Raw genomic sequence first — 55,874 nt, forward strand, 5'->3', positions numbered from 1 at the left:
AACGACTTCTCCGACGACGACATCGCCGCCCTGCGGGACTCGCTCGGCTCGCTCCGCAGCAGGGAGCGGGTGGCCGAACGGCTGCTCGCCTCCTCGGCCAGGCACTCCTTCGACCCGGACACCGAGCTGGACTGGGACGCCCCCTGGACCGAGGGCCTGTGGTACTGGCCCCCGGAACTGGTGTCCCTCTACGACACCCCGCTCTGGTACGCCATGCCGGAGGAGCAGCGGATCGACCTGTCCCGGCACGAGTCGGCCGCCCTCGCCTCGCTCGGCACCTGGTTCGAGCTGATCCTCATGCAGCTGCTCGTCCGCCACATCTACGACAAGCCGCAGACCAGCGCCCACGTGCGGTACGCGCTGACGGAGATCGCCGACGAGTGCAGGCACTCGATGATGTTCATGCGCGCCGTACGCAAGGCGGGCACACCGGCGTACCCGCCCGGCCGCCTCCACCACAACCTGGCGCGCGTCTTCAAGACGGCCTCCACGACGCCGGGTTCGTTCACCGCCACCCTCCTCGGCGAGGAGGTGCTCGACTGGATGCAGCGCCTCACCTTCCCCGACGAACGCGTCCAGCCGCTGATCCGGGGCGTGACCCGCATCCACGTGGTCGAGGAGGCGCGGCACGTGCGGTACGCCCGCGAGGAGCTGCGCCGCCAGATGCGCGTCGCGCCCCGCTGGGAACGCGAGCTGACCCGTATCACAGCCGGGGAGTTCGCGCGGATCTTCTCGGTCGCCTTCGTCAACCCCCGTGTGTACACGGCCGTCGGGCTCGACCGCGCCGAGGCGGTGGCGCAGGTACGGGCCGGCGCGCACCGGCGCGAGGTCATGCGGCAGGGCGCACGCCGGCTCACGGACTTCCTGGACGAGATCGGCGTGCTGAGCGGCGTCGGCCGCGCGCTGTGGCGCCGCTCCGGCCTGCTGGCCTGACCCGCCCACCGGCCTCCGCCGTCCGGCGCCTCCCGTCGGGCACCTCTTGTCCAGCACCTCTTGTCCAGCACCTCTTGTCCAGCACCTCTTGTCCAAAAAGAGCGGCCGCCACCGGCCGATCCGCCATGCCCCGGCACACCGGGACGCGGGCGGTTACCCTTCGGGACATGAGCAGCCCACCCGTCGCGCCCCGTCCGGCGTACCGCCGCCTGAGCGTGGAAGAGCGTCACGGCCAGCTGATCGCCACCGCGCAGCGGCTGTTCGCGAGCCACCCGCCGGAGGACGTGTCGCTCGACGACGTGGCGCGCGCCGCCGGGGTGTCCCGTCCGCTGGTGTACCGCTACTTCCCCGGCGGCAAGCAGCAGTTGTACGAGGCCGCGCTCGGCAGCGCGGCCCGCGACCTGGAGCTGTGCTTCGCGGTGCCCGAGGAGGGCCCGCTCAGCGAACGGCTCGCCCGCGCCCTCGACCGCTACCTGGCCTTCGTCGACTCGCACGGCGAGGGCTTCACCGCGCTGCTGAAGGGCGGCAGCGTGGTCGAGACGGCCCGCACGAGCGCCATCGTGGACAGCGTGCGCCGCGCGGCGGCGCAGCAGGTGCTCGTCCACATGCGGGTCGCCGCCCCCGGCCCGGACCTCCACATGGCGCTGCGGACGTGGATCACGGCGGTCGAGGCGGCCTCGCTGATCTGGCTGGACGAGAACAAGCAGCGCCCCGCGTCCGAGCTGCGGGACTGGCTGGTCGAGCACTTCGTGGCCGTCCTCATGGTGACGGCAGGGCGGGACGCGCAGACGGCGGCCACCCTGCGCGCCGCCGCCGCGCTCGAACCGGCGGGCGGCCGGGTGGACACCATGGTCGAACGGACCCTGGCCGCCATGGGCCCCGAGGCGGCGGACTGATGCGCAGCGAACGGACCCCGTTCGTCGGCGGGCCGCTCGACGGCCGGGTGCTGCCCGTGCTGGTCGGCGCGACGGGCAAGCCGCCGAAGCGGTACGAGGTGCCCGTCCCGGGCGAGGACGGCGAGCCCGGCACGGTGCACGTCTACCACCTCGAACCGGCCGGCCACACCCGCCGCCTGCGCCTCCCGCGCGGCTGGGTCTACACCTACGAACCCCCGCCCGCCCCGCCGGAACCGTAGACGGACCTCAGGCCTGTTCCTCGAAGGCGCACCCACCGCAGGGCTGTCACGCCACGGCGGACGGCGGGTCCGCCGTGGCTGGTGGTGGCGAGAGCCGATGAAGGCCGCGCTCGGCCGCCGGTCCACTCCGGGACCGCCCTCGGGCTCGTCTTCGGAGGAGGCGTCCGGCCCAGGAGCCGGGGGAGCCCCAGGCGCCAGGCCGGCAGGACGATCCCCTTGAAGAGGGGCCCTGACCCGTGGTCGGGCGGCGCGGCGCAGGCGGACCCGGCGGACGGGACCGGGCGCCGGAACGGACCGCGGCCCGGATCCCCGCGTCCCCCGGCGCACCGCGACGAGTGCCTAGCCGTGACCGAGTACCTCGTCGTCCGCGTGCGCGCCGAACTCGGCGACGCGCACCTCGGCGATGCGCTCGTACCGGTTGATCCGGTCGGTCCACTCCGCGTCGACGCCGAACGCCGCCCGCGCGAAGCCCACCCGCCCGACCGCCTCGGCCAGGCCCGGATCACCGGCTGCCAGCAGCCGCACCGGCGCGTCCAGCGCCACGGTCCCCGGCGGCACGAAGAACTCGTCCGGCAGAACGGTGCGCGCGTGCACGAGCGCGCCGACGGCGACGACCGAGCCGGGCCCCAGCCGCGCGCCCTGGAGGACCGTCGCCGTCGTCGCCACGTAGACGCACCTGCCGACCTCGCAGCCGAGCAGCGTGGCATGCGGCCCGACGAAGACGTGGTCGCCGACGAGCACCGGCTGATCACCGGCCACCGCGGACGCGCGCAGCACCGCGTTCTCGCAGACCACCGCCGCTTCACCGACCTCGATCCGCGATCCCTCGGCGTCGAGCACCGCGCCGTACATCACCCGGGCCCTCGGCCCCACGCGGACATCGCCGACGAGCGTGGCCGTCGGGGCGACGTAGGCGGTCGGATGCACCTGCGGTTCCCGCCCGCGGTGGCGGACACGGACTCCCTGCGGTTCGGCGGTCATGGGCGAAGCCTCGGCCGCCCGGCCGCGCGGACGCTGGCGGATTCCGGACGTCGCGCCCGCCCGGCGCGGCCTCAGCCGGTGGTGATCCGGTTCCAGAAGTTGTGCGTGAGGCCGCTCGCCGAGGTCACCGACTCGACGGTGAAGCGGTCCTGGACGTCGGCCAGCCCCTCCCACATCGAGACCCCGCCGCCGAGGATGGCGGGCACGGTGACCAGGTGCATGAAGTCGACGAGATCCGCCGCCAGGAACTGCCGGATGGTGGAGGGGCCGCCGCCGATGCGCACGTCCTGGCCGTCCGCGAGCTCCAGGGCGCGGGCGAGCGCCTCCTCGGGGGTGGCGTCGAGGAAGTGGAAGCTCGTCCCGTTGTCGAAGTGGATGGGCTCGTGCCGGTGGTGGGTGAGCACGACCACGGGCGTGCGGAACGGCGGCTCGTCGCCCCACCAGCCCCGCCAGCCGTCGTCGGTCCATTCGCCGGTCTGCGGACCGAACTTGCCCCGGCCCATGATCTCGGCCCCGATGCCCTGGCTCCAGGTGCTCGTGAGCGCGCGGTCGACGGTGATCGGGTCGTCCACGGCCTGGACGCCGTGGATGACCCGCCCGTCGTAGCGCGTGAACATCTTCTCGGCGCCACCCATGGGTGACTCCATCGTGATCGTCTCGCCCGCGCTGTAGCCGTCGAGGGAGACGTGGAAACCGTGCACGCGAAGCTTCGCCATGCGGTCCACCTCCAGTAAGTGATTGCAAAGTGCAATTGGTAGGTGAAACCCTACAATGGACGAGTTGCGAGTTGCAATCACTCAGGGGGTGCACGATGCGTGAGGAGCCGCGTTCGGGGTGTGCGATCAACGCGGCGGTGGAGGTCCTGGGGGACCCGTGGTCCCTGATCGTGCTCCGCGACGTGATCTTCGGCGGACGCCGCCACTTCCGCGATCTGCTGACCAGGAACGACGAGGGCATCGCGTCCAACATCCTCGCCAGCCGCCTGCGCAAGCTCGTCGAAACGGGCCTCCTCACCCGCGACGACGCCACCCGCGGCCGGAAGGCGACCTACACCCTCACCGAAGCGGGCATCCAGACACTCCCCGTGATGGTCGCCCTCGGCGCGTGGGGGCTGCGGCACCGGCCCACGACCCCGGAACTCGCGGTCCGTGCCCGCCTCCTCGCGGAGGGCTCCCCCGACCTCGCCGACGAACTCATGGACGAACTGCGCGAGATCCACCTCGGCATCCCCCGCGAGAACCCCCCGAGCCCCAGCGCCTCCGAGCGGTTGCGGCAGGCGTACGAGGCCACCCGCGCACAGGCCCTGTGACCCCCCGCGGGTCCGCCGGGCCCTTACCTCCGGGGTAATCGACCCGCCGCACGCGGGCGGCGAGGATTCCGGTACCCGCCGCGCCCGCCCGGCGCGGCCCGATGATCGGAGCACCGCCCCATGGCCGCAGCCGCACCCGTGACCACCCGCGCCGTCGTGGAGGAGCTGCTGCGCCGGATCGGCGAGGGCGACCCCCGGCGCATCGCCGAGCTGTACGCCGAGCGGAGCGACTGGCGGCTGGACTGGCCCGAGGCCGAGCACGGCCGGGCCGCCACCCCGTGGATACGCCACCGCGCCACCCGCGCCGACGCCGCCGCGCACTTCCGCGACCTGGCGGACCACCACGTGCCGGAGCAGGCCGCGACCGTGGTCGAGCGCGTCCTCACCGACGGCCCCGACGCCGTGGTGCTCGGCGAGATCCGCCAGACCGCGCGCTCCACAGGACGCGCCTACCGCGCCCGGTTCGCCCTGCACCTCACCGTCGAGGACGGCCTGGTCACGCGCCACCACATCTACGAGGACAGCCTCGCCGTCGCCCAGGCGTTCGCCCCGGCGGACGGTGCGGACGTCACAGCCCGCTGAGGAGGCCTGCCACCCGCTCCCAGGTCAGGCCGGCGGCGGCCGGGTCGAAGTCGGGCAGCTCGGCGTCGGTGAAGAAGTGTCCGGCGCCCGGGTACCGGAAGACCTCCAGCTCCACCCCCGCCTCCCGCGCCGCCGCGCGGAGGGCCGCGACCCGTTCCGGGGGCGCGAACGGGTCCGGCTCGGCGGCGTGCAGCTGCACCCGCGCCCCGGGGCGTACGGCGGGGGGCAGCCCGGCCGCGCCGTGCAGGAGGAGGACGGCGGCGGCAGCGGGGCGTTCCGGCCAGAGCGAGGAGACGACGCCCGCGCCCATGGAGAACCCCGCGAGCACGGCCGTGTCCGGCAGTCCGGCGAGGGCGCGCCGCGCGCGTCCGGTCACGGCCGCCCAGCCGATCCCGTCGAGCAGCCTGACCCCCTCCCCGACGGTGGGGGCGGTCGCACCCGCGAAGAGGTCGGGCGTCACGACCTCGTGCCCGGCGGCCCGCAGCCGCTCGGCGGCGCGCAGTTCGACGGGGCGCAGGCCGAGCACGGAATGGAACAGTACGACGGTGGCCACGCCGCCATCGTGCCGTACGCGGCGCCACCCGTTCGGGCGGGTGGCGGCGGGTGGCGGCGCGTCCGGTGCGGCGTCGATGCGACAACCAGGCAACGTGCTGGTATGACCAGACCGCTCCGGTGGCTGTCCCTGGCCCTTGGCCTGCTCGCTCTCACCGCCCTGCCCGCGCCCCCCGCCGCCGCAGAACCGGCCGACAGCCTCCCCGCGCTGCTCACCGAACTCGGCGCGCTCTACGAGGAGTCGGGCCGCGCGACCGAGGTCTACCAGGAGACCGCCCGCCGCCTGCGGGACCAGCGCGCCGAGGTGCGGCGGCTGAACGAGCGCCTCGCCGCCACCAGGACCGACCTCGCCGACGCGCGGCGGCTGGCCGGTGCCCTCGCCCGCGAGCAGTACCGCCACGGCGGCGCGCCCCTGCCCGACGTCCTGCGGATGCTGTTCGGCGAGGCGCCCGAGGGCCGCGACCTGCACGACCGGACGGTGGCCCGGCGCGCGGCGCGCGCCCAGGCGTCCGAGATCACCCGCCTCGCCGAGGGCGAGCGGCGCGCCGACGAACTGGCCACCGCCGCCCGCGAGGCGCTGGACGAGCAGCAGACCCTGGCGGCCGAGGAGCGCAGGCAGCGCGACGAGATGCGCGACCGGCTCGCGGAGGTCACCAGGCTGCTCGCCACCCTGGAACCCGCCGAGACGACCGGCGCGACCGGCGCGACGGGCGCGACGGGCGCGACAGAGACGGCCGACACGCCACCGGCGGCCACCGGCGTCACCACCGACCAGGCCCCCGGCAGCCCCGGCACCCGCGCGCCCACCCCGGCGGGCGCCCGCGCCCTGGCGCACGCCCTCGACCTGGTGGGCACCCCGTCCGACCCGGTCGCCCTCGTCACGGACGCCTGGGCGCGGGCGGGCCGTACGCTCCCGGACTCCCCCGCCGCCCTCTGGGCCGCGCTCCCCCAGGTGTCCCTGGGCGAGCTGCGCCCCGGCGACCTGGTGGTCTACGGCACGGACGCCTCGCACGTCGCGCTCTACGCGGGCGACGGCCAGGTCGTCCACGCCCCGGGGCCCGGCGAAGCGGTCGCCGTCGCGCCGCTGGCCGTACGCCCCGTGCTCGGCGCCGTCACACCCGGCTGACGCGGCGTCAGACCGGGCGCGGCGTGGCCGAGCGCAATTCCGCGCGCAGTTCGGGGGTGAGCAGGTGTCCGGCCCGGCCGACGAAGAGCGCCATGTGGTAGGTCACCGTGCTCATGTCGGCGTCCGGCTCGGTCCAGGCGCCCAGGAGCGAGCCGTCGCTGATCGACATGACCAGCAGGTTGCCCGACTCCATCGCGACCAGCGTCTGCCGTACGGGGCCGCCCTCCATCAGCTGGGCGGCGCCGTTCGTCAGCGAGCCGAGGCCCGAGACGATCGTCGCCAGGTCGGCGGTGGCGCCCTGCGGGCCGCCGGTGGCGGCGGCGGGACGCGGTGTGTCGGCGTCCTCGGAGGACAGCAGCGGCAGGCCGTCCGCGGAGACGACCGCCACCGAGGTGACGCCTGGCACCTCCTCGACCAGCCGGGTCAGCATCCAGCGCAGGTCGTGCCCGCTCCTGCTGCGGATACCGGTCAGCGGATCGGTCCCGGGGGCGGGGATCGGTGTCGGTGTCATGACGGCGTCTCCTCTCCGGTGGGCCCGGTCTGGGGACCAACGGTCCTGGCGGCGTCGCGGTGCCCGTCCCTGGCGCCGCGCTGGAAGCCGCCGAGTCGGCGGCGCAGTTCGTCGGCGTCCACCGCGCGGGCGCGCGCGGCGGACGGCTCCTGCGGGGCGGGGACGGCGCCCGGCGTGCGGCGGGGCAGCCCGCTGCCCGTGACGGGGTGGGCCCGCGGCGTGGTGTCGTCCGCGCGGGCGTGCTCGGCGGGCGGGGCGGGCGCGGCGTGCCGTGCGTGCGGCACGGTGGGGATGCCCGCGGCCGGGGTGACGGGCTCCTGCGGGATCAGCCCGGCCGTCGGCACGCCCGCGGCGGGCGTGACGGGCCCCGGCACGGCGGCGGTGGGCACCGGGCCCGTGTCGGCCGGGCCGAGGCGCGAGGGGTACGAGACGCCCGGCCGGTCCTCCACCAGCACGGCCGGCACGGCGACCTCCGCGACCGTCCCGCCGCCGGGGCGCTGCCGCAGCCAGCTGCGCAGCCCGTGCCGGGCGGCGAGGCGCGCGACCGTGTACAGGCCCATGCCGATGCCGAAGCCCTCGCCGCTGCCGTCGGCGCCCTGCGGCGGGGTGACGGAGTCGGCCAGCCGGTGGTTCAGCTCGGCGAGCCGCGCCGGGGACAGGCCGACGCCCTCGTCCTCGACGGACAGGAGCAGTTCGCCCTGGGTCCAGCGGCCGGTGAGCCGCACCCGCGCGCCTGGCGGCGAGAACGCGGTGGCGTTGTCCAGCAGTTCGGCCAGGAGGTGGCTCAGGTCCCGGGCCGCGTAGCCGGTGATCCAGACGGCGGGCGGCGGCGGGGTCGTCTCCACGACCTCGTAACGCTCTATCTCGCTGACCGCCGCGCGCGCGACGTCGATCAGCGGCATCGGCTCGCTGAGCTGCTGGAGCGGCTGGGCGCCGGCGAGCAGCAGCAGGTTCTCGCCGTGGCGCCGCATGCGGGCGGCCAGGTGGTCGAGCGAGAAGAGGATCGCGAGCTGGTCGGGGTCGGCCTCGTGCTCCTCCAGGCCCTCGATGACGGCGAGCTGCTCGCCGACGAGCGCGAGGAGGCGCTGCGCGTGGTGGGCGAACATGCCGTGCACCGCGCCGTGCAACGCGGCGAGGCGGGCGTGCAGTTCGCTCTGCTCGGACAGCAGCCGGTCACGCTCGGCGCGCAGGCCGCCGCCCTCCTGCGCCGCGGCGGCCGCGTCCTTGGCGGACTCGGCGGCGCGCTGGTGCAGCGTCACGGCGCGGGCGTGCAGCGCGTTGACTGCGGAGACGACCTCGGCGAACTCGTCGTTGCGCCCGGTGTACTTGACCGGCTCCTGGCCGGTCGGGTCGGCGGCGACGCGGCGGCTGCCGAGGCGTACGGCGGCGAGCGGCCGCGTGAGCGACCTGGCGGTGTGGACGTTGACGCCCAGGGCGAGGCCGAAGGCGAGCAGGATGATCAGGCCGGTGACCCACAGGCCGGTGAAGTCGTCGTCGTTGAGCGCGTCGAGGTCCTCGACGCGCTGCTCGGTGAGGGTGCCGAGCAGGCCGCGCAGGGCGCCCGTGCGGGCCAGCAGCGCGTCCTGGACGGCGTCGGGGTCGAGGGCGCGGTCGGCGTCGTCCAGGTAGGGCGCGTCGGTGAGCTGCGCCAGGTACGCGGCGGCCTGCTCTGCGTCGTCCCCGCCGAGCGCGCGCTCGTACGCCGCGCGGCCCGTGTCATCGGCGGTGGCGGCGAAGTCGTCGAGGGCCTCGGACTCGCGGACCGCCTCGCGCTGGGCCAGGGCGGTGAGTTCGCCCTGCTCGCCGCCGCCGGTCAGCGCGGCGAGCAGCAGGCCGCGGGTGGCCGAGGAGGCGTGGACGGCGCGGGCGAGGTCGGGCAGGGCGTCGGCGGTCGGGTCGCTGGCGCGTTCCGGCCTGGCGCGGCTGACGGAGCGCAGGAGGCCGTCGAGTTCGCCGATCACGTCGGTGTACGCGCGGTACGTGTCGGCGGGCGCCGCCTCGCCTGACAGGGCCAGTTCGCGGGCGGCGGCGACGCCGTCGAGGCTCTCGCGCAGCTCCGGCGCGGCCTCGGGCCGCAACTGGCCGATGCCGCGGTCGGCGCGGTCGCGGGCGTCCTCGGGCAGGGCGGCGGCGAGGACGTCGGCGTCGCCGGTGACCCCGGCGACCACGAGGGCGTCGCGTTCGTCGGCGAGGGCGTGCGAGAGCGAGAGCGCGCGGCCCGTGAGCCGCGCGTCGTCCACGAGCCGCTGCGATCCGGTCCAGTCCTCGTAGGCGCCGTAGAGGGCGGGCGCGCCCGCGCCCATGACGGCGAGGCCGGTCAGGAACACACCGGCGACCAGCCGGCTGCGCACCCGTACACGCCGGCGGCGCGCCGCGTGCGTCCGGGAGCCTGACGAGGCGGAAGGGGACGGCTCTGCGGGGTCGTGAAGTCTCGTCTTCCGCACCTGCGCTCGCATTCTCGTCACTTAGGCACCGAACCATGCCAGTGCCGACGGGGCACGGGGCGCTCTCGCCGGTCCGGCCACTCGAAGGAGTGAACAGCACCCGAACTCACCGGACAAGCCGATGCCGTTCCGCCGCCGTCGGCGGTCCGGGGCCCGTTTGGAATTCCGCCCCGGCTCCTGGCAAGATCCGCTTCCGGTTCGCCCATGGGCTCGCCCTCCACGAGGCGGCTGTCGCCGCGCGCATTCCGTCCACAGCGTCGGACACCGCGGTATCCACCGGTCGGGTCCCGCGGTTTCCCACGCCGCATATCCCCTGAATCGCTGACAAATGCCAGCCTACGGCAGACTTGTCGGCATGCGCATCCAGTCGGTCACCGAACCGGGCACCCCCGGACGTGCCAACGAGGACTTCGCCGGTACCGTCGCCCCCGCCTCGGGGACGGGCGGCGCCCTCGTCCTCCTCGACGGCGTGACAGCCCCGCCGGGACCGTACGGCTGCGCGCATCCGGTCGCGTGGTTCTCGGCGGCGCTCGGCGGCACGCTGCTCGAACTGGCCGGTACCCGGCGGGACATGGCGCTGGCCGACTGCCTGGGCGCCGCGATCGCGGCGACGGCGGACCGGCACCGGACGACGTGTGACCTTTCTCACCCGCGGACGCCGCAGGCCACGGCGGTCTGCGCCCGCTGGGACGAGGCGCGGGTGGAGTACCTCGTACTGTCCGACTCGGCGCTGCTGATGGAAGGTCAGGACGGCGCCGTGCGACCGGTGCTGGACACGCGCCTGGACGATCTGCGGCCCGCCGCGCGGCGGTTGCCGCCGGAACGGCGCGCGGCGTTCGTCGAGGGGCTGCGGAACGCGGAGGGCGGCTTCTTCACGGCGGCGGCCGACCCGTCGGTGGTGCGCCTGGCGCTCACCGGTTCCGTCCCGCGCGGGGAGGTGCGCCGTCTCGCGGCGCTGAGCGACGGGCTCGGGCGCTGGGTGGAAACCTTCACCCTCGGCGACTGGTCGGACCTCTTCGGGGAACTCGTGACGGCCGGTCCCGGCGCCGCCGTCGAACGGGTCAGGGCGGCGGAGACGGCCGATCCGCTGGGGCAGAACTTCCCGCGGGTAAAGGCGCACGACGACGCCTCGGTGATCCTGGTGGACCTGTAGCGCGGATACGCGATCCGGCGTTCCGACAGGCGTGCCGGGATCCGCAGCAGGCTTTCCGTCAGTGATCCGACACTTTCACGACTGAAAGTTGTCAGCAACCAAGGCGTTCACGCATAACCGATCACCGACGCCAGCGGTATGGACCAACGGCGCTTCCATAACCCTCTTTCGCGCCATCATCTACACGCATTACCTTCACTTTTGGCATGGCCACACCATGTGCGATGCCGACGAGCCGGTCTCGTCCCCCCACAGCGAGGTCTCCGAAAGGCAGTACATGCCCATGAACGGAACCGGTAAGGCCAGCACACGCGCCGGTGCACGCCGGCGCACCGTCCCGCTCGTCCTCGGGATGGTCAGCGCACTCCTCGCGCTCCTGTTCGCCGCCCCCGGTGTCGCCAGCGCCGACGACACCCCGACGATCGGCTCCGCCTGGATGGGATCGACCGTCCTCGAACACGAGGGCGGCAGCCGGGTGTACAGCAAGCCCGCCGTCTCGCCCCTGGCCACCGTCGAAGGCGTGGACGTGTCCAGCCACCAGGGCAACGTCGCCTGGTCCACGCTCTGGAACGCGGGCAACCGCTTCGCCTACGTGAAGGCGACGGAGGGCACGACGTACAAGAACCCGTACTTCACCCAGCAGTACAACGGGTCCTACAACGTCGGCATGATCCGCGGCGCCTACCACTTCGCGCTGCCCAACTCGTCGAGCGGCGCTTCCCAGGCCAACTACTTCGCCAGCAACGGCGGCGGCTGGTCCGCCGACGGCAGGACCCTGCCCGGCGTGCTCGACATCGAGTACAACCCCTACGGCGCGACCTGCTACGGCCTGAGCCAGGCCGGAATGGTCAACTGGATACGCGACTTCCTCAACACCTACCACTCGCGCACCGGCCGCTACGCGGTGATCTACACCACGACGAACTGGTGGCAGACCTGCACCGGCAACTACAGCGGCTTCGCCAGCAACCACCCGCTGTGGGTCGCGCGCTACGCGTCCTCGGTCGGCGCGCTCCCGGCGGGCTGGGGCTTCCACACCTTCTGGCAGTACACCTCCACCGGCCCGACCGTGGGCGACCACAACGTCTTCAACGGTGCCATCGACCGCCTGCGGGCGCTGGCCACCAACAGCTGATCCCCCACGGGACATCCGGCGCACCGCGGCTCCGGCCGGCGCCCGTCCGCGCCGGCCGGAGCCGTCCCGCACCAGATCCCGATCCCGTTCTCCCGATCCCTGTCTCCCAGCCACGCTCCGGGCAGACCCGCCGCTCCACCAGCCGGGCCTCTCCGTCCGCACAGGTCGGGTGCCCCGGACCGTCCGTCCCACACCCACCGTTCCCCGGCTGACCGGAAACGAGCGGTGGGAGCCACGCCGTACGGGCGGGGGCCATGCGGGAAGATGACCGCATGGCCCCCGCTCCGCTGTCCCCCGCCGCCCCAGGCCCCGACCCCGGCGACCGCCCCGTGGTCCTCGACCGCAGGGAGGGCCCGTACGGCGAGGTGGTGCTGCGGCGCCACGGGGACCTGCTGCAGATCATCGCCAACGGCTGTTTCCTGATGGACACCTCGGACGGCCGCTCGGAACGCCTCCTGGTGAGCGCGGCCCTGGACGCCCTGGACGCCTCCGCGACCGCGCGGCCCGGCCTCCTGATCGGCGGCCTCGGCGTCGGCTTCTCCCTCGCCGAGGCCGCCGCCGAACCCCGCTGGGGCCGGATCGACGTGGCCGAACGCGAGCCCGCCGTCATCGACTGGCACCGCACCGGCCCCCTCGGCGCCCTCACCCGCGACGCCCTCGCCGACCCCAGGACCCGGCTGCTCGCCACCGATCTGCTGGCGCACCTGCGCCGACACCCCCAGCACTACGACGCGTTGTGCCTCGACATCGACAACGGCCCCGACTGGACGGTGACCGAGGACAACGAGGGCCTCTACGCCCCCGAGGGCCTCGCCGTCTGCCGCGCCGCGCTCCGCCCCGGCGGCGTGCTGGCCGTCTGGTCCGCCCAGGACTCGGCCGATTTCCCCCGCTTGCTGGGGAACGCCGGGTTCACCTCGGTAACCACCCTTGAGGTCCCGGTCGTCCGGGGCGCTCCCGACGTGCTGTTTCTCGCCAGCCATCATGTCGCCAGTCCGATCACGTAGCCGGGCGTCCGCGTTCCGCTCTACGCTGCTTCCCAAGTGTTCATCAGCACATTCACCGATCCGACAGCAGCGACAGCAGCCAGGATTCAGCCGACTGGCACCGGGATGATGCCCCGGGGGCGGGACACCATGACACAGACAGACACCAGGACGTCAGCGATGGACCGGAACCATCACGAGCAGGCACCCCCACAGAACGGCCACACCGACAACGGGCACGCCACCCCCGAGCGCGGCGCCCACCACACCACGACGGCGACCACCCCCGGCGCGCAACGGCGCGTCCTCGTCGTGGAGGACGACCCCACCATCGTCGAGGCCATCGCCGCCCGCCTGCGCGCCGAGGGCTTCCTCGTGCAGACCGCGGCCGACGGCCCCGCCGCCGTCGAGACCGCCGCCGCCTGGCACCCGGACCTCCTCGTCCTGGACGTCATGCTCCCCGGCTTCGACGGCCTGGAGGTCTGCCGCCGCGTGCAGGCCCAGCGCCCGGTGCCCGTCCTCATGCTGACCGCGCGGGACGACGAGACGGACATGCTCGTCGGCCTCGGCGTCGGCGCCGACGACTACATGACGAAGCCGTTCTCCATGCGCGAACTCGTCGCCCGCGCCCATGTGCTCCTGCGCAGGATCGAACGCGCCGCCGTCGCCGCGACCACGCCGAGGCCCGGGAGCGTCCGCCTCGGCGACCTGGAGATCGACCGCACCCAGCGGCGCGTCCGCGCGGCCGGCAAGGACATCCACCTCACGCCCACCGAGTTCGACCTGCTGATGTGCCTGGCGCGCTCGCCCCGCGCCGTCCTCACCCGCGAGCAGTTGCTGGCGGAGGTCTGGGACTGGGCGGACGCCTCCGGCACCAGGACCGTGGACAGCCATGTGAAGGCGCTGCGCCGGAAGATCGGCGCCGAGCGCATCCGCACGGTGCACGGTGTCGGGTACGCGCTGGAGACCCCGCCGGGATTCGCCGGGGAGAGCGGTCCCGCAGCGGGTGCGGGCGAGGTCTGACCGCGTGGCCGACCTCGCCCGGCATCCCGTCTGGCGGCGGGGGCGGCACCTGCTGTGGCGGATGCTCCGCCCGTTCGACCCGATGCGCTCGGTGAAGGCGGCGCTCGGCTGGCTGGTGATCATCTCCGTGGGGATCACCACGCTGCTGATCCTCATGGCGTACCGCTCGGACATCGAGCTGCAGGTGATCGCGATGATCGCCATCATCGCCTCCCTGCTGGTGACCCAGTTCGTCGCGCACAGCCTGGCCACGCCGGTGCTGGAGATGACGTCCGCCGCGCGTGCCATGGCGCGCGGGGACTACGACCGCCGCGTGCACGTCGCGCGGCGGGACGAGCTGGGCGACCTCGGGCACGCGTTCAACCGCATGGCCGCCGACCTCCAGGCGGCCGACCGGCAGCGCCGCGAGCTGATCGCGAACGTCTCCCACGAGCTGCGCACCCCCATCGCGGGGCTGCGGGCCGTGCTGGAGAACGTGGTGGACGGCGTCTCGGACGCCGATCCGGACACCATGGCGACGGCGCTGCGCCAGACGGAACGGCTCGGCCGCCTCGTGGCGCAGCTGCTCGACCTCTCCCGCCTGGAGGACGGCGTGGTGCCGCTGCAGCCGCGCGGCTTCCAGGTGGAGCCCTACCTCGCGGCGGTGCTGAACGACGCCACCGTCGCCCTCAAGCGCGGGCACGCCAGGACGGACGTGAAGCTGCGCCTCGACGTCGTGCCGGGCAACCTGCGGGCGCACGCCGACCCGGAGCGCCTCGACCAGGTGGTCACCAACCTGGTGGACAACGCGGTGAAGCACAGCCCGCGCAACGGGCAGGTGACGGTGCGCGCCAGGCCGGGCGCGACGTACGGCGGGCTGGTGATCGAGGTGCAGGACGAGGGCCCCGGGATACCGCCGGAGCAGCGGGAGCTGGTCTTCGAACGCTTCGGCCGCGGCACGATCGAGGGCGTCACTCCGCGTGACGGCGGGACGGGCCTCGGGCTCGCGATCGCCCGCTGGGCGGTGGATCTGCACGGCGGGACGATCGGCGTGGCCGAATCACGCCGCGGATGCCGGATACGGCTCACCCTTCCAGGTAACGCGAAGGCAAACAATTGACGTAAGGTCGGGGGCGGACCCCACGCCGGGACGATCCGGCGTCCGGCAGCTTCCCGGCCGTTCCCGCCGCTCGTACGCGGCGGGCGGCCTCTGGCCAGGCGAGAGCCGACGGCGGGACGGCCGCACCGGTGGTCGCGGTCCGTCATTGCCGTTTTCCGCCGAACCTGGCGACATCCCCGTTCGTTCGCACCGCGAAACCCCGCACACGATGTGGTGTAGGCCACGTCTGGGCGGCCAGGACTGCGCCGGGGGGCTCTTGGGGCGTAGCCTTGATTTCCGCTGTCCATCACCTTGCGAAGCGGAAGAGGGCGGTTGCCGCCGTGTCGCCACAGTCTCCGAACACCTCGAACACCGACACCGAACGATCCGGGGGATCACACCCCGCGTCGGGCTTCGGTGCCAACGAGTGGCTAGTCGACGAGATCTATCAGCAGTACCTCCAGGACCCGAATTCCGTCGATCGAGCCTGGTGGGACTTCTTCGCCGACTACAAGCCGGGGGGTGACGGCAGCGCGTCGGACCAGGCTCCGGCGCCCCAGGCGCAGGCCCAGGCCGCGCCCGCCGCGGCTCCGGCCGCTCCGGCGCCCGCGAAGCCCGCCGCCCAGGCCGCTCCCGCGACCGCCCCGGCGGCCGCGGCACCCGCCGCACCCGCGAAGGCGGCCCCGGCCAAGCCCGTGGGCCAGCGGCCCCCGGCGCCGCAGCCCGCGGCCGGCCGGAAGAAGACGGAGGAGGAGCCCCCCGCGCAGGAGGGCCCCGAGTTCGTCACCCTCCGCGGCCCCGCCGCCGCCGTGGCGAAGAACATGAACGCCTCCCGCGACCTGCCGACCGCCACCTCGGTCCGCGCGGTCCCGGTGAAGCTCCTGTTCGACAATCGCATCGTCATCAACAACCACCTCAAGCGCGCCCGCGGCGGCAAGGTGTCCTTCACGCACCTCATCGGCTACGCCATGGTGCAGGCGCTGAAGGCGATGCCCGCGATCAACCACTCCTTCACCGAGAAGGACGGCAAGCCCACGCTGGTCAAGCCCGACCACGTCAACCTGGGCCTCGCCATCGACCTGGTGAACAAGAACGGCGACCGCCAGCTCGTCGTGGCCGGGATCAAGAAAGCCGAGACGCTCTCGTTCTTCGAGTTCTGGCAGGCGTACGAGGACATCGTCCGGCGCGCCCGCAACGGCAAGCTGACGATGGAGGACTTCTCCGGCGTCACCGCCTCGCTGACCAACCCCGGCGGCATCGGCACCGTCCACTCCGTGCCGCGCCTGATGCCCGGTCAGGGCGTCATCCTCGGCGTCGGCGCCATGGAGTACCCGGCCGAGTTCCAGGGCACCTCACAGGAGACCCTGAACCGCCTGGGCATCTCCAAGGTCATGACGCTGACCAGCACCTACGACCACCGCGTCATCCAGGGCGCGGCGTCGGGCGAGTTCCTGCGCCTGATCAGCCAGCTGCTGCTGGGCGAGCACGGGTTCTACGACAGCATCTTCGAGGCGCTGCGCATCCCGTACGAGCCGATCCGCTGGCACGTGGACATCGACGTCAATCACGACGACGAGGTCACCAAGGCCGCCCGCGTCTTCGACCTGATCCACGCCTACCGCGTGCGCGGCCACCTCATGGCCGACACAGACCCGCTGGAGTACCGCCAGCGCCGCCACCCCGACCTGGACATCAACGAGCACGGGCTCACGCTGTGGGACCTGGAGCGCGAGTTCGCGGTCGGCGGCTTCGCGGGCAAGTCGATGCTCAAGCTGCGCGACATCCTCGGCGTGCTGCGCGACTCGTACTGCCGCACCACCGGCATCGAGTACATGCACATCCAGGACCCGAAGGAGCGCACCTGGATCCAGGAGCGCGTCGAGCGTCCGCACACGACGCCCGACCGCGACGAGCAGCTGCGCATCCTGCGCCGCCTGAACGCGTCCGAGGCGTTCGAGACGTTCCTCCAGACCAAGTACGTGGGCCAGAAGCGCTTCTCGCTGGAGGGCGGCGAGACCGTCATCCCGCTGCTCGACTCGGTGCTGGACGAGGCCGCGGGCGACAAGCTGGACGAGGTCGTCATCGGCATGGCGCACCGCGGGCGGCTCAACGTGCTGGCCAACGTGGTCGGCAAGTCGTACGCGCAGATCTTCCGCGAGTTCGAGGGCAACCTCGACCCGAAGTCGATGCACGGCTCCGGCGACGTGAAGTACCACCTGGGCACCGAGGGCACGTTCACCGGCCTGTCAGGCGAGACGATCACGGTGTCGCTGACGGCCAACCCGTCGCACCTGGAGGCCGTGGACCCGGTCGTCGAGGGTGTCGCCCGCGCGCGGCAGGACATCATCGGGCGCGGCGGCGCGGACTTCACCGTCCTGCCCGTCCTGATCCACGGCGACGCCGCGTTCGCCGGGCAGGGCGTGGTCGCCGAGACGCTGAACATGTCGCAGCTGCGCGGCTACCGCACCGGCGGCACGATCCACGTCGTCATCAACAACCAGGTCGGCTACACCGCGAGCCCGGCCGCCGCCCGTTCGTCCACGTACTGCACGGACGTCGCGCGCATGATCGAGGCGCCGATCTTCCACGTGAACGGCGACGACCCGGAGGCCGTCTGCCGTGTCGCGCGGCTGGCCTTCGAGTACCGGCAGGCGTTCAACAAGGACGTCGTCATCGACCTGGTCTGCTACCGGCGCCGCGGGCACAACGAGACGGACAACCCCTCGTTCACCCAGCCGCTGATGTACGACCTGATCGACAAGAAGCGCTCGGTGCGCAAGCTGTACACCGAGTCGCTGATCGGCCGCGGCGACATCACCCTGGAGGAGGCCGAGCAGGCGCTCCAGGACTTCCAGAACCAGCTGGAGAAGGTCTTCAAGGAGGTCCGCGAGGCCACCGTCACCCCGGCCCCGGCCGAGGTGAACACGCCGCGCCCCGAGTTCCCCGTCGCCATCGAGACGGCGGTGAACGAGGAGGTCGTCAAGCGGATCGCCGAGTCCCAGGTCAACATCCCCGACCACATCACCGTGCACCCGCGGCTGCTGCCGCAGCTCCAGCGGCGCGCGGCGATGGTCGAGGACGGCACGATCGACTGGGCCATGGGCGAACTGCTCGCCGTCGGCTCGCTGCTGATGGAGGGCACGCCGGTGCGCCTGGCGGGCCAGGACTCGCGGCGCGGCACGTTCGGCCAGCGGCACTCCGTGCTGATCGACCGCAAGACCGGCGAGGACTACACCCCGCTGCTCTACCTGACGGAGGACCAGGCCCGGTTCAACGTCTACGACTCGCTGCTCAGCGAGTACGCGGCGATGGGCTTCGAGTACGGCTACTCGCTGGCCAGGCCGCAGGCGCTGGTCATGTGGGAGGCGCAGTTCGGCGACTTCGCGAACGGCGCGGCGACCGTCATCGACGAGTTCATCTCCTCGGCCGAGCAGAAGTGGGGCCAGACGTCCGGCGTCACGCTGCTGCTGCCGCACGGGTACGAGGGCCAGGGGCCCGACCACTCGTCGGCGCGCATCGAGCGGTTCCTCCAGCTGTGCGCCCAGAAGAACATGACGGTCGCGCTGCCCACGGTGCCGTCGAACTACTTCCACCTGCTGCGCTGGCAGGTGCACAACCCGCACCACAAGCCGCTGGTCGTCTTCACCCCGAAGTGGATGCTGCGCCTGAAGGCCGCCACCTCGAAGGTGGAGGAGTTCACCACCGGCGGCTTCCGGCCGGTCATCGGGGACACCACGGTGGACCCGGCGGGCGTGCGGCGCGTGGTGCTGTGCTCCGGCAAGGTCTACTACGAGCTGGCGGCGGAGCGCGAGAAGCTGGGCCGCCAGGACGTGGCGCTGGTCCGCCTGGAGCGGCTGTACCCGCTGCCGGCCGACGAGATCCGGAACGAGCTGGCGCGGTACGCCAACGTCGAGTCGGTCGTGTGGACCCAGGAGGAGCCGGCGAACCAGGGCGGCTGGCCGTTCATCGCGCTGAACCTGCCCGAGCAGGTGGAGGCCGCCGCGCGGGTGCGCCGCATCTCGCGTTCCGCGTCGTCGTCCCCCGCCGTCGGGTCCGCGAAGCGGCACCAGGCCGAGCAGCAGGCGCTGCTCGACGAGGTGTTCGACATCTGAGCCCCGGTCCCCGGCGGTCGCCCCGACGGGGCCGCCGGGGCCCGCACACCACAGGCCGGAGGGCCGGGCCCCGCCGTATTCGTACGGCGGGGCCCGGCCCTCCGGCGGTGTCGGGTCGGGTCGGGTCGCGTCAGGTCAGTCAGAACGGGTCAGGTCAGCAGGGGCTCGAAGTCCCAGTAGGGGCGGACGCGCGAACGGGCGCTGACTGTGTGGACGTGCTGCGAGCCGAGGGTCGAGATCAGCCCCGACAGCGCCTCCTCCTCGACCTTGTCCGCCTCGTCCCGCTGCCGCAGGCCCCGCAGGTCGGTGGCGTGGGCGACCTGCGCGGAGAGGTACAGCGGGTGCGTCCGGCCGAGGACGGCGGCGGCGCGGCGCGCCGTGTCGCGGCTCAGGTCGGCGGCGCCCTCGACGTCGCCCTCCAGGTTGCGGCCCGCCGAGGCGTTGAGCGCGACGCCCAGGGTCCAGGGGTGGTCGGCGCCCAGGGCGGCCGTCATGTCGGCGAGGCACTCCTCGTTGATCAGCAGCGACTGCTGCCGCTCCCCCGCCGCCCGCAGGACCAGCGCGTGGTTGACGGTCGTGCCGATCGTGTAGGGGTGCTCGGGGCCGAGGGTGCTCAGGTAGTGCTCCACGACGCGCTCGCCGATGGCACGCGCCTGGTCGAGGTTGCCGTGGACGCGCTGGACGAACGCGTAGCACGTCGCGATCTGCTGCGTCAGCGGCGACAGGTCGCCCATCACCCGCTCGGCGCGCTCCAGCAGGCTGCCGAGGCGCGCGTGCGCCGTGCTGCGGTCGCCGCCGCGCAGGACGCACAGGGCGAGGTTCAGCTCGGCGATCAGCGTCTGCGGATTGTCGGCGCCCATGACGTCGCGGTGGACGGCGACGCTCTGCTCCTGGATGGAGAGCGCCTCGCTGTAGCGGCCGAGGAGCCGCAGGTCGTACGCGTACATGATCTCGGAGCTGAGGGACCAGTTGTGGCGGAAGCCTAGGAGTTCGCGCCTGGCCTGGAGGTTGACACCGTCGGCCCTGCTCGCCTCCTCGTAGCGGCCGAGGAGGCGCAGGGAGACGGCCACGTTGTTGCGCGCGTTGAGGGTGCGCGGGTCGTTGTCGCCGACGAGGGCGCGGTAGCCGTCGAGGACCTCGCGGCTCACGTCGAGCGACTCGTCGTAGCGCGCGAGGCCGCGCAGGTCGGCGCTCAGGCCCTCCTGGGCGCGCAGGACCGACAGGCTGTCCGGGCCGTGGTGGCGGCCGAGGTGGTCGATGACGGCGCGGTCGAGGCGCTCGGTGCGCGCGTACGCGCCGGTGGCGCGCAGCAGGGTCGCGTACTCGGAGTTCAGCTCCCAGATGAGGGGGTGGTCGGCGCCGAAGATGTCCTTCCACGCCTGCTCGGTCCGCTCGGCGAGCTGGATGCCGATGCTGTACTCGCCCGCCAGGTAGAGGTAGGTGAGGCAGTTGAAGATCAGCTGGTGCATGCTCGGGTGCGTGCTGCGCAGGGCGCCCGACGCGTCGAGGTGCGGCACGATCTTCGCGAAGCGCGACCAGCGGCGGGTGTCGGCGGCGCGCTGCGGGTCGGCCGCCGTCAGCGCGCGGCGCACGCCGCGCGAGAACAGCTCCTGGTCCGACTTGGACATCCCGGCGCGCACCGTCTGCTGGACCATGCGGTGCAGGTGGATGGTCCCCGCCTCCGGGTCGGTCTGCTGCTCGGGGACCTCCCAGCGGATGACGGAGTACTGGACGAGCTTGGTGATCGCGGAGTTCCAGCGCAGGGGGTCGTCCATGAGGCCGGTGAGCCGCTCGGGCAGGTCGTTCACCGGGATGCCGCGCACCAGTTGGGCGGGGATGGCGCCCGGCGCGAAGAAGGCGCACAGGCGCAGCAGGTCCACGGCCTCGGGGACGGTCTCGCGCAGCCTGTTCAGCAGTATCGAGAAGGCCGTGTAGTACGTCATGGGGAAGTCGGCGGCGACGCGCAGGCCCAGCTCGACCTCCGAGCCGCTGTTGAGCAGGTCGACGTAGTCGGCCACCGACATGGCGGCGTCGCTGAGCCAGCCCGCGGTCTGGTCGAGGGCGAGCGGCAGGTCGCCGAGCGCGTCGGCGAGCAGGTCGGCCTCGGCCGGGGAGATGCGGGGCGCGCGGCGGCGGATGAACGCGACGGACTCCTCGCGCTCGTAGCTGTTGACGGCGTGGAGGAGGGTGTTGTGGTCCTCCCACTGCCTGTCCTGCGAGGTGATGATGACGTGCCCGGGGCCGCCGGGCACCAGGTCGGCGATGGGGCCCGGGTCGTCGGCGCCGTCGAGGACGATGAGCCAGCGGCCGTGCGGCTCGCCGCGGCGCAGCGCGTTGCCGACGGCGCGGAGCCGCTCGCCGTACTCGGGGCCCGTGGTGAGGCCGAGGGCGGGGGCCAGTTCGGCGAGGCGCTGGCGCAGGGTGCCGCGCTGGTCGGCGGGGACCCACCAGACGAGGTCGTACTCGGTGCCGAAGCGGTGGACGTACTCGGCGGCGATCTGGGTCTTGCCGACGCCGGAGATGCCCCACAGGGTGATGACGCCCGCGCCCGGCTCGGCGCGCTGGAGGGCGTTGTAGATCGTCTGCATGGTGTGCTCGCGGCCGGTGAACCGGACGTTGCGCCGGGGCACGCCGCCCCAGATGTGCGGCTGCTCGTACGGGAAGCGGGGGCCGCGGCGTCCGCTGAGGGTGGGGGGCGCGTCGGCGGGGGCGGGGCCCAGCATGCGGATGAGGCGGCGTTCGGCCTCGCGGGCGCCCGTGCCCCACAGTTCGACGACGCCGCCGAAGGCCGTGGCGGCGATGGGCATGGTCTGGGCGGTCTGCGCGGAGACCGAGACGGCGGCGAAGCGGTGCGCGGCGGGGGCGACGACAGCGCGCAGGGCGTCGTTCCACTCCTCGTCGGAGCGGGGGCCGAGCTTGAAGTACCAGTCGGAGAGTACGACGAGGATGCGGCCCTCCAGGAAGAGCAGGTCGCGCAGCGCGTCGGCGAGCGGGACGCCCACCGGCGGGTCCCAGCGCTGGACGGCGACCTCGAAGCCGTGGCGCTCCAGACGGTCCCGCATCCAGGCCGCCCAGGGCCGGTTGAACCCCGCGTAGCTGATGGTGATCCGCTGGTCAGGGCTGCGCACTGGGCTCTCCTCCACGGTCGCGGGACCGTCCTCGCCGCTCGCTCCGGCCGGCGGCACTGCTCCGTTCTGCGGCACTGCTGTCTCCCCCGGGACGTGGGGCGCGGCGGGTGCCGCGCCGGTTGTGCGACGGGCCGTCAGGTCCCTTTCCTGGAACATACACCCCGGATACGTCAGGTAACCGTTCGTCGGGGATGCTGCCTGAGCCAGAGGGTGCGGGCCGTCTCGACGTACGCCGTGGCGCGGATGCGGTGGCCGTGCGGGGGCGCGGGATCGCGCAGTTCCTCGTGCCGCGCGGCGATGGCGTCGACGAAGACGCGCCCCGCGTCGGTGAGGCGGCGGCTGCCGCGCAGGACGGGCAGGACGGCGTCCACCTGCGCGTGGCAGCGGGCGTGCGCCGCCCAGGCGTGGTCGCGCGCCGCCGGGTCGTCCAGGGCGAGGGCGAGGCGCTGCCAGAAGCCGGCGAGCGCGAGGTGGGCGTAGACGCCGTGGAGGAAGCCGTTGAACGGGCGGGGGTCGGGGCGCCAGGGGGCCCAGTAGTCGGGGGCGTCGCCTGCCGTGTGGAGGCGTACGAGGTCGGTGAGCGCGCAGAGTTTGGCGTGCTGGAGTTCGTGGGCGAGGCCCGCCGCGAGGTCGGCGGCGGTCGGGGGCGTGCTGGCGAGGACGGCGCCGAACGCGCTGGGGCTGGTGCCGCTGGAGTGGGACGCCCCGACGTTGACGCCGACGCCGGTGGGCGGTCCCGACAGGGGGACGATACAGTCGAGGAGGGCCAGTTCGGCGGCCCGGGCGTCGCCGCCGTGGCCGAGGAGGGGCAGTGCGTCGTGCCACAGTGCGGCCCAGTGGGCGCGTTCCGCGGGGGCGAGCGGTCCGCTGCGGTTGGCGAGGCGGCCGGGGTCGAGGTCGTCCAGGAGGACGGGGCGGGGGCCGCCGTGCAGGGTGTGCGGGACGAGCCAGCGGGGGTCGTCGGAGTACCAGGCGCCGGTGGGGTCGCGGAGGATTTCGGCGGTGGATCCGCCGGGTGCGCGCAGCAGGAGGTGGCCCGTTCCCGCGGTGAGGGTGACGGCGGTGCCGTCGGGTGCGGGGCAGCGCAGGGCGCCGAGGGTGGGGAGGGTGACGCGGCCGTCGTGGACGGTGAGGCCGGTGGTGAACGAGAGGTCGGCGTGGGCGGCGGCGGACGCGGCCAGCGAGCCGAGGTGGGCGATGTCGCGCGCGGCGCTCTCGCCGTCGCCGGGGGCGGTGGCGGCGCCGGGCTGGAGCCATTTGACGCAGCGTTCGGCCCAGGGGCCCGTGAGGGAGTAGAAGAGGACGCGGCGGGCGGCGTCGGGGGCGGCGCGTTCGGCGTTCTCCAGGAGGTCCGCGTGGTGGCGGGCCAGGGCAGCCGCGGGGCCCGGGGTGGCGTCGGCGGTGTCGACGGCGTCGAGCAGGACGCGCAGCAGGAGCAGGCGGCGCGTGTGCTGTCCGGCGGTGAGGAGGGCGAGTGTGGAGTCGCTGCCTTCCGTGGCGCCGAGGGCGGCGATGTCGTGGTCGGTCAGGGTGGTCGGTGGGGTCTTCATGCGGCGGCCCGGTGGAGTTGGGTGGCGATGTGGCCGATGACGCGCTGGAGATCGGCGCAGTAGACGGACGGGTTGCGGAACGCGTCCGGGGTGCGGTCGGGCGCGTCCTGGCCGTCCGCCGCGCGGTAGCGGTGCGCGTAGTGCCCACCGCCGCAGACGTCGAGCAGGGGACAGCGCAGGCAGGCGTCGGCGAGTGCGGCGAGACCTGCCTGGCGGGTGGCGACGCCGGGGTGGGCGAGTGCGGCGTCGAACGGGGAGCCGAAGATGTCGAGCCCGGTGGCGGCGGCGCCCTCGTAGGCGCTCTTGAGGGAGTCCACCTGCTCGATGCCGCCGTCCGTCTCGACCACGACGGCGGTGAACGGCTGGAGGCCCATGCTCTCGGTGGCGGCGGGCAGGCCGAGCAGGAGGGCGATGCACTCCTCGAAGAAGCGGACGCGGGTGCGGCGGCGGTCGGCGTTCCACCACAGGTCGAACACGGTGCACAGCCAGTCGCCGTAGGGCGTGGGCGACGCGGCGGGCGCGGGCAGTCCCGGCGGCGGGTGCGTCCAGTTGCCGTGCGGCAGGAGGAAGTCCACGGCGGGCGGGTCGAGTCCGAGGAGCGAGCGGTAGACCTCGGCGGGGTCCGACGCCGGGTCCACGACGCACAGCGCCCCGGCGTACGAGGCGCGGTGGCGGTCCTGGGCGAGGAGGCGCGCGGCCCGTTCGATGCCGGCCCAGGCGGGGCGGCCCGCGTGGTCGACGCGCTGGGCGTTGTGGGCGGCGAGGCCGCCGTCGAGGCTGAGGCCGACGCTGATGCCGTGGCGGGTGAGGGCGGTCAGCTTCTCCTCGGTGAGCAGCACGCCGTTCGTCTGCACGGTGGCGAGGACCGTGCACCCGGCGGGGACGCGGTCGCGGACGTCGCGGACGAAGGCGCCCAGGGTGTCGGGGTCGGTGAGCAGGGGCTCGCCGCCGTGCAGCACCACGGACAGGGCGGGCAGCCCGTGGGCGGCGGCGTGCTCGGCTATCCGCTCGGCGGTGCGGGCGAGGGTGGCGGGGCGCGCGGTGACGGGCTGGCGGCGCCAGCCGCTGTCGGCGGCGAAGTACATGTAGCAGTAGCGGCACGCGAGGTTGCAGCGGCTGTTGACCTTCACGATGAACTGCTGGAACGGCACCGCCCCCGGCGGGCGGCCGGGCGCGTGCCGGGTCGCCTCGGCCCTTCCGCGCACGCTCTGCTGATCCCCCTGTCCCTGGACCCGCGCGTCCCGCGCGCGGTGCGTTCCGTCGGAGAGTTGTCCGATGCGGACCTCGTGTAAACGGCGGTGGTCAACTCCTGTCCGTATGGGGCACGCAATGGTCCGGAAACGTTCGGGTGATGGCGGGTGCCGGTGCGGAGGAGGCGTACGGGGCGGGTGGGCAGCCGGTCAGGCGTTCAGCATCGACTGGTTGAAGGAACTGAACTGGTTGAACCCCCACAGCCCCTCGCGCTCCCTGAGCACCCGCTCCCGCAGGTCGTGCAGCACCTCGCTCAGCACGGGATGGTCCAGCCGCCGCAGCTCGGTCAGGCTCAGCGCGAGCAGGTCGGGCAGCGGCTCGCCGTCACCGGCGGCGGTCCCGTTCGCCGTGTCCTGGGGGCGGGTCGTCATGGTGTCCTCCTGGGCTGTGACGCAGCGGAGAATGCCCGCGCCGCGTACGGGGGAAACCACGGGCGGGCGCGCCGGCCGGAGCACGGCGGGCACGCGGTGGCGCCACGACGGCGCGCCCGCGTACGCAGGGGCGCCCTAGGGTCTGTCCTCAGAGGGGGCGCCTAGCGGCCGCTCCGCAGCGCGGCGAGCCTCGCCCTGGTCGCCTCGCCCTCCGCCGCCCCGTCCGGCAGCCTGCGCCACTGGATGAGGGCCTCGCCGTACGCGTCGGCGGCGGCCAGCGGGCGGCGCGCCGTCTCCGACACGATGCCCCGCTGGTGCAGCGCCAGCGCGGCGAGCCGCACGGCCTCGCGCGCGGCGCCCTCGGGGGGCGTGCCCGCGGCCGTTCCCCCCGCGGGCTCGCCGCTGTCGGCCAGCGACTCCGACGCCGCCCTGCGGTACGCGTCCGCCGCGTGGTCGAGCCGCTCGGGCCTGCGCGTGTGCCGGTAGGCGCGCCGGTGCGTCTCCCCCAGCTCGAACCAGGCGCGGGCCCGGTCGTGCGCCGTCCGCGCATGCTGCACTGCGCGGCTGAACAGGTGCTCCGCCTCGCGCAGGTCCACCAGATCCTCGGTCGCGCGGTACCGCACCATCAGGGCGCGGCCCAGCGTCAGCAGCCGGTGCGACAGCCGCGGGTGGCTGCCGGGCGTCTCCATGCGGCAGTCGCGCAGCACACGGACCGCGCGCGAGATGAACCGGTCGCCGTCCGGCAGCTCCGCCCGCCGCAGCAGGGCGTCGCCCCACTCCTCGATGAGGTCGCTGTAGTCGGCGCGGTCGCGCGAGACGGCGCGGCCCGCCTCGGCGAACCGGTCGGCCGCGGTCTCCAGGTCGCGCGGCGCGCCGCCGTCCTCGAAGCGGCGCACGGCCAGCCGCGCGGCGCGGATCAGGCACGCCGCGCCCAGCGCCGGGTCGTCGCTGAGGCGCTGCGCCTGGGCGATGGGGTCGGCGGCGTCCGGCCAGTCCCCGGCGGTGAGCAGCAGCGCGTCGACGAGGTCGAGCAGGGCGGCGACCCGCTCGCCCGCCGGGGCGTGCTCCGCCTCCAGCGCCCACGTGCCGCGCCGCAGCGACTCGGCGGCCTGCGCCGCGTACACCTGCGACCGCTCGGTGGCGCGCGCCGCCCCGGCCAGGCGCAGCAGGGCGCGGCCGTGGGCCAGCGGCAGGCCGCTCGGCAGGCGTTCGCCGCGCGGCCAGGCGTCGGCGACGGCCTCGACCGTGCCGACGCTCTCCTGGAGCAGCGCGGTGTCGCCGCCGAGCCGCCACTGCTCCTCCAGCACCTGGACGCGCTCCAGGGTGACGGCGAGCGCCGCGTCCCGTTCGAGCCCCGGGGTGGCGCAGACGGCGGCGAACTCGCGGTCGGCGCGCTGCCACAGTTCGAGCGCGGTCGCCGTGTCGCCCGCGGCGCGCCGCTCCCCCGCCGTGGCGTGCAGGACGCGGGCGAGGGCCGTACGGGCGCGGACCGAGCCGGGGAACGCGGCGGCGGTCGCGGCGGCGGTCCTCGCCTCGGCGAGCAGCTCGCCGTCGCGCTGGACGCGCCACAGGCGCAGGAGCTGCTCGGCCAGTTCGCTCCACAGCTGCGGGTCGGCGCCCGCGCCGGCGGCGCGCTGCGCCTCGGTGGCCTGGCGCAGGACGCGTACGGCGTCGAGCTGGTGCTGGACCTTGCCGTCGGCGGTGAAGCGGTCGGCGAGGTCGCGTGCCTCGCGTACGGCGGCCAGCGGGGGCGGGCCCGGGGTGCCGGGCGCGGGCGCGCGCAGCGGCGGCTCGGGCAGGAAGCGGCGCAGGACGCGGGCGGCCACCTCGGCGAACGGCTGGGCCAGCTGGTGTTCGGTCGTGGTGTCGGACAGCCGCCGCGCCGGGGGCGTGGGCAGGCCGGTGACGACGCGGTCGCCGCCGCTGAGCTGGGCCAGCGCGAGGGCGGGGAAGTTGCGGCCCGTCCTGCCGAGGCGCTGCTCGACCCACGCGGAGCAGTGCTTGAGGACGAGGAGCGCCTCGTCGTGGCCGAGGTCGGCGAGCAGTTCGTCGTGCACACCGTCGGCGAACGCGTACCACCGGCCGTCGCCGCTGCCGGGGCGGCGGCGCACCAGGCCGCCGAGCAGGACCTCGGACAGCTCGGCGGGGCCCGAGTCGGGCAGCATGGTGCGCTGCACGAGCTGCATCACGGGCAGGAACAGCGGCGCGGCGGCCAGGTACACGGCGAGCTGCCACGCGCCGGGGGACGCCGACGCGCGGAAACGGGCGACCATGGCGGCGGCGGTACGCGGCAGCCCGGTGGCGCGGCGGGCGGGAGCGGGCGGCTGGTCGGCGCGCACCCAGCCCACGGCGGCGCGGGTCGAGCCTGCGGCCGGGCCGGAGAGCAGCCCGGCCCACGCACCGAGCGCGGCAGGGGCGGGCGGGAGCACCGGGATCGGGACGGCGCCGGGCGGCACGTACAGGGGATAGCCCGTGTTGTCGGCCGTGAAGCGGACGCGGGCGGCGGACGTCTGGCCCTCCTCGCGCTGGAGCACCCCCGCGGAGGCGGGCAGCCGCGTACGGGCCCACATGCGCTGCGGCAGGGGCTGGACGGCGGCGACGGGCGCGTGGCGGGCGAGGCCGTGCAGCAGGCGGTGCGCGGCGCCGCTGCGCCACAGCGGCCCGGTGCAGTCGCTGACGACGACGGTGAGCCGCCGCCCGGTCGGGTCCTGGAGCTGGCGGGCCGGGCGGAGGACGGCGTCGGCCGGGTCGAAGCGGCGGCTTATGGCGGGCGCGCCGTCGGGCGACTGGTGCAGGTAGTGCACCTGGATGTCGCGGAACGCGCCGAGGCGGCTGAACACCTCGGCCAGTTCGCCGAGCATGTTCTGCCAGATCCGCATGGCGGGTGCGGCGTCCATGAGCAGTTGCAGCTCGGTGTGGCCCCTGGTCTCCTCGCGGAAGGCGGGGATCAGGAGTCCTCCGGCGCGGGCGGTGCGTTCCACGGTCTTTCGTTCGTCCAGGTCGGGGGCGGCGGAGCGGCGTGGCGGGCGGCCGGGGGGCCGGTAGCGCTGGAGGGGGCGCAGGGCGCGTTCGAGCCCCAGGGGGGCGGGCAGGGTGCGGGCGGCGGGGATGCCGAGGGGGACGCCGCGGGTGGGGGGCGCGACGGTCTCGTGCATCTCGGCGCCGGAGGGTGCGGCGTACAGGGAGAAGGACTGGTCGTCCGACGCCGCCGTGCCCTGGGGGTCCCGGGTGTCCGGCGCGTTGTGTGCGCGCTGGGCGTCCTGGGTGTTCTGCGTGCCGTCCTGGAGCGGGCGGTGCCCGTTCGCGGAGGGACGGGGCCCTGGCAGCGTCGGCGGGGTGTCCCGCGCTGTGCCCGGCTGGTCCGCGGGGCCGGTGGGCCCGGGGTCCTGCCCGTGCGGGGCGGGGGCACTTGGCCCCCAGTACTGGGCGAGCCAGAGCGCGTCGGCCACCTCGACCCAGTCGGGGTCGAGGCGCGCGTCGCGCAGCACACCGATGAGGGCGGCGAAGGGCGCGCCGCCCCCCGTCCCCGGCCCTGGCGGGTCCGGGGAACCGGGGACTCCTGTCACGTCCGGTGCGTCCGACATGGCGGCCTACCTCGGCCGGTCCAGGCGCTGGATGAGCATGTCCGCGAGCCGGTCCCTCGTGGGGAGTTCGGCGTGGTGGGTGAGGTATATGGCGTTGAGGAGCTGGTCCGTGGCGAGCTGCTCGGTGCGCGAGCGCTCCAGAAAACGGGTGATCAGGTCCTCGCCCACGCGCGCCAGTTCGTCCCCCAGGTGGGCGCGGACGACGGTGGCCAGCCGTTCGTGGTCGGGCCGGGAGATCTCCAGGTGGATGCAGCGGCGCAGCAGCGGGGCCGGGAAGTCGCGCTCGCCGTTGCTCGTCAGCACGACGAACGGGAACGCGTGGCAGCGGATACGGCCGTCCCGCACGGTGACCTTCGCCCCGTCATCCGTCAGCACCTCCACCTCGGGCTCGCGCTCGGCGATGCGCTCCAGCTCCGGGATGCCGAACTCGCCCTCCTCCAGGACGTTCAGCAGGTCGTTGGGCAGGTCGATGTCGCTCTTGTCCAGCTCGTCGATCAGCAGGACGCGCGGCTTGGCGGTGGGCAGCAGCGCGGTGCCGAGCGGGCCGAGCCGCACGTAGCTGCCGATCCCGCCGGGCACGACGGGCTGCGGCGCCCCCGCGGCCCGGCTCCCGGCGGCGATTTGGGTGTCCTGGAGGCGGGCGAGCGCGTCGTACCGGTAGAGGCCGTCGTCCAGGGTGGTCCGGCTGACGACCGGCCAGTGCAGCACCCGGCCGAGGCCCAGCTCGTACGCGACGGCGTGGGCGAGCGTGCTCTTGCCCGTCCCCGGGCTGCCGGTGACCAGCAGGGGGCGGCGCAGGTAGAGCGCCGCGTTGATGATCTCCAGCTCCTCCGCGCTGGGGCGGTGCATCTCGGCCAGGTGACGGTACGCGCCGAGGCGGCGGGTGGAGGCGCTGTCCGTGCCCGGCCCGGGTGCGACGAGCGGGCGGCCGTCGAAGTCGCGCCACGGCGGCGGCTTGGGCAGCGAGCGGATGCCGTCGTGCGGTTCGCCCGCGCCCCGGTAGATCAGCCACTCGCGGCCTGCCGGGAGGCCGGTGCCGACCGCCGGGCCTGGGTCGCGGTCCGGGTCAGAAACTGCCACAGCGTGCTCCTCGTCGTCGTTGCCTCGTCGCAGCGCCCGGCCTGGGGCGCGCCCTGGGGCCGGGCCGGGCCGTGGTCATGGCGTCTCCAGGGGATCGCCCGCCCCGGGGAGGGGCTGGTCGGGGTCCGCGTAGAGCAGGGCGAGGCCGCGCGACCAGTCGGTGTCCGGCGCGTCCCCCGCCGAGGCGGCGCGCAGGGTCCGCAGCGCGCCGGGCAGGGCCGCCGCGTGCCCGGCGCCGGAGACCGCGCGGACCACGCCGCCGTGGAATCCGGCGCAGTCCTTGTCCCGCTCGGGGATGTCGCGGCGCCACAGAATGACGTTGTACCCGCCGGCCATCACTCGATGCAGGGCCCCCGGCTCGCCGCCGGTGACGGGCGTGCGGCACAGGACGGGCAGCGTGCCGACGTCGAGGCCCGACAGCCCGGCGGGGGTGCTCAGCGGGCGCGGCTGGCCGTCGGCGCAGTCCAGGATGTCGGCGTCCAGCGGCCCGGCGTGGAGCCTGTCCCAGCGGAAGCGGCGCAGTTCGGCGGACTCGTCGGAGTCCTCGGCCTCCGGCACCAGGTCGGTGCTGCGGACGACGACCGGGCGCTGCTCGCCCAGCGTGGGGCCGCCGGGGACCAGCCGCCAGCCGTCCACGGGGAAGCCGAGCAGGGAGTAGGGCAGCGCGGCCTGGAGCCGTACGGGGCGGTCGGGCTCGTCGCCCCTGCGGAACGCCTCGGTGAGCGCGGCGCGCAGCCGTTCCGACGGCTCGCCGGGCCCGGCGGCGCCGCACTCCTCGTCCACGGGGATCAGCTCGCCGTTGGTCCGCGCGGCGCAGACGCGCCAGTCGTAGCTGCCGAACTCCCAGGGGTTGGGCGTGATCTCCAGCAGCACGTACGCGGCGGACACCACCGAGCGCTGGCGGGGAGGGGTGGGGACGGGGGCGGCATCGGCCGTGAGGAGGGGGTCGCGGCCGGGGAGGAAGGTGTCGGGGACCCGGTCGCCGAGGGCGTCGGACACGGCGTCCGACACCGTGTCGGATAGCACGTCTGACACAGCGTCGCCTGACACGAAGTTGTGGTTGCCAGTGATGTAGTTGCCGTGGGCGATGTAGTGCGGCGTGCGGGGCGTGGGCAGGACGCCGGGCTCGCCGCGTGCCGCGCGGGCGCGCAGTCGCGCGGACTGCTCCGAACGCAGGGTGGCGCGGAACCAGCGGGACAGCTCGGGTGAGCCGGACGCCGTGGCGTGGGCCCACTCGGCGAGGGCGTCCTCGGCACCGGGGACGGCCGGGTACGGGCGGTCGGCGGTCGCGGCGTGGACCGCGTAGCGCAGGACGGCCTGCAGCTCGTTCAGCCCCTGGCCCGGGTCGTAGAGCATGCCGAGGCCGTCGCGCCAGCCCCTGGGTGCGGGGAGCGGCTTCTTGTAGCGCCGATCGTGCGGCATGTCGTGCGCCTCGGGGTGCAGCATGGCGGTGACGATCCGGTCGAGGGCCGCCGTGGACACCGGGGGCGGGAGTTCAGCGAGCAGCCCGAGCAGTTCGGCGCGGCTGCCCGGGCTCAGGGCGCGCTCCCCCGTGGCGGGGAGGCGGCTCTGCGCGTCGGTCCACGTGAAGCCGGGGGCGCCCGCGTCGCGGTGCCGTCCGGCGTGGTGGCGGTCGTGGGCGTGCAGGACGCGCTGGTAGAGGTCGTCGCGCTCGGCGGTGACCGGCCCGTCCGGCAGCGGCACGCCGCGCAGGCGGATGACGGACGTGGCGAGGCCGCCGTCCCGGCGCGGGCGGCGCGCCTTGAGGACGCCGATGACCTCGCCCCGTTCGAGGTCCACGACCGGGCCGCCGGACAGGCCGTGGTGGAACTCGTCCTCGGCGCCCAGCTTCATCAGGCCGCCGCCGCCCATCTCGCCGCGGATCGTGCAGCGTCCGCTGACCGGTTCGACGCGGCCGCTGGCCGTGGCGTCGGCGCAGCCGAAGAACGCGACCTCCTTGCTGGTGAAGACGCGGGCGGTCCGCTCGGTGAGCCAGACGCACTCGTGCTCGACCGGGTCGAGCAGGCGGACGAGGGCCAGGTCCGGCGCGTCCCAGGAGCCGTCGGGCCCCGGGCCGTGGGGCTGGGCCCACTCGACCCGGCCGCGCACCGGCTCCTCCAGGTCGCCGAACGTCAGGCCCACCTCGCGTACTCCTCCCTCGGCACCGCCCTCGTAGAGGGCCACGTGGGCGCAGGTGAGCACCCAGCCCGGGGCGACGAAGAAGCCACTGCCCCACGGGAGCCCCTCCCGCGTGCCTGCGGCATACCCGCCGGGAAGGGCCTGGATGCGTACGGTGGCGGCCTCGGCGAGTGGCGCCAGGTACTCGAAGGGGTCCGTCGTCGTCACGCGCGCGCCCCCTGTGCTGTCGTGTGTCCGATCCGCGCGCCGTGCCCCGCCGCCGCGTGACGGGCGCGGGCGGGGCGAGGGCGCTGATGGGCCGTCATACGAGTGTGCCAGGACCGCGGCCGTGCCGGGGACGGAATGGGGGTGCCGGGTGCCGCGGCCCGTCCGCGCCCGGTGGCTCCGGCGCCCATCCGCTCCCCCTCGTCCCCGCTCGTCCGCCTGGTTGTCCGCCGCTACCGTCAGTTGCCTATCCTGGCCCTTTCCTCCCTGCCCTGTCCCGAATCCTGACCGGAGAGATTCCCGTGTACTTCACCGATCGCGGCATCGAAGAACTCGCCCAGCGGCGGGGTGAGGAGGAGGTCAGCCTCGGCTGGCTCGCGGACCAGCTGCGCGTCTTCGTGGACCTCCACCCCGACTTCGAGGTCCCCGTCGAGCGGCTGGCGACCTGGCTGGCGCGGCTCGACGACGAGGACTGACCGGTACGGGCGGGAGCGGCGCGGCCCTGGACCCGGAAGACGCCGCGGACCGGCCCGCCGGTTCCCCGGTCGCGACGGGCGGGCGCCCGCTCGCGACACCCCTTGCGCGTTCGCGATATATCGTGTCTCATGGGAGACGCGATATAGCCGTGCCGTGCCGTGCCGCCCTGTGGCCCACCGCGCCACCGGCGCAGAGATAGGGGAAAGACCCATGGCGACGAAGTCCACCTGGTCCGTCGGCGAGGCACGCACGCTCGCGTTCGACGACGAGCCCATCGAGCAGCTGTACGTCGGCATCGTCGGCGGGACGGTGAACGTGGTGGGGACCGCCGAGCGCACGGCGCGCCTGGAGGTCTCCGAGGTGCAGGGCCCGCCCCTGACCGTGCGGCGCAAGGGGGGCCGCCTGACCGTCTCGTACGACGACCTGACGTGGAAGGGCTTCCTCGGGCAGCGTTCGCGCGGCATGCGCCGCTCCGCCGTCGTCTCCGTCTCGGTCCCGGCCGACTGCCGGGTGAGCGTGGGCGTCGTGGACGCGGGCGCGGTGGTGGGCGGGGTCGCGGGGGCCACGGAGATCCGCGCCGTCACCGGGAACGCCACCCTGGTCGGCCCCACAGGCCCTGTGCAGGCGCAGACCGTCTCGGGCGACCTGGACGTCCAGGGGCCGACCGGCGACCTGCGGTTCACCACGGCGGCGGGCGACCTGACCGTCCTGGACGGCGGCGGCGCCGTGGCCGCCGAGTCGGTCAGCGGCGGCATGGTGGTCGACATGGCGCACGCGGCCGTCTCCGCTGACATCCGGCTGAAGTCCGTCTCCGGCGAGCTGGCCCTGCGGCTGCCGGACGGCTTCGGCGCCCGCGTGGCGGCGGAGTCGGTGGTGGGCGCCGTGTCGTCGGCGTTCGCCGGCCTGTCGGTCAGCGGCTGGGGCCCGCGCCGCAGCCTGTCCGGCACGCTCGGCTCCGGCGGGAGCGGCGTGCGCTGCTCCACCGTGTCAGGCCCCATCACCCTGCTGCGCAGGCCGCCGGCCGCCCACGAGACGGCCGGTGCCGCCTCCTTCTCGAAGGACAACTGACATGCCCCCAGTCTTCGGCCACGGCCGTCTGCGCCTGTACCTGCTCAAGCTGCTCGCCGAGTCCCCGCGCCACGGCTACGAGGTGATCCGCCTGCTGGAGGAGCGTTTCCAGGGGCTCTACGCGCCCTCGGCCGGCACCGTCTACCCGCGGCTGGCCAAGCTGGAGGCGGAGGGCCTGGTCCGGCACACCGAGGAGGGCGGCCGGAAGGTGTACACGCTCACCGCCGAGGGCCACCGCGAACTGGGCGACCGCGAGGCCGAACTGACGCAGCTGGAGCGGGAGATCCACGACTCGCTCGCCTCGCTCGCCGCCGACATCAGGGAGGACGTCAGCGGTTCCGTCCGCGACCTGCGCGAGGAGGTCAGGCAGGCAGCGGCGGCGGCACGGGGCGGCGCGGCCGGGTGGTCCGGCGGGCCGGGCCCGTCACCGCGCGGGCGGGGCGGCGAACGCGGGCGCGGCGACCGGAACGCCGGGCGCCAGCGGCCGGGCGGCGGCGGCGCCGGGTGGCAGCCGGACGAGGCCACCGCGCGGCGGTTCGAGGAGGCCGCCCGCAGGGTGCACGAACGGGTGCGGTCGCACGCCGACTCGGGCGACTGGCAGGGCGCCCTGCGGGAAGGTCTCGGCGGACTCGGCGGCATCGGCCAGGAGATCGGCGGCTGGAGCCGGTGGGTCGGCGGCCCCGAGGCGCCCTGGGCGGCGGGCTGGGGCGCCCCCGGGCCCGGCGGGGACGAGGAGGAGCGGGAGGAGGCGCCCGTGGACGACCCGGCGCGCGAGCTGGAGCGCCTCCTCGACCGCTTCCGCGACGAGGTGCGGGACGCCGCCAGGGACCACGGGGTCGACCAGGAGCAGCTCCGCGCCGCCCGCCGCCACATCTCCACGGCGGCCGCGCACCTCGTGGCGCTGCTGGCGACGCCGAAGGACTGAGGGCCGCCGCCCCCCGCCGGGGCGCCCGGGAAATCTCTTCCGGGCGGCCGATGAGTTCCGGCGGGGAGGGCGGTCTGATCCTGTGAACGGCATACGGAGCACAGGAGAAGAGCCATGGCCCAGACCGCGTCCCACACCCTGCACACGAACGGCGCGACCATCCGCTACGACGTGCGTCCCGCCACCGCCGGGAACGGCGGGCACCCGCCCCTCTTCCTGTTCGGCTCGCCGATGGACGCCTCCGGCTTCGCCACCCTCGCGTCGTACTTCACGGACCGCACGGTCGTCACCTACGACCCGCGCGGCACGGGCCGCAGCGCCCGGACCGACGGCGCCGCCGAGACGACGCCCGAGGAGCACGCCGACGACCTGCGCCAGGTCGTCGAGGCGCTGGGCGCGGACGCGGTGGACCTCTTCGCCAGCAGCGGCGGCGCGGTCAACGCGCTGGCCCTCGTCGCCGCCGCCCCCGGCCCGATACGCGTGCTGGTCGCGCACGAGCCGGCGACGGCCGCCGTCCTCCCCGACCACGAGGCGGCGCTCGCCGCGTGCGCCGGCGTCCACGCCACGTACCTGCGGGCGGGGATGGGCCCGGCCATGGCGAAGTTCATCGCCCTGACCGCGCACCAGGGGCCGTTCCCCGCCGGCTGGGCCGACGCGCCGGCCCCGGACCCGGCCGCGTTCGGCCTGCCCACCGAGGACGACGGCTCGCGCGACGACCCGCTGCTCGGCCAGAACATGCGCGGCTGCACCGCCTACCGGCCCGACTTCGCCGCGCTCGCCGCGGCGGGCACCCGCATCGTGCTCGGGGCGGGCGAGGAGTCGGAGGGCCAGCTGGCCGCCCGCGCCGCGGCGGCGGTGGCGGAGCGGCTGGGCACCGAGCCGGTCGTCTTCCCGAGCCACCACGGCGGGTTCCTCGGCGGCGAGTACGGCCAGCACGGCGAGCCGGAGGGCTTCGCGCGGACACTGCGCGAGGTGCTGGACGGCTCCTGATCCGGAACGGCGCGGCGCGTGACGGTCCCCGGACCGTCACGCGCCGCACGGGAAGTGCGGGTGACGCCATCGCGGGTAAGCGAGGCTGAACAGCCCGGGCAGCCGGGCAGATCGTGCGGGAGGACGTATGTACCAGCTTGCGGCGGTGAGTACGGACAACTGGCCGGTGACGATCGCCATGCTGCTGATCGGAACGGCGATCGGCACGTTCGTCATCCTCCGGGAGCGCAGGAAGTAGCGGCGCGCCACCGCGCCCCGCCGCTCAGGGCGTCAGGACCAGCTTGCCGAAGACGTCGCCCCGTTCCAGCCGGGCGAACGCCTCGCGCGCCCGGTCGAGCGGCAGTGTCGCGTCGATCGGCGGCCTGACCCCCGTGGTCGCGAGGAAGGCGAGCAGCGACGCCAGTTCGTCGCGGCTGCCCATCGTCGCCCCGACGACCTTGAGTTCGAGGTAGAAGATCCGGGTCAGCTCCGCCGACGCGGGCGCGTCCCCCGACGTGGCGCCGCACAGGACCAGCGTGCCGCCCGGCCGGAGCGAGGCGACCGAGTGCGACCAGGTCGCCGCCCCGACCGACTCCAGCACCGCGTCCACCCGGTACGGCAACCGCTCCCCCGCCGCGTACGCCTCCTCCGCGCCGAGGGCGAGCGCCCGTTCGCGCTTGGCGGCGTCCCGGCTGGTGACGACCATCCGCAGCCCGGCGGCGGTCCCCAGCAGGACGGCCGCCGTCGCGACACCGCCGCCCGCGCCCTGGACCAGCACCCGGTCCCCCGGCCGCACCCCGGCGTCCCGGAACAGCATGCGGTACGCGGTCAGCCACGCCGTCGGCAGGCAGGCGGCCTCCTCGAAGGACAGCTCCGGCGGCTTGGGGACCACGTTCCACGCCGGGACCGCGACCCGTTCGGCCAGCGTGCCCTGGTACTTCTCGCTGAGCAGCGACCGCCGCTCGCGCGGCCCGACGCCGTGGCCGTTCGCGCCGACGACGGCGTGCACGACGACTTCGTTGCCGTCCGCGTCCACGCCCGCCGCGTCGCAGCCGAGAATCATCGGCAGCGCCCCGGCGCCGAGTCCGACGCCGCGCAGCGACCAGAGGTCGTGGTGGTTGAGGGACGCGGCCCTGACATCGACCACGGTCCAGTGCGGCGGCGCCTCCGGCTCGGGGCGCTCGCCCAGTTCGAGTCCGTCCAGCGGCTGATCCTTGTCGAGACGTGCGGCGTAGGCTGCGAACATGTCCTCACGTTAGTGCCTCGTCGGGCGAGGCGGGCCCGTCGGGGAACCGGACCGTACTCAGGCGTTCTTCCGGTGCGGCGGGAGTGCGTGTCCGGCGTCGCGACGGGGCAGACCTTGCCTGCCGGGGGCGGCGGCGTTCCCCGTCCGGCGCTGGCGCGGGACCATGGTTTCCGGGGGTGTATGTCATGAGCACGATGTTCCGGCGGCGGCTGACGCGCTGGCAGGCCGAGACCGAACGCGCGTCGCTCGCCGAGGTGTACGCGGCGGCGCATCCGGGCGGGCCCGGCGCGGCGGACCGCGAGGCGTTCCTGCGGCGGCTCGTCGACCACGACCTGGGCCAGCCCGAGTTCGACATGGTGCTGGCGGGCGATCCGCGCCCGGCCGGCTGCGTCTGGGGCTTCCGCGTGGACGAGGACGCCGCGTGGTGGTCCGCGTTCGCCGAACCGCCCGTCGCGCCCGAGGTGTTCGTGGTGGCCGGGCTGCTGGTCGCGCCGCGCAGCAGGCGGCAGGGCGTCGCCACGGGGCTGCTGCGGCAGCTGCTGTCCCGCACCCGCGCGCCCCTCGCACTCGCGCCGGTCGCGGCGGACGACGGGCTGGCGCAGGCGTCGTACGGCGCCTGGGGCTGGACGCGGGGCGGCCCGCTCACCCCCGTGGACGGCGGCGCCCCGCTCACCACCTGGACGCTCGCCGACCCGGCGCGCGCGGTCTGACGCGCGCCCGCCGGGGCGGCGTCACAGCACGGCGGACAGGAACGCGCGCGTCCGCTCGTGGCGCGGCGCGGCCAGCACCTCGCGGGGCGGCCCCGACTCGACCACGACGCCGTCGTCCATGAACACCAGCGAGTCCCCGACCTCGCGCGCGAACCCCATCTCGTGGGTGACGACCAGCATCGTCATCCCGTCCTCGGCGAGGCCGCGCATGACGTCGAGCACCTCGCCCACGAGTTCGGGGTCGAGCGCGGACGTCGGCTCGTCGAAGAGCATCAGCTTGGGCTCCATCGCCAGCGCGCGGGCGATCGCCACCCGCTGCTGCTGCCCGCCGGACAGCTGCGCCGGGTAGGCCCCCATGCGGTCGGCGAGCCCGACGCGCTCCAGCAGCCGCGCCGCGCGCTCCCTGGCCTCCGCCCGGCGCACGCCCTTGACCTGGACCGGCGCCTCCATCACGTTCTCGGCGGCCGTCATGTGCGGGAAGAGGTTGAAGCGCTGGAAGACCATGCCGATGTCGCGCCGCTGGGCGGCGACCTCGCGCTCGCGCATCTCGTACAGCCGGTCGCCGCGCTGCCGGTAGCCGACGAGCGCGCCGTCCACGGACAGGCGGCCCGCGGTGATCTTCTCCAGGTGGTTGACGCAGCGCAGGAACGTGGACTTGCCGGACCCGGAGGGGCCGACGACGCAGCACACCTCGCCCGCCCGCACCTCCAGGTCGATGCCGCGCAGCACCTCGACGGGCCCGAACGACTTGTGGACGCGCTCGGCCCTCACCATCGGCGGCCGTGCGGCGCCGGGCGGCGCGCTCATGTCGTCTCCTTCCGGACCGCGCTCCTGGTGCGGAACGTGCCGAGGTTCGTCCTGACGCGCTGCCACGGCGTGGGCGGCAGCGCCCGCTGGGAGCCACGCGCGTAGTGCCGCTCCAGGTAGTACTGCCCGATGGAGAAGACGGTGGTCAGGACGAGGTACCAGACCGTCACGACCAGCAGCATCTCCATGACGGCGAGGTTGCGGGAGCTGATCGTGTCGCCCGCGCGGAACAGTTCCTGGTACTGGATGACGGAGACGAGCGACGAGGTCTTCAGCATGTTGATGAACTCGTTGCCCGTCGGCGGGATGATGACGCGCATCGCCTGCGGCAGCACGATGCGGCGCATCGTCCGCGCGCGGCTCATGCCGAGCGCGTGCGACGCCTCCGTCTGCCCGTGGTCCACGGACAGCACGCCCGCCCGCGCGATCTCCGCCATGTACGCCGCCTCGTTGAGCCCGAGCCCGAGGAGCGCGGCGAGGAACGGGGTCATGACGTCGTTCATCTCGTCCCGGTAGAAGCCGAGATCGAGGACCGGGAAGACGAGCGCCAGGTTGTACCAGAGGAACAGCTGCACCAGCACCGGAGTGCCGCGGAAGAACCAGATGTAGCCCCAGGCCACGCCGGACAGCACCTGGTTGTCCGACAGCCGCATCACCGCCAGCAGGACGCCGAGGACCACGCCGAGCACCATCGAGGCGACGGTGATCCACAGCGTGCGCAGCGCGCCCTCGACGATCGTGCCGTCGGTGAGGTACTCCCCCACCACGTCCCAGTGGATGCTCTCCGCACCGGCGAACGCCCAGACGATCAGCCCCAGCACCGCCAGCACCGCGACGGCGCCCGCCACGCGCCCCCAGTGGCGCACCGGCACGGCCAGGATCGCCTCGGGGGGCACGCGCTCCGCCGGGCCGCCCGCCTCGCCCGCCTTGCCCGTCCCGTGTGTGTCGCTCACGCCGGGCCGCCGCTCAGGAGCCGGCGTTGACGGTGGCCTCGGTGATCGCGCCGGTCTCGGCGCCCCACTCGGCGAGCACCTCGGCGTACGTCCCGTCGTCGATGATCCGCTGCATCGCGGCCTGGAGCGCGTCGCGCAGCTCCGGGTTGTCCTTGGGGACGGCGATGCCGTACGGCGCGGCGTCCATCTGCTCGCCGACGACCTCGAACAGCTCGCCGCCGCCCGCCTCACGCTCGTTGTACAGCGCGACGGGGAAGTCGGTGATCACGGCGTCCGCGCGGCCGGTCTGGAGCGCGGTGATGGAGTCGGAGTCCACGTCGTTGACGATCGGCTCGATCGGCTCGTCGCAGGCGGCCTGCTGCTCCTCGACGATGGCCTCGTTCGCCGTGCCCTGCTGGGCGGCGACGGCCAGGCCGCACAGGTCCTCGACGCCGCCGATGCCCTCGGGGTTGCCCGCGGGGACGAGGATCGAGGAGCCGGCCTGGAAGTAGTTGACGAAGTCGGCGCCGCCCTCGGCGTCCTCGCTGACGCCCTGCTGGCGCTCGGCGGTGTCGGTCATCGCCGACATGATGACGTCGTACCGGCCACTGTTCATGCCCAGGACGAGACCGTCGAACGTGCCGTTGGTGAACACGAACTCGACGCCCAGCACCTCGCCGAGCGCGGCGGCGATCGCCGGGTCGATGCCGGTGACCTCGTCGTTCTCGTCGTAGTACTCGATCGGCGCGTACGCGATGTCCGAGCCGACCTCGATCCGGCCGCTCTCCCGGATGTCGGCGGGCAGCAGGGCCGACAGGTCGTCGGTCGGCGCGTCGCCCGACGGCTCCTCCGTGGCGCCCTCGGAGGCGTCACCGCCGGACGCGTCGTCGGTCTGGTCGCCGCAGGCGGTGAGCAGCAGCAGGGCGACCGCGGCGAGCGAACCGGCCGCGGCCAGGCGGCGGTTGCCTCGTGCGGTGGTACGGGGGGTCATGGCGTCGTCCTCCAGGGGTCACGGAGCGTCCGAGGCAGCCGGGCACGCGTCATCGGGTGTCACGACGGGGTGCGGGGATACGCAATGGCGAGCATCCTGCCATCAGCGCCCCGGACTTCGGCAGGCCCGGACATCAAGATCGGATAACGGACACCTGGCGCGCGCCCGTTCACCCGCGCCCCGCGCACACCACGGCGCACGCCCCCCTCTTCAGCCGAACGGCAGCCGGTCTTCAGCCATGCGGGGCACGCTGGGGCGTGTCCCCGCCACCGCACGCGGTGTCCGGTCCTCGACCGCGCTCGTGCGCGGACCGTCCGATCAGGTAGAACGAACGGTTACGCCCCTCACCCGGGGACCCGGGCGCCCTGTGCGACGCGTCCGGCGTCCGCTCGCCATCCGAGCGGACGTGGTGCCCGCCCGCTTCCCGACCGGGAAGCGCCCACCCTCAGTCAGTCACGTCATAAGGGGTCATCCACAGTGGCATCGGAGATCATCAGCCCTCGCGCCGAGCAGCCGGACACCGGACAGCCACACACCGGGGGGCCCGACGCGGTCCCCGATCCGGCGTTCGAACTGCACCGGGGCGGCAAGATGGCCGTCCGCGCGACCGTCCCGGTGCGGGACGCGGCCGATCTGTCCCTCGCCTACACGCCCGGTGTCGCCCGCGTCTGCGCCGCCATCGCCGAACAGCCCGAGCTGGTCCACGAGTACACCTGGAAGTCGCGGACCGTCGCGGTCGTCACGGACGGCAGCGCCGTCCTCGGCCTCGGCGACATCGGTCCCGAGGCGTCGCTGCCCGTGATGGAGGGCAAGGCGATCCTGTTCAAGCAGTTCGGCGACGTGGACGCCGTCCCGATCGCGCTGGACTGCCGCGACCCGGACGAGATCGTCGCGACCGTCGCCCGGCTCGCCCCGTCGTTCGGGGGCATCAACCTGGAGGACATCGCGGCGCCCCGCTGCTTCGAGATCGAGCGGAAGCTCCAGGACCTCCTGGACATCCCGGTGTTCCACGACGACCAGCACGGCACCGCCGTCGTCACGCTGGCCGCGCTGCGCAACGCCGCCCGCCTCACCGGCCGCGCGCTGCCCGGGCTGCGGGTCGTCATCTCGGGCGCGGGGGCGGCCGGGGTCGCCATCGCCCGCATCCTGCTGGGCGCGGGCGTCACCGACGTCGTCGTCTGCGACCGGCGCGGCATCGTGTCGGCGGACCGCGCCGACCTGACGGACGTCAAGCGCGACCTCGCGGCGCTCACTAACCCGGCGGGGCGCACCGGTTCGCTGGCGGACGCGCTGGCCGGGGCGGACGTGTTCGTCGGCGTCAGCGGCGGGACGGTGCCGGAGGCGGCGGTGGCGACGATGGCGCCGGGCGCGTTCGTCTTCGCCATGGCCAACCCGGACCCGGAGATCCACCCGGAGGTCGCGGCGCGGTACGCGGCGGTCGTCGCCACCGGGCGCAGCGACTTCCCGAACCAGATCAACAACGTCCTGGCGTTCCCCGGCATCTTCGCGGGCGCGCTGCGCGTGCGGGCGACGCGGATCACCGAGGGCATGAAGCTCGCCGCGGCCGAGGCGCTCGCGGCGGTCGTCGCCGACGAGCTGTCACCCGAACAGGTGATTCCGTCGCCGTTCGACCCGCGGGTCGCCCCCGCGGTGGCCGACGCGGTGGCGAAGGCGGCGATCTCGGAGGGCGTCACGCGCTGACCGCCGTACGCGCCCGGTCCCGCACGTCGCCACGTGCGGGACCGGGCGCGCGGTTCAGCGCAGGGCGAGGACCAGGGCGTCGGTGAGCGACGCCCAGGCGGTGCGCGCCTCGGCGAAGCCCGACTCGCGCAGGACACGCGCGTGCCAGTCGGGCGCGTGGTAGTGGTCCTCGGCGTCGTGCCCGTCGCCGGGGTTGCCGAGGACGGCGATCCGTTCGCGCATGGCGTCCGTCAGCTCGGGCGCGGCGGCGACCTCCTGCCACCAGCCGGCCCAGTCGAGGACGCCGTCGGCCTTCTCGCGCTCCTGCCGTGCCTTCTCGAACGCCTCGTGCGCCGCGTTGATCCGGGGCGTGGAGGGGTCGGGCATGTGGTCGGCGTTCAGGAAGACGCCGCCGGGCCGCACGACGCCGGCGAGCTGCCCGTACAGCTTCCGCAGCGGCTCCTCGGGCAGCCAGTGCAGGGCGGTGGCCGTGACGACGGCGTCGTAGGCGTCGTACGGCAGCGCCGCCGGCCAGTCGGCGTCGGTCAGGTTCGCCTGGACGAAGGTGACCCGCCCGTCCCTCTCGAACGTGCCGCGCGCGATGGTCAGCAGCGCCGGGTCGAGGTCGACGCCCGTGCTGACGGCGCCGGGGAACCGTTCCAGCAGCCGCCGCGTGATGCTGCCCGTGCCGCACGCCAGGTCGAGGACGCGCGGGCGGTCCCCCGCGTGCGCCGCCACCGTATCGAGCATCACGCGGAACCGCTCCTCGCGGTCCGGGAGGTACCACTCCTGCTGCCGGTCCCAGCTCTCCTGCCAGCCCTGCCAGTCCATGCCCGTCTCCCACACCATGACAGTAACAACCCACAACGGGTCGCACCCCTTACAAGTACAGTGTGGACCCTAAGGCGCTTCCGTAAGGAACACAAGTGGAACTCACCTATTACGCCGACTACGCGGTGCGGCTCGTGAACACCGAGGAACCCCTGCGCGGGACGGACACGTTGACCTCGGTCGACGCGGTGCGCGCGCTCTTCGGCGCGGCCCAGCACGCCGCCCGCCGCGCCGGGGAGGCCGACGTGACGCGCCTGCGCGGCGTGCGCAACCGCCTGCGCGCCGTCTTCACGGCGGCGTCGGACGGGGACGAGGTGACGGCCGTGGACCTGCTCAACGCCCTGCTGCTCGAATACCCGGCCAGCCCGCAGATCTCGGGACACGACTACCTGGACGACTCCGGCCGCCCCGCCTGGCACCTGCACCTCGCCGAGCACCCGTCCAGCGCCACGGCGGGCTACGCGGCCATCGCCTGCATGGGCCTGGCCTTCCAGCTCACCGAGATGGGCGTGGACCGCCTCGGCATCTGCGAGGCCGACAGCTGCCGCAACGCGTACATCGACACGTCCACGAACCGCTCCCGCCGCTACTGCTCCGACCGCTGCACGACCCGGGCCAACGTCGCCGCCTACCGCGCCCGCAAACGCCGCGAGCGCGCCGTCAGCGGGACGACCGCGGAGGGGAGCCAGGCCAGCACGGACAGCGGCGACCGCTGATGCCGCAGCGGCAGCCGCAGCCGCAGCACCGCCCGCGCGACGACGAGCCCGTCCGGGACGACGCCGAACTCGCGGCTGTCGTTCGTCACCTCGGAGTTGTCCCCCACAACCCACCAGCCGCCGTCGCGCCGCTCGGCCGCGCGCTTCACGATCAGCAGGTCGTGCTGGAACGGGTGGCGCACGACGACCACGTGCCCGGGGCGGACGCGCGCGCCGTACCCGAGCAGCAGCCGGTCGCCCGGCCGCAGCGTCGGCAGCATCGACGGGTTGTACACGTCCGCGAGCCCCAGCCTCATCGCGCTCCTTCCCTCGCCCGGCCGCCCGCCCGCCCGCACGCACGCTCGGCCGGTGGTCCGACGGGCGCCCGGACTTTCGTCCTACGCCCCGCCGCATGGATCGGGTCGGCCAGGAAAACCGGCCCTGCACGGAGTAGTGTCACCCGAGAGAAGACGATCACGAGGAAGGACGGCTCACATGCTTTCCCGCCTGTTCGCCCCCACGGTGAAGGTCAGCGCCCACTGCGACCTCCCGTGCGGCGTCTACGACCCCGCGCAGGCCCGCATCGAGGCGGAGTCCGTCAAGGCCATCCAGGAGAAGTACCAGGCCAACGACGACCCGCACTACCGCGCCCGCGCGACGGTCATCAAGGAGGAGCGGGCCGAGCTGGCCAAGCACCACGTGTCGGTGCTCTGGAGCGACTACTTCAAGCCCCCGCACTTCGAGAAGTACCCGGAGCTGCACCAGCTGGTCAACGAGACCCTGAAGGCGCTGAGCGCCGCCAAGGCCTCCACCGACCCGGCCACCGGCCAGAAGGCCCTCGACTACATCGCCCAGATCGACAAGATCTTCTGGGAGACCAAGAAGGCCTGAGCCGGGACACACCCCCGGCCCGTACGCCCCGGCCCGCGCCGCGTCCGCCACAGGACGCGCCGCGGGCCGGTCGCGTTCCCGCCCCGGCGCGCGGCACGGCCCGCACGACACCCAGGGTGAAGTGGTGCGGAAAGGTGTGATTGTCTCGAATTCGCCGCGTCGTCCGCCGTCCGCGCGGGGAGCATGCTGCCGCCACACACAACCGCCGGTACGGCGCCACGGAGGGGGCAGACACATGGCCGGGCGAGCCGCGCGAGGCAGCCGGGGCGAGGAGGACGCGCTGCGGCAGCGCGTGGGGCAGATGGAGGCCCAGCTCGCCGAGGTCCGCGAGGAGATGCGCGGCATCAGGGCCGAGGTCGTCGGCCTGCTCGCCGAGAAGCTCGCCCAGCTGCACCAGGACAACGAGACGCTGCGGTACGAGCTGGGCTCCCGCGTGAACGGCGCGCGCACCGCGCTCGACGCCCAGCTGCCCGAGCTGCGCGCCCTGCTGAGCGCCGAGCGCACCGCCGCCGAACGCGCGCTGCGGGAGATCCTCGACATGCGGCGCGCGGAGGCCGAGGCCAGGCTCGCCGACCACGAGGCGCGGGAGGCCCGCGCGCCGCGCCCGCCGGCGGAGGCGGAGGAGTGCCACGACCTGTTCGCGCGGGCCGCCGGGGTCGCGCGCGCCGGGGTGGTCTGCCACCGCGACACCTGGTCGTTCGTGGTCGAACACGCGGCGCGCGCCGAGCACTTCAGACTGCCCGCGGAGGTGGTGGAGCGCGAGGACGGGACGGTGGAGGCGCAGCTGTCGGGCCGCACGCTGATCGCCGTCATCGACGCGCTGTGGCACGTGCAGCACGACCCGGGCGCCTCGGCCGCCACGTACGCCCTGGCCGGGGAGATCCGCTCGCGCATCGACGACGCGCTGTCCGGCGGGCAGGAGACGGCGCGCGTGGTGATCGACGGCCGCGCGCACCGGTCCGACACCGGACATCCCCAACTCCCCGAAATCCCATGATCATTCGTTACGATGATCCCCACGCCGCGGGCTCATCGCCGCGGGGCGACGGGCTTGCGGAAAGGTGGGTGGGCAGTCATGGCAGCAGGGTCCTCCGAGTGGATGTCCCGACAGCCGTCGGAGCCGCCGAAGCAGATCGATCTGCGGACCGACGTGCCGCACTCGGCGCGGGTGTACGACTACCTGCTCGGCGGGAAGACGAACTACGACCCCGACCGCGCCGCCGGGGACGCGTCCGTCGCGGCGTGGCCGAGCCTGCCGATCTCCATGCGGCAGACACGTTTCTTCATGCACCGCGTCGTCCGGCGCCTCGTCACCGAGCACGGCGTCCGGCAGTTCCTGGACATCGGCACGGGCATCCCCACCCGGCCCAACCTCCACGAGGTCGCCCAGGAACTCGCCCCCGACGCCCGCGTCGTCTACGCCGACAACGACCCGATCGTCCTCACCCACGCCCGCGCCCTGATGCGCAGCACCCCCGAGGGCCGCACCGCCTACCTCGACGCCGACCTGCGCGACCTCGACTCCATCCTCGGCGCGCAGGCCCTCCACGAGGTGCTCGACCTCAAGCAGCCGGTGGCGCTCTCGCTCATCGCGATCGTCCACTTCGTGCTCGACGAGGACGACCCGCAGGGCCTCGTGCGCCGCATCATGGACGAGCTGGCGCCGGGCAGCTTCCTGGCACTGACGGTCTTCACCGGCGACACGGACCCCGAGGCCGTCGCGGGCGTGGGCCGCGAGTACAACGCGCGGGGCATCCCGCTCCAGATCAGGGACCGCGCCGAGGCGGAGCGCTTCTTCGACGGCCTGGACCTGCTCGACCCGGGCGTCACCCTCGTCCACCACTGGCACCCCGACCCGGCGAACGACCCCGACGAGGGCCGCATCACCGACCGGAACATCGCGATGTACGGGGGCGTCGCCGTCAAGCGAGGCTAGGGTCTGTCCGGCGGATCTTGCCTGTCTCACGACGCCGGCTACGGCACCTCGCTGCGTTGCCGAATCGCGCGAATACGGCCGGGTATGAGCTGCGATCCGGCGCCTTGCGATGCACCGCATCCGACGCCGTGAGCCGCGACAAGATCCGCCGGACAGACCCTAGGGCACACCGTCACAGACCGGCGGCCAGCAGGTCGCTGCACGCCCGCTCACAGGCCCGGCACGCCTCCGCGCACAGCCGGCAGTGCTCGTGCGCACCGGCGTGCCGCTCGCACTCCGCCGCGCAGGCGGCGCAGGCGAGCGCGCACGCCTCCACCTGCGCGCGCGTCAGGTCGGCGCTGTCCGGGGTGTAGCGGGACACGAGGCGCGCGGTGACGTCGCAGACGTCGGCGCAGTCGAGGTCGAGCCGTATGCAGGCCGCGAGCCGTTCGACCTCGCCCTCGGCCAGGCAGGCGTCGGCACAGGCCGTGCAGGCGCGCGCGCAGCGGTCGCACTCCTCGACGCAGCGGGCGATCAGGTCCTCGTCCAGCGCGCCCTTCCCGCCCGGGTGGGTGCGCAGCATGTCCTTCAGCGTGTCGTCGACCGTGGTCATGTCGAACCACCTCCGGCGCCCTGGGTAGCCCGTGACGCGGGGAACGAAACCGGGCGCCACGCCCCGTCGCGCCCCCTCACACCGGGTCGCCGCCCCCCGCCCCGCCCGCCACGGGCGGTGACTACCCTGGCCGCGTGACCGAACCGAACGCGCCCGCCCTCCCGCCCGCCACCGCCTCCATGACCCTGCTGGCCGCCGCGGTCGTCGTGCTCGACCGCGCGAACGACCGCGTGCTGCTCCTCCGGCGGGGCCCGCGGGCGAAGTTCGGCCGCGGCCTGTGGGACCTGCCCGTCGGCAAGTGCGACCCGGGCGAGCCGGTCACGGCGGCGGCCGCGCGCGAACTCGCGGAGGAGACCGGCCTGGTGGTCGATCCGGCCGACCTCGCGCTGTGCCACGTCGTGCACGCCGCACAGGGCGCGGAGGCACCCGCCGGTTTCCTCACCGTCATCTTCACCGCCGAACGCTGGACCGGCACGGCGTACAACGCGGAACCGGAGAAGCACGCCGAGGTGCGCTGGTTCCCGGTCTCCCAACTCCCCGCCGAACTGGTCTTCTCCACGGACCAGGTGATCGAGCGCTGCCTGCGCGGCGCTCCCGGCCTCACCCTCCACGGCTGGGACTGAACCGGTATCCGGGGCACAGTACGATTTATCGATCATGGCGTTCCGCGCGTACAACGCCACGAGCGATGCGAGGAATTGACGTCACCCCCATGGCCACACTACGCACCGAATGCATTACGATGAGTAATACCGCCAAGGTGGTCAGGACGATCAATCACAACTCGGGCCAGGCGACAGCATGCTGCGGATCGCGGTAGCGTCGCAGGGCGCGTCGGCGCATCCCGGCGATGCCCGTGCGCGCTCAATCAGTGTGAGTCTCTGTGGAGGTGAGGGTGTCCCCAATCCCAGGTGAGCCCGGATCGCAGGACTTCGTCGAAGTCCGGCTGCCGGCGGAGGGTGCCTATCTGTCGGTGCTGCGGACGGCCACGGCCGGTCTCGCGGCCCGGCTCGACTTCACCCTGGACGAGATCGAGGACCTGCGCATCGCGGTCGACGAGGCGTGCGCGATCCTCCTCCAGCAGGCGAAGCCGGGGAGTGTCCTCGACTGCGTGTTCACGCTGGTGGACGACGCGCTGCGGGTCACGGTCTCGGCCCCCACCACGGAGGGGCACGCCCCCGAACGGGACACGTTCGCCTGGACCGTCCTGACCGCGCTGGCGGGTGAGGTCGAATCGACCGTCGCGGAGGACCGCACGGTCAGCATCAGCCTGCACAAGAAGCGCGGCGCCGCCCCCGGAGCGCCGTGACCGGCGCGCAGGGGCCGCCACGGGACGAGGGGGCCGAGGTGAACGAGCTGAACGAGCTGGACGGGGTCGAGCAGGCGGCGCGAACCATCCCGGGCCAGCCGGAGCCCGCCCAGACCGGGCACTCCGTGCGGCCGGGACCTGACGACGAGTCCCAGGCCGCCGGGCATCCGGTGGAGTCCGTACCGCGCCGGGCGGCGCCCGACCCGCACGACCGCGGCGCCGCGCGCGAACTGTTCGTCGAGCTGCGCGGGCTGCCCGAGGGGTCGCCGCAGCGCGCCGAACTGCGCAACACCCTGGTGCGCATGCACCTGCCGCTGGTCGAGCACCTGGCCCGCCGCTTCCGCAACCGCGGCGAGCCGCTCGACGACCTGACCCAGGTCGCCACGATCGGCCTGATCAAGTCGGTGGACCGCTTCGACCCCGAGCGGGGCGTCGAGTTCTCCACCTACGCCACGCCGACCGTGGTCGGCGAGATCAAGCGGCACTTCCGCGACAAGGGCTGGGCGGTACGGGTGCCGCGCCGCCTCCAGGAGCTGCGGCTCTCGCTCAGCACGGCGACGGCGGAGCTGTCCCAGCAGCACGGCAGGGCCCCGACGGTCCACGAGCTGGCGCAGCGCCTCAACATCTCGGAGGAGGACGTCCTCGAAGGGCTCGAATCGGCGAACGCGTACAGCACGCTGTCCCTCGACGTCCCCGACACCGACGACGAGTCCCCCGCCGTGGCGGACACCCTGGGCGCGGAGGACGACGCGCTCGAAGGCGTCGAGTACCGCGAGTCCCTCAAGCCGCTGCTGGAGGAACTGCCGCCGCGCGAGAAGAAGATCCTGCTGCTGCGCTTCTTCGGGAACATGACGCAGTCGCAGATCGCGCAGGAGGTCGGCATCTCCCAGATGCACGTCTCCCGCCTGCTGGCGAGGACGCTGGCGCAGCTGCGCGACAAGCTGCTGGTCGAGGAGTGACGGGCGCCGGGGCACGCCCCGGTGTCACGCCTCGCGCGGGCCGATGCCGAGCGCCTCGGTGGCCGTCGGGTTGATCAGGCAGGCGAGCACGGCGAGCGCCGAGGCGGCGAGCGCGACCGCCGCGACCGGCCACAGGCCGCCGCTGCCGAGCAGCGTCCAGGCCACCGGCAGGCCGAGCAGCTGGACGATCACCGCGGGCCCGCGGCTCCAGCGCCGCAGCCGCCACAGCCCGTGCCCGGCGGCGAGGGGCAGCACGCCGAGCGCCAAGGCCGTCACGGCACCCGCGACGGCCTGACGCCGGTCGCCCGGGTCGCCGGTCACGGTGAGGACCAGCATCACGGCCCCGAGGACGGCGATCACGGCGCCCTGGACGCCGCACAGCACGGCCGCGGCGCCCACCCGGCGGGGGCGGTCGGTGGCGGCGGGACCCTGCCCGCCTGCGGTCTTCTCGCTCACCCCGCCAGGGTATAGCGGACCGTCGGCACGGCCGCCGGGCCCGCCTGGGTACGCTGCATCCCATGCGCGCACTTCTCGTGGTCAACCCCGTCGCCACCACCACCAGTGCGCGGATGCGTGACGTGCTGACGCACGCGCTGGCGAGCGAGGTCAAGCTGGACGTCGCGCTGACGGCCTTCCGGGGCCACGCCCGTGACCTGGCCCGACGCGCGGCGGAGCAGGGCACGGCGGACGTCGTGATCGCCCTCGGCGGCGACGGCACCGTCAACGAGGTCGTCAACGGACTGCTGCACCACGGCCCCGATACGGGGGAACTTCCCCGCCTCGCCGTCGTCCCCGGCGGCTCGACCAACGTGTTCGCCCGCGCCCTCGGGCTGCCCAACGACGCGGTGGAGGCGACGGGGGCGCTGCTCGACGCGCTGCACGCGGGCAGCGAGCGGTCCGTGGGCCTCGGCCTCGCCTCGGGGACGCCCGGCACGCCCGACGAGGGGGTGCCCCGGCGGTGGTTCACGTTCTGCGCGGGGCTCGGCTTCGACGCCGGGGTGATCGGGCGGGTGGAGTCGCAGCGGGAGCGGGGGAAGCGTTCGACGCACGCGCTGTACGTCCGGCAGGTGATGCGGCACTTCCTCGGCGACCCGACGCGCAGGCGCGGGGTGATCTCGCTGCTGCGGGCCGGCCATGATCCGGTGGAAGGTCTCGCACTTTCCATCGTCTGCAACGCATCACCGTGGACGTACCTGGGTAACCGTGCCATTCATGCCACGCCCGCCGCCTCCTTCGACACCGGGCTCGACCTGCTGGGTCTGACCCGGCTCTCGTCGTCCGCGGTGTCGCGGTACGCCACCCAGCTGCTGCTCTCCTCGCCCGAGCGGGGCCCGCACGGGAGACATGTCGTCTCCCTGCACGACGAGACGGACTTCACCTTGCAATCCCAGGTGCCGCTGCCGTTTCAGCTTGATGGTGACCACCTGGGACTGCGAACCAGTGTCTCGTTCACAGGCGTACGCCATGCACTGCGTGTGATTGTGTGAGCGGAAGGGCGGAAACTCCTTCTACTCGAACGTTTAGCGCAGACTCCACCCGAGGGAAGTAGGGCTGTGAGGTAGGCGACACCAAGGATTCAAAAAAAACTTTCCGGAAGGGGTTGTATCCGCCGCCGAGGTTTGCGAACCTCTTCATGGCGATCGGGACGGCCGGGACATCGGCCCCCTTGAGAGCCCGAATCCCTCCCCAGACTGAGCTGTGGCTCTTTATTTGTCCAGGGATTCGTGAAAGCGTTCACATTCACAAGCAATGTAACTGCAACGTGCAGGAGATGGAGCAGACATGGACTGGCGTCACAGCGCCGTTTGCCGCGAGGAAGACCCCGAGCTGTTCTTCCCCATCGGCAACACCGGTCCCGCGCTGCTGCAGATCGAGGAAGCCAAGGCCGTCTGCCGCCGCTGCCCCGTCATGGAGCAGTGCTTGCAGTGGGCCCTCGAGTCCGGTCAGGACTCCGGCGTCTGGGGCGGAATGAGCGAGGACGAGCGCCGTGCGATGAAGCGTCGCGCCGCTCGCAACCGGGCGCGCAAGGCCACCGCCTGAGCGGGCGGCCCACGCCCGGCGGACCGCCCAGTCCGTCACTGCTGCCCCGAGCCGCAGCACGCGCAGCACCACGACAGGTGCCGACCGCGCAACAGCGTTCGAGCCCCGTCCCGCGACGATCGACCGTCGCGAGGCGGGGCTCTGTGCTGTGCGGGCTGTGCTGTCCGGGCGTCAGTTCTTCCGCTCGTCCAGCGGCAGGTCGAGCACGACCCGCGTGCCGCCCCCGGGGACCGGGAGCATGTCGAACCGGCCGCCCAACTCGCCCTCCACCAGCGTCCGTACGATCTGGAGGCCGAGGTTGCCGTCGCTGTGCGGGTCGAAGCCGGGCGGCAGCCCCCTGCCGTCGTCCTGGACGGTGACGAGCAGCCGGCCCGCGTCACGCCGCGCCGCGCTCCGGGTGGCGCCCACCTCGATCGCGCCCCGCTCCCCCGGCCCGAAGCCGTGCTCCAGCGCGTTCTGCAGCACCTCGGTGAGCGCCATGGACAGCGGGGTGGCGGTCTCCGCGTCGAGGATGCCGAAGCGGCCGGTGCGGCGGCCCGACACCCGTCCGTCCGGGGAGAGTTCGGCGACCATGGCGATGACGCGGTCCGCGATCTCGTCGAACTCCACGCGCTCGTCCAGGTTCTGGGACAGCGTCTCGTGCACGATGGCGATGGAGCCGACGCGCCGCACCGCCTCCTCCAGCGCCGCGCGGGCGCTGTCGTCGCCGGTGGCGCCGATCCGGCGGGCCTGGAGGCGCAGCAGCGCGGCGACGGTCTGGAGGTTGTTCTTCACACGGTGGTGGATCTCGCGGATCGTCGCGTCCTTGGTCATCAGCTCGCGCTCGCGGCGGCGCAGTTCGGTGACGTCCCGCAGGAGTATGAGGGAGCCGATCCGCTCGCCCTTGGGCTTGAGCGGGATGGCGCGCAGCTGGACGACGCACTCGTCGCCCTCGATCTCCGCCTCGCGCGGCGCCCAGCCGCTGGCCAGTTTGACCAGGGACTCGTCCACGGGGCCCCGGGTCGGGGCGAGTTCGGCGGTGGTGGGGCCGAGCGGCAGGCCGACGAGGTCGGCTGCCAGGCCGAGCCGGTGGTAGGCGGACAGGGCGTTGGGGCTGGCGTACTGGACGACGCCGTCCGCGTCGAGGCGGATGAAGCCGTCGCCGACGCGGGGCGCACGGTCCATGCCCACCTGCTGGCCGGGGAACGGGAAGGTGCCGCCCGCGATCATCTGCGCCAGGTCGGAGGCGCTCTGGAGGTAGGTCAGCTCCAGGCGGCTCGGGGTGCGGACGGTGAGGAGGTTGGTGTTGCGCGCGATGACGCCCAGGACGCGGCCCTCGCGGCGGACCGGGATCGACTCGACGCGGACCGGCACCTCCTCGCGCCACTCGGGGTCGCCCTCGCGGACGATGCGGCCCTCGTCGTGGGCCACGTCCAGCAGCGGGCGGCGGCCGCGCGGGACGAGGTGGCCGACCATGTCGTCCTGGTAGGAGGTGGGCCCCGTGTTGGGCCGCATCTGGGCGACGGAGACGTAGCGGGTGCCGTCGCGGGTGGGCAGCCAGAGGACCAGGTCCGCGAAGGACAGGTCGGAGAGGAGCTGCCACTCGGACACCAGCAGGTGGAGCCAGTCGAGGTCGGCTTCCCCGAGGTCGGTGTGCTGGCGGACGAGGTCGTTCATGGAGGGCACACCGGCGAGCTTACCGGGGGCGCGCGAAGGGGCACCCGGACGGCGGGCACGGCCGCCCGCGCGCCCTCCCCCGCTCCGGTGCGCCATCGGCGCGTTCCCCGGTGCCGCCCGCGGCCGGGCGGCGGCCGAGCGGGCCGTGTCAGGTCAAGACGTGACGGCGGACCCGGGGCGGGGCGAGGAAGTGTCTTCAGAGCATGGACACGGGGCGCGGAACCGGGACAGAATAAGGAAACGACCGCACGTCTTCTGCTCTCCCCGCACAGGAGGGCAGAGCGAGGCCCCGGCGCTATCTGCCCTGACGGCGTCCTGGGCCCGTAATCGCTCCGGGCTGCGGTGCCGAGAGGGCTGAGGGTCCCTCCACGGCGCCGCGGCCCGCGGGTGTTTCCCGGGCCGTTCGCCGGCCGTCAGGCGGCGGGCCAGGCCCGCAGCGCGATCTCCGCCACCGCTTCCAGCTCCGAACGTGTCGCGCCGTCGCGCGCCTGCTGGCTCATGCCCTGCAGGACGGTGCCGACGAAGCGCGCGAGGGCGGCGGGGTCGGCGTCCCGGGGCAGCAGCCCGGCGGTCAGGTCCTCCCTGATCCGGGACTCGATGATCCGCAGGTTGCGGTTCCGTATGTCCCGCAGGCCCGAGGCGACGTCCTCGGCCGAGTCCTGGTAGTTCACGGCGGCCGAGATGACCATGCAGCCGTGCGGGCAGTCCGGCGCGGTGAAGACCTCCGCCGCCTCCCGCAGCATGCGGCTGACGGCGGCCGTGCCCGTCGGCTCCTCCGCGAGGGCGCGTCCCATGTAGCTGCCCTGGTGCCGGCCGTAGAACTCCACGGCCTCCTCGAACAGCGTCTTCTTGTCCCCGAACGCGGCGTAGAGGCTGGGCGCGCCGATCCCCATGGCGCGGGTCAGGTCGGCGACGGACGTCGTCTCGTAGCCGTGCTCCCAGAAGACCCTCACCGCCTGCCCGAGGGCCGTCTCACGGTCGAAGGACCGGGGTCGTCCGCGCTGTCTCGTCGCCATGGGCCCATTCTATAGCGCTCGTTAGAGAAGTACTGCTACAGTTCTTTCTGTAACGACCACTAGAGAAACACGAGGGGGCGGCGGCATGAACGCGCTCGCAGGCAGGACGGCCCTGGTCACCGGGGGAAGCAGGGGCATCGGACGGGCGATCGCCCAGCGGCTGGGACGCGAGGGCGCGCGGGTGGCGGTGCACTACGCGAGGGACGACGCGGCGGCCCGGGAGACGGTCGCGTCGATCGAGGCGGCGGGCGGCAGCGCGTTCCCCCTCCGGGCGCCGCTCGGGGTGCCCGGCGACGTGGAGGCCCTGTGGAAGGCCTTCGACGCGGAGGCGGACGGCGTGGATGTGATCGTGAACAACGCCGGGATCAACGGCGGGCGGAACGGCGTCGCAGGGACGGCCGCCGAGGACTTCGACCGCGTGTTTGCGGTGAACGTGCGGGCGCCCTTCTTCCTCGTCCAGCAGGGCCTGCGGCGGCTGCGGGACGGCGGGCGGATCATCAACGTCTCGACGGGCCTGACGAGCCGGCCCGGGATGATGCCCGACATCGCGGCCTACACGATGACCAAGGGGGCGATGGACAGCTTCACGGCCGCGCTCGCCAAGGAGCTGGGACCGCGCGGCATCACGGTCAACGCGGTGGCGCCCGGCGTCATCGACACCGACATCAACGCGGACTGGCTGCGGGGCGACGAGGAGGCGCGGCAGGGGACGGCCGCGATGTCGCCGTTCGGGCGGATAGGGCAGCCCGAGGACGTCGCGGACGTCGCCGCGTTCCTCGCCTCGGACAGCAGCCGCTGGGTGACCGGGCAGTGGATCGACGCGACCGGCGGCGCCCTGCTCTGAGGACGCCGCCGGGGATTGGCGCGGAAGGAGGGGTCAGCGGGTCTCGGTGACCTTGGCCAGTGCCCTGGGGGCGTCGGGGTCCTGGCCGCGGGCCAGGGTGACCTCGTGGGCGAGCAGTTGGAGGGGGATGATCTCCAGGATCGGCTGCAGTTCCTCCGGGACACCGGCGGTCGGCAGGGCGAAGCCCGCGGAGGCGGCGTCCACCTGGGCCTTCGGGCCGATGACCACCAGGTCCGCGCCCCGGTCCCGCAGGCGGTCGAGGACCGGCTGGAGCGCCTCTCCCCCACGCCCGTCGGTCACGATGGCGATGACCGGCGAGACGTTGTCCACCATCGCCAGCGGGCCGTGCAGCAGGTCGGCCCCCGAGTAGGAGAGGGCGGGGATGTAGCTGGTCTCCATCAGTTTCAGCGCCGCCTCCTTCGCCGTCGGATAGCCGTAGCCGCGGGAGGTGAGGACCATGCGCTCGGCGAAGCGGTAGCGTCCGGCGAGCTGCCTGACCTCCGGTGCCCGGCCGATGATCTCCTCGGCGAGCGCGGGGAGGTCGCGGGCCGCCGCCGCGCCGTCGCCGCCGCGCAGCCCCTCGACGAAGAGGTAGAGGGCCAGCAGTTCGGCGGTGTACGTCTTGGTGGCGGGCAGGGCGCGCTCAGGACCGGCCAGCACGTCGATGTGGTACTCGGCGGCCTCCGCCAGCGGGGACGCCGCGTTGTTGGTGACCGCGAGCGTGATCGCCCCGGCCTCCCGCGCCGCCAGCGTGGAGGCCACCAGGTCGGGCGACCCGCCCGACTGGCTGACGGTGATGACCAGGCAGCCGTCCAGGTCGGGCTTCGCGCCGTAGGCCGTCGTCGTGGACATCGAGGTGAGGCCGCAGGGCTTACCCAGCAGGATCTCCAGGAGGTACTTGGCGTAGAGCGCCGCGTTGTCGGAGGTCCCGCGTGC

General features: G+C 73.9%; 51 protein-coding genes (2 of these 51 only partly in view). 28 read left to right on the forward strand and 23 right to left on the reverse strand.

Translation table 11 applies throughout. The annotated features are described in order from the left end of the window. From ACIBPC_RS22020 to ACIBPC_RS22030, 3 genes are all read left to right on the forward strand, one after another. Positions 1–933 carry the 3' portion of a diiron oxygenase gene (locus ACIBPC_RS22020; RefSeq protein ID WP_398846892.1) on the forward strand. 57 nt of this gene lie to the left of the window's left edge, so only the last 933 of its 990 coding nucleotides appear in the window; its start codon lies off the left edge, out of view; the stop codon is at positions 931–933. 167 nt (positions 934–1,100) lie between these two features. Beyond that, positions 1,101–1,829, forward strand: coding sequence for a helix-turn-helix domain-containing protein (locus ACIBPC_RS22025; protein WP_362961608.1), 729 nt, complete (start codon positions 1,101–1,103; stop codon positions 1,827–1,829). After that, complete coding sequence (locus ACIBPC_RS22030) at positions 1,829–2,068, forward strand: hypothetical protein (protein WP_398846894.1); 240 nt, start codon at positions 1,829–1,831, stop codon at positions 2,066–2,068. Before ACIBPC_RS22025 ends, ACIBPC_RS22030 begins: the two co-directional genes overlap by 1 nt. 339 nt (positions 2,069–2,407) lie before the next feature. On the opposite strand, the gene ACIBPC_RS22035 is transcribed toward ACIBPC_RS22030, so the two are convergent. Then, on the reverse strand, positions 2,408–3,049 hold the full coding sequence (locus tag ACIBPC_RS22035; protein WP_398846896.1) for a gamma carbonic anhydrase family protein: 642 nt from the start codon (positions 3,047–3,049) through the stop codon (positions 2,408–2,410). 71 nt (positions 3,050–3,120) lie between these two features. After that, a complete protein-coding gene (locus ACIBPC_RS22040; protein ID WP_398846898.1) occupies positions 3,121–3,765 on the reverse strand; it encodes a dihydrofolate reductase family protein in 645 nt (214 codons plus the stop codon). A gap of 95 nt (positions 3,766–3,860) precedes the next feature. Between ACIBPC_RS22040 and ACIBPC_RS22045 the strand changes: the two genes are divergently transcribed. Both ACIBPC_RS22045 and ACIBPC_RS22050 read left to right on the forward strand, forming a co-directional pair. Then, positions 3,861–4,358: a helix-turn-helix domain-containing protein gene (locus ACIBPC_RS22045; protein ID WP_362961616.1), complete on the forward strand. Its 498-nt coding sequence runs from the start codon at positions 3,861–3,863 to the stop codon at positions 4,356–4,358. Between the two features lie 120 nt (positions 4,359–4,478). Beyond that, complete coding sequence (locus tag ACIBPC_RS22050) at positions 4,479–4,940, forward strand: nuclear transport factor 2 family protein (RefSeq protein ID WP_398846900.1); 462 nt, start codon at positions 4,479–4,481, stop codon at positions 4,938–4,940. Here ACIBPC_RS22050 and ACIBPC_RS22055 read toward each other — a convergent pair. Continuing rightward, on the reverse strand, positions 4,927–5,493 hold the full coding sequence (locus ACIBPC_RS22055) for a dienelactone hydrolase family protein (RefSeq protein WP_398846902.1): 567 nt from the start codon (positions 5,491–5,493) through the stop codon (positions 4,927–4,929). The genes ACIBPC_RS22050 and ACIBPC_RS22055 overlap by 14 nt on opposite strands. Positions 5,494–5,595: 102 nt before the next feature. On the opposite strand from ACIBPC_RS22055, the gene ACIBPC_RS22060 reads away from it, so the two are divergent. After that, positions 5,596–6,618 (forward strand): NlpC/P60 family protein, encoded by a 1,023-nt coding sequence (locus tag ACIBPC_RS22060; RefSeq protein WP_398846904.1) that lies wholly within the window; start codon positions 5,596–5,598, stop codon positions 6,616–6,618. Between the two features lie 7 nt (positions 6,619–6,625). On the opposite strand, the gene ACIBPC_RS22065 is transcribed toward ACIBPC_RS22060, so the two are convergent. Beyond that, positions 6,626–7,129, reverse strand: a complete 504-nt coding sequence (locus ACIBPC_RS22065; protein WP_398846906.1) for a roadblock/LC7 domain-containing protein — start codon at positions 7,127–7,129, stop codon at positions 6,626–6,628. Beyond that, positions 7,126–9,480 (reverse strand): nitrate- and nitrite sensing domain-containing protein, encoded by a 2,355-nt coding sequence (locus ACIBPC_RS22070; RefSeq protein ID WP_398846908.1) that lies wholly within the window; start codon positions 9,478–9,480, stop codon positions 7,126–7,128. Before ACIBPC_RS22070 ends, ACIBPC_RS22065 begins: the two co-directional genes overlap by 4 nt. Before the next feature lie 448 nt (positions 9,481–9,928). Here ACIBPC_RS22070 and ACIBPC_RS22075 point away from each other — a divergent pair, with 448 nt between their 5' ends. The 6 genes from ACIBPC_RS22075 (at position 9,929) to ACIBPC_RS22100 (ending at position 19,057) form a co-directional block, all read left to right on the forward strand. Beyond that, positions 9,929–10,726 (forward strand): hypothetical protein, encoded by a 798-nt coding sequence (locus ACIBPC_RS22075; protein ID WP_398846910.1) that lies wholly within the window; start codon positions 9,929–9,931, stop codon positions 10,724–10,726. A 277-nt stretch (positions 10,727–11,003) separates the two neighbouring features. Beyond that, positions 11,004–11,861 (forward strand): lysozyme, encoded by an 858-nt coding sequence (locus ACIBPC_RS22080; RefSeq protein WP_398846912.1) that lies wholly within the window; start codon positions 11,004–11,006, stop codon positions 11,859–11,861. A gap of 272 nt (positions 11,862–12,133) precedes the next feature. Beyond that, entirely contained in the window at positions 12,134–12,865 is a 732-nt protein-coding gene (locus ACIBPC_RS22085; RefSeq protein ID WP_398846914.1) for a spermidine synthase, read from the forward strand. Between the two features lie 159 nt (positions 12,866–13,024). Continuing rightward, complete coding sequence (locus ACIBPC_RS22090) at positions 13,025–13,867, forward strand: response regulator transcription factor (protein WP_362961631.1); 843 nt, start codon at positions 13,025–13,027, stop codon at positions 13,865–13,867. Positions 13,868–13,928: 61 nt separating this feature from the next. Continuing rightward, a complete protein-coding gene (locus tag ACIBPC_RS22095) occupies positions 13,929–14,966 on the forward strand; it encodes a HAMP domain-containing sensor histidine kinase (protein WP_362961887.1) in 1,038 nt (345 codons plus the stop codon). A 320-nt stretch (positions 14,967–15,286) separates the two neighbouring features. Continuing rightward, complete coding sequence (locus tag ACIBPC_RS22100) at positions 15,287–19,057, forward strand: multifunctional oxoglutarate decarboxylase/oxoglutarate dehydrogenase thiamine pyrophosphate-binding subunit/dihydrolipoyllysine-residue succinyltransferase subunit (RefSeq protein WP_398846916.1); 3,771 nt, start codon at positions 15,287–15,289, stop codon at positions 19,055–19,057. A gap of 149 nt (positions 19,058–19,206) precedes the next feature. Here the strand turns inward: ACIBPC_RS22100 and fxsT are convergent, their stop codons facing one another. From fxsT to ACIBPC_RS22135, 7 genes are all read right to left on the reverse strand, one after another. Next, entirely contained in the window at positions 19,207–22,185 is a 2,979-nt protein-coding gene (fxsT, locus tag ACIBPC_RS22105; RefSeq protein ID WP_362961635.1) for an FxSxx-COOH system tetratricopeptide repeat protein, read from the reverse strand. Positions 22,186–22,355: 170 nt separating this feature from the next. Then, positions 22,356–23,735, reverse strand: a complete 1,380-nt coding sequence (locus tag ACIBPC_RS22110; RefSeq protein WP_398846918.1) for an aKG-HExxH-type peptide beta-hydroxylase — start codon at positions 23,733–23,735, stop codon at positions 22,356–22,358. Then, positions 23,732–24,940: an FxsB family cyclophane-forming radical SAM/SPASM peptide maturase gene (locus tag ACIBPC_RS22115; RefSeq protein WP_398846920.1), complete on the reverse strand. Its 1,209-nt coding sequence runs from the start codon at positions 24,938–24,940 to the stop codon at positions 23,732–23,734. The genes ACIBPC_RS22110 and ACIBPC_RS22115 overlap by 4 nt, the downstream gene beginning before the upstream one ends. A 195-nt stretch (positions 24,941–25,135) precedes the next feature. Beyond that, positions 25,136–25,357 carry an FxSxx-COOH cyclophane-containing RiPP peptide gene (gene fxsA / locus ACIBPC_RS22120; protein ID WP_362961641.1) on the reverse strand — a complete coding sequence of 74 codons (222 nt, stop codon included), beginning with the start codon at positions 25,355–25,357 and terminating at the stop codon, positions 25,136–25,138. A 161-nt stretch (positions 25,358–25,518) separates the two neighbouring features. Beyond that, positions 25,519–28,941 (reverse strand): SAV_2336 N-terminal domain-related protein, encoded by a 3,423-nt coding sequence (locus ACIBPC_RS22125; protein ID WP_398846922.1) that lies wholly within the window; start codon positions 28,939–28,941, stop codon positions 25,519–25,521. Between the two features lie 6 nt (positions 28,942–28,947). Continuing rightward, positions 28,948–29,949, reverse strand: a complete 1,002-nt coding sequence (locus tag ACIBPC_RS22130) for a MoxR family ATPase (protein ID WP_362961889.1) — start codon at positions 29,947–29,949, stop codon at positions 28,948–28,950. Between the two features lie 147 nt (positions 29,950–30,096). Next, positions 30,097–32,367 carry a trypsin-like peptidase domain-containing protein gene (locus ACIBPC_RS22135; RefSeq protein WP_398846924.1) on the reverse strand — a complete coding sequence of 757 codons (2,271 nt, stop codon included), beginning with the start codon at positions 32,365–32,367 and terminating at the stop codon, positions 30,097–30,099. Positions 32,368–32,666: 299 nt separating this feature from the next. On the opposite strand from ACIBPC_RS22135, the gene ACIBPC_RS22140 reads away from it, so the two are divergent. The 4 genes from ACIBPC_RS22140 to ACIBPC_RS22155 all read left to right on the forward strand — a co-directional run bounded on the left by ACIBPC_RS22140 (position 32,667) and on the right by ACIBPC_RS22155 (position 35,824). Continuing rightward, positions 32,667–32,840, forward strand: a complete 174-nt coding sequence (locus tag ACIBPC_RS22140) for a DUF6104 family protein (RefSeq protein ID WP_362961647.1) — start codon at positions 32,667–32,669, stop codon at positions 32,838–32,840. A 211-nt stretch (positions 32,841–33,051) separates the two neighbouring features. Next, the gene (locus ACIBPC_RS22145; protein ID WP_398846926.1) at positions 33,052–33,909 is read left to right on the forward strand and encodes a DUF4097 family beta strand repeat-containing protein; all 858 of its coding nucleotides are present in this window, start codon (positions 33,052–33,054) and stop codon (positions 33,907–33,909) included. Position 33,910: 1 nt separating this feature from the next. Beyond that, positions 33,911–34,834, forward strand: a complete 924-nt coding sequence (locus ACIBPC_RS22150; RefSeq protein ID WP_398846927.1) for a PadR family transcriptional regulator — start codon at positions 33,911–33,913, stop codon at positions 34,832–34,834. 114 nt (positions 34,835–34,948) lie between these two features. Continuing rightward, on the forward strand, positions 34,949–35,824 hold the full coding sequence (locus tag ACIBPC_RS22155) for an alpha/beta fold hydrolase (protein WP_398846929.1): 876 nt from the start codon (positions 34,949–34,951) through the stop codon (positions 35,822–35,824). 262 nt (positions 35,825–36,086) lie between these two features. Here ACIBPC_RS22155 and ACIBPC_RS22160 read toward each other — a convergent pair whose 3' ends face one another. Continuing rightward, on the reverse strand, positions 36,087–37,049 hold the full coding sequence (locus tag ACIBPC_RS22160) for a zinc-binding dehydrogenase (protein WP_398846931.1): 963 nt from the start codon (positions 37,047–37,049) through the stop codon (positions 36,087–36,089). Between the two features lie 185 nt (positions 37,050–37,234). On the opposite strand from ACIBPC_RS22160, the gene ACIBPC_RS22165 reads away from it, so the two are divergent. Next, the gene (locus ACIBPC_RS22165) at positions 37,235–37,759 is read left to right on the forward strand and encodes a GNAT family N-acetyltransferase (protein ID WP_398846932.1); all 525 of its coding nucleotides are present in this window, start codon (positions 37,235–37,237) and stop codon (positions 37,757–37,759) included. A gap of 21 nt (positions 37,760–37,780) precedes the next feature. On the opposite strand, the gene ACIBPC_RS22170 is transcribed toward ACIBPC_RS22165, so the two are convergent. The 3 genes from ACIBPC_RS22170 to ACIBPC_RS22180 are packed head-to-tail and all read right to left on the reverse strand — an operon-like array spanning position 37,781 to position 40,489. Further along, positions 37,781–38,533, reverse strand: coding sequence for an amino acid ABC transporter ATP-binding protein (locus ACIBPC_RS22170; protein WP_362961891.1), 753 nt, complete (start codon positions 38,531–38,533; stop codon positions 37,781–37,783). Between the two features lie 29 nt (positions 38,534–38,562). Then, positions 38,563–39,519, reverse strand: a complete 957-nt coding sequence (locus ACIBPC_RS22175; RefSeq protein WP_398846933.1) for an amino acid ABC transporter permease — start codon at positions 39,517–39,519, stop codon at positions 38,563–38,565. A 13-nt stretch (positions 39,520–39,532) separates the two neighbouring features. After that, the gene (locus tag ACIBPC_RS22180) at positions 39,533–40,489 is read right to left on the reverse strand and encodes an ABC transporter substrate-binding protein (protein ID WP_398846935.1); all 957 of its coding nucleotides are present in this window, start codon (positions 40,487–40,489) and stop codon (positions 39,533–39,535) included. A gap of 477 nt (positions 40,490–40,966) precedes the next feature. On the opposite strand from ACIBPC_RS22180, the gene ACIBPC_RS22185 reads away from it, so the two are divergent. Continuing rightward, entirely contained in the window at positions 40,967–42,190 is a 1,224-nt protein-coding gene (locus ACIBPC_RS22185) for an NADP-dependent malic enzyme (protein WP_398846937.1), read from the forward strand. 54 nt (positions 42,191–42,244) lie between these two features. Here ACIBPC_RS22185 and ACIBPC_RS22190 read toward each other — a convergent pair whose 3' ends face one another. Then, positions 42,245–43,018, reverse strand: a complete 774-nt coding sequence (locus ACIBPC_RS22190) for a class I SAM-dependent methyltransferase (protein WP_398846939.1) — start codon at positions 43,016–43,018, stop codon at positions 42,245–42,247. Between the two features lie 77 nt (positions 43,019–43,095). On the opposite strand from ACIBPC_RS22190, the gene ACIBPC_RS22195 reads away from it, so the two are divergent. Further along, the gene (locus ACIBPC_RS22195) at positions 43,096–43,716 is read left to right on the forward strand and encodes a CGNR zinc finger domain-containing protein (RefSeq protein WP_362961667.1); all 621 of its coding nucleotides are present in this window, start codon (positions 43,096–43,098) and stop codon (positions 43,714–43,716) included. Here the strand turns inward: ACIBPC_RS22195 and sodX are convergent. Continuing rightward, positions 43,629–44,012, reverse strand: a complete 384-nt coding sequence (sodX, locus tag ACIBPC_RS22200; protein ID WP_362961669.1) for a nickel-type superoxide dismutase maturation protease — start codon at positions 44,010–44,012, stop codon at positions 43,629–43,631. The two genes, ACIBPC_RS22195 and sodX, sit on opposite strands and share 88 nt — an antisense overlap. Before the next feature lie 178 nt (positions 44,013–44,190). On the opposite strand from sodX, the gene sodN reads away from it, so the two are divergent. The 3 genes from sodN to ACIBPC_RS22215 all read left to right on the forward strand — a co-directional run bounded on the left by sodN (position 44,191) and on the right by ACIBPC_RS22215 (position 46,522). Further along, a complete protein-coding gene (gene sodN, locus ACIBPC_RS22205; protein WP_362961671.1) occupies positions 44,191–44,586 on the forward strand; it encodes a superoxide dismutase, Ni in 396 nt (131 codons plus the stop codon). Positions 44,587–44,821: 235 nt separating this feature from the next. Continuing rightward, the gene (locus ACIBPC_RS22210) at positions 44,822–45,583 is read left to right on the forward strand and encodes a hypothetical protein (protein ID WP_398846942.1); all 762 of its coding nucleotides are present in this window, start codon (positions 44,822–44,824) and stop codon (positions 45,581–45,583) included. Positions 45,584–45,661: 78 nt separating this feature from the next. Next, positions 45,662–46,522, forward strand: coding sequence for an SAM-dependent methyltransferase (locus tag ACIBPC_RS22215; protein ID WP_398846944.1), 861 nt, complete (start codon positions 45,662–45,664; stop codon positions 46,520–46,522). Positions 46,523–46,694: 172 nt separating this feature from the next. Here the strand turns inward: ACIBPC_RS22215 and ACIBPC_RS22220 are convergent, their stop codons facing one another. Continuing rightward, on the reverse strand, positions 46,695–47,114 hold the full coding sequence (locus ACIBPC_RS22220) for a four-helix bundle copper-binding protein (protein WP_398846946.1): 420 nt from the start codon (positions 47,112–47,114) through the stop codon (positions 46,695–46,697). A gap of 134 nt (positions 47,115–47,248) precedes the next feature. Between ACIBPC_RS22220 and ACIBPC_RS22225 the strand changes: the two genes are divergently transcribed. From ACIBPC_RS22225 to ACIBPC_RS22235, 3 genes are all read left to right on the forward strand, one after another. Then, positions 47,249–47,737, forward strand: coding sequence for an NUDIX domain-containing protein (locus tag ACIBPC_RS22225; protein WP_398846948.1), 489 nt, complete (start codon positions 47,249–47,251; stop codon positions 47,735–47,737). A gap of 272 nt (positions 47,738–48,009) precedes the next feature. Then, positions 48,010–48,423, forward strand: coding sequence for an anti-sigma regulatory factor (locus ACIBPC_RS22230; protein ID WP_362961677.1), 414 nt, complete (start codon positions 48,010–48,012; stop codon positions 48,421–48,423). 38 nt (positions 48,424–48,461) lie between these two features. Further along, the gene (locus tag ACIBPC_RS22235; protein ID WP_398846950.1) at positions 48,462–49,382 is read left to right on the forward strand and encodes an RNA polymerase sigma factor SigF; all 921 of its coding nucleotides are present in this window, start codon (positions 48,462–48,464) and stop codon (positions 49,380–49,382) included. 24 nt (positions 49,383–49,406) lie between these two features. Here the strand turns inward: ACIBPC_RS22235 and ACIBPC_RS22240 are convergent, their stop codons facing one another. Then, a complete protein-coding gene (locus tag ACIBPC_RS22240; protein WP_362961679.1) occupies positions 49,407–49,838 on the reverse strand; it encodes a hypothetical protein in 432 nt (143 codons plus the stop codon). Between the two features lie 62 nt (positions 49,839–49,900). Here ACIBPC_RS22240 and ACIBPC_RS22245 point away from each other — a divergent pair, with 62 nt between their 5' ends. Both ACIBPC_RS22245 and ACIBPC_RS22250 read left to right on the forward strand, forming a co-directional pair. After that, positions 49,901–50,869, forward strand: coding sequence for a diacylglycerol/lipid kinase family protein (locus ACIBPC_RS22245; RefSeq protein WP_398846952.1), 969 nt, complete (start codon positions 49,901–49,903; stop codon positions 50,867–50,869). A 295-nt stretch (positions 50,870–51,164) separates the two neighbouring features. Continuing rightward, positions 51,165–51,422 (forward strand): WhiB family transcriptional regulator, encoded by a 258-nt coding sequence (locus ACIBPC_RS22250; RefSeq protein WP_062206726.1) that lies wholly within the window; start codon positions 51,165–51,167, stop codon positions 51,420–51,422. 171 nt (positions 51,423–51,593) lie between these two features. On the opposite strand, the gene ACIBPC_RS22255 is transcribed toward ACIBPC_RS22250, so the two are convergent. Beyond that, on the reverse strand, positions 51,594–53,078 hold the full coding sequence (locus tag ACIBPC_RS22255) for a PAS domain-containing sensor histidine kinase (RefSeq protein ID WP_362961899.1): 1,485 nt from the start codon (positions 53,076–53,078) through the stop codon (positions 51,594–51,596). Positions 53,079–53,491: 413 nt separating this feature from the next. Further along, positions 53,492–54,094, reverse strand: a complete 603-nt coding sequence (locus ACIBPC_RS22260; RefSeq protein ID WP_362961684.1) for a TetR/AcrR family transcriptional regulator — start codon at positions 54,092–54,094, stop codon at positions 53,492–53,494. 85 nt (positions 54,095–54,179) lie between these two features. Here ACIBPC_RS22260 and ACIBPC_RS22265 point away from each other — a divergent pair, with 85 nt between their 5' ends. Continuing rightward, entirely contained in the window at positions 54,180–54,938 is a 759-nt protein-coding gene (locus tag ACIBPC_RS22265) for a glucose 1-dehydrogenase (protein ID WP_398846954.1), read from the forward strand. 33 nt (positions 54,939–54,971) lie between these two features. On the opposite strand, the gene ACIBPC_RS22270 is transcribed toward ACIBPC_RS22265, so the two are convergent. Further along, positions 54,972–55,874: the 3' portion of an SIS domain-containing protein gene (locus ACIBPC_RS22270; RefSeq protein WP_398846956.1), read on the reverse strand. Its footprint extends 174 nt past the window's final position; only the last 903 of its 1,077 coding nucleotides appear in the window; its start codon lies off the right edge, out of view; its stop codon occupies positions 54,972–54,974.

The sequence above is a fragment of the Streptomyces sp. NPDC049879 genome, from assembly GCF_044461265.1.
Taxonomy (GTDB): Bacteria; Actinomycetota; Actinomycetes; order Streptomycetales; family Streptomycetaceae; genus Streptomyces.

Bases quoted from the DNA above. Each gene is read 5' to 3' on its own strand.
- ACIBPC_RS22025 (WP_362961608.1), top strand. From the start codon at position 1,101: ATGAGCAGCCCACCCGTCGCGCCCCGTCCGGCGTACCGCCGCCTGAGC.
- ACIBPC_RS22030 (WP_398846894.1), top strand. From the start codon at position 1,829: ATGCGCAGCGAACGGACCCCGTTCGTCGGCGGGCCGCTCGACGGCCGG.
- ACIBPC_RS22035 (WP_398846896.1), bottom strand. From the start codon at position 3,049: ATGACCGCCGAACCGCAGGGAGTCCGTGTCCGCCACCGCGGGCGGGAA.
- ACIBPC_RS22040 (WP_398846898.1), bottom strand. From the start codon at position 3,765: ATGGCGAAGCTTCGCGTGCACGGTTTCCACGTCTCCCTCGACGGCTAC.
- ACIBPC_RS22045 (WP_362961616.1), top strand. From the start codon at position 3,861: ATGCGTGAGGAGCCGCGTTCGGGGTGTGCGATCAACGCGGCGGTGGAG.
- ACIBPC_RS22050 (WP_398846900.1), top strand. From the start codon at position 4,479: ATGGCCGCAGCCGCACCCGTGACCACCCGCGCCGTCGTGGAGGAGCTG.
- ACIBPC_RS22060 (WP_398846904.1), top strand. From the start codon at position 5,596: ATGACCAGACCGCTCCGGTGGCTGTCCCTGGCCCTTGGCCTGCTCGCT.
- ACIBPC_RS22065 (WP_398846906.1), bottom strand. From the start codon at position 7,129: ATGACACCGACACCGATCCCCGCCCCCGGGACCGATCCGCTGACCGGT.
- ACIBPC_RS22075 (WP_398846910.1), top strand. From the start codon at position 9,929: ATGCGCATCCAGTCGGTCACCGAACCGGGCACCCCCGGACGTGCCAAC.
- ACIBPC_RS22080 (WP_398846912.1), top strand. From the start codon at position 11,004: ATGCCCATGAACGGAACCGGTAAGGCCAGCACACGCGCCGGTGCACGC.
- ACIBPC_RS22085 (WP_398846914.1), top strand. From the start codon at position 12,134: ATGGCCCCCGCTCCGCTGTCCCCCGCCGCCCCAGGCCCCGACCCCGGC.
- ACIBPC_RS22090 (WP_362961631.1), top strand. From the start codon at position 13,025: ATGGACCGGAACCATCACGAGCAGGCACCCCCACAGAACGGCCACACC.
- ACIBPC_RS22095 (WP_362961887.1), top strand. From the start codon at position 13,929: ATGCTCCGCCCGTTCGACCCGATGCGCTCGGTGAAGGCGGCGCTCGGC.
- ACIBPC_RS22110 (WP_398846918.1), bottom strand. From the start codon at position 23,735: ATGAAGACCCCACCGACCACCCTGACCGACCACGACATCGCCGCCCTC.
- fxsA (WP_362961641.1), bottom strand. From the start codon at position 25,357: ATGACGACCCGCCCCCAGGACACGGCGAACGGGACCGCCGCCGGTGAC.
- ACIBPC_RS22125 (WP_398846922.1), bottom strand. From the start codon at position 28,941: ATGTCGGACGCACCGGACGTGACAGGAGTCCCCGGTTCCCCGGACCCG.
- ACIBPC_RS22145 (WP_398846926.1), top strand. From the start codon at position 33,052: ATGGCGACGAAGTCCACCTGGTCCGTCGGCGAGGCACGCACGCTCGCG.
- ACIBPC_RS22150 (WP_398846927.1), top strand. From the start codon at position 33,911: ATGCCCCCAGTCTTCGGCCACGGCCGTCTGCGCCTGTACCTGCTCAAG.
- ACIBPC_RS22155 (WP_398846929.1), top strand. From the start codon at position 34,949: ATGGCCCAGACCGCGTCCCACACCCTGCACACGAACGGCGCGACCATC.
- ACIBPC_RS22160 (WP_398846931.1), bottom strand. From the start codon at position 37,049: ATGTTCGCAGCCTACGCCGCACGTCTCGACAAGGATCAGCCGCTGGAC.
- ACIBPC_RS22165 (WP_398846932.1), top strand. From the start codon at position 37,235: ATGAGCACGATGTTCCGGCGGCGGCTGACGCGCTGGCAGGCCGAGACC.
- ACIBPC_RS22170 (WP_362961891.1), bottom strand. From the start codon at position 38,533: ATGGTGAGGGCCGAGCGCGTCCACAAGTCGTTCGGGCCCGTCGAGGTG.
- ACIBPC_RS22180 (WP_398846935.1), bottom strand. From the start codon at position 40,489: ATGACCCCCCGTACCACCGCACGAGGCAACCGCCGCCTGGCCGCGGCC.
- ACIBPC_RS22190 (WP_398846939.1), bottom strand. From the start codon at position 43,018: ATGGTGTGGGAGACGGGCATGGACTGGCAGGGCTGGCAGGAGAGCTGG.
- sodX (WP_362961669.1), bottom strand. From the start codon at position 44,012: ATGAGGCTGGGGCTCGCGGACGTGTACAACCCGTCGATGCTGCCGACG.
- sodN (WP_362961671.1), top strand. From the start codon at position 44,191: ATGCTTTCCCGCCTGTTCGCCCCCACGGTGAAGGTCAGCGCCCACTGC.
- ACIBPC_RS22210 (WP_398846942.1), top strand. From the start codon at position 44,822: ATGGCCGGGCGAGCCGCGCGAGGCAGCCGGGGCGAGGAGGACGCGCTG.
- ACIBPC_RS22215 (WP_398846944.1), top strand. From the start codon at position 45,662: ATGGCAGCAGGGTCCTCCGAGTGGATGTCCCGACAGCCGTCGGAGCCG.
- ACIBPC_RS22220 (WP_398846946.1), bottom strand. From the start codon at position 47,114: ATGACCACGGTCGACGACACGCTGAAGGACATGCTGCGCACCCACCCG.
- ACIBPC_RS22245 (WP_398846952.1), top strand. From the start codon at position 49,901: ATGCGCGCACTTCTCGTGGTCAACCCCGTCGCCACCACCACCAGTGCG.
- ACIBPC_RS22250 (WP_062206726.1), top strand. From the start codon at position 51,165: ATGGACTGGCGTCACAGCGCCGTTTGCCGCGAGGAAGACCCCGAGCTG.
- ACIBPC_RS22255 (WP_362961899.1), bottom strand. From the start codon at position 53,078: ATGAACGACCTCGTCCGCCAGCACACCGACCTCGGGGAAGCCGACCTC.
- ACIBPC_RS22260 (WP_362961684.1), bottom strand. From the start codon at position 54,094: ATGGCGACGAGACAGCGCGGACGACCCCGGTCCTTCGACCGTGAGACG.
- ACIBPC_RS22265 (WP_398846954.1), top strand. From the start codon at position 54,180: ATGAACGCGCTCGCAGGCAGGACGGCCCTGGTCACCGGGGGAAGCAGG.